Genomic DNA, 57671 nt, shown 5'->3' on the forward strand with positions numbered 1-57671 from the left:
GGCGGAAAGTGCTAGATAGCAACAATGATGCGATTAACCGCCGAGCGATTATTCAAAGTATGGAAATGGCAAGTCAGATGTTGGAAGGACAGCAGGAAAAATAAGTGTAAGTGGTATTTTTCTAGGGTATGTGTAAATGGCGAGCGAAAAACACCGCTCAAATTCCCATTTAAACGGTGTTGGATTTTGCCAATTTAACCCATCAACTCATCAATCAATTCTTTCACGGTTTTAATTCTATCAATTTGTGAAATGCCATTGCCGACCGACACATAACCATTGTCAAAATCGCCTTCCAGCATACCCAAACGCATTCCTGTACCTGCGTTCATCACTTTGGCGATTTCAGAGCGAGTTGCCCCATTTTCGCTCATTTCAAAGCATTTTTTGGCAAGCTGTGTTGGCAAAGAGCGGTAATAATACGGCTCGGTGCGGAACAATAACAAATCATTAGCCGTTGAATTGACAATCCATTCTTTGACTTTTTGATGACTACGGCATTCAGTTGTGGCGATAAATGCCGTGCCAACCCACACGCCTTCCGCCCCAAGTGCCAGACTTGCTTGCACTGCTTTTTTATCGGCAATCCCGCCCGCCAGCATAATCGGTAAATCCACTTTACCGACAAATTCCGCCAAGACATTAAAACTGCCCACTTCTTTCATCGGCAAAGTGCCACCTTCGTCAAAGCCCGTCAGCACCAAAATATCCGCCCCTAATGCTTGGGCTTTTAAAGCGTCCGCCAAATTGGGATTGGGCAAACGGCAGATGATTTTAATGCCCGCGTTTTTGAGTTTGGCGTAAATCTCGGGGTCAAGCCAGCCGTTGTCCAGCACCACAGGTACGCCTTCTTCAATAAACAAATCCACCATTAAGGGAATCAGCGAAAAATCATACGACAACATAAACGGCACGCCAAAAGGCTTATTGGTCAAGGCTTTAACCTTGCGGATTTCGTTACGCATACGCTCCAAAACCCACTTCGTTGGAAGTGGGGTTGGTCGTTTGCCCTGCGTGTGGGGCTAAAAAGCCCAGTCCGCCAGCGTCCGCCACGCTCGCCACCAGATGAGCGTCCGTCAGCCACGACATTGGGGCTTGGACAATGGGGTGTTTGATGTTTAAGATTTGGGTGATGCGGTTCATAAAATTTTCTCTTTAAAATAAATGGAATGGGGGTATTATAAAATTTTATAATTGGCAATTGAATGGCGATTTTTGGAAAGTTGGTTTTTAAAAATGGAAAGATAGGTTTTCAGGCTGCCTGAAATTAATTTTGCAAAATTTCAATAAAAAAACACCGCTTGTCATTAGAGCTCTCTTGTGCAAAAGTGATTGTCGCAGAAGGCTTTGAACGCATTCATCGCACCAACCTTGTGGGAATGGGTGTGTTGCCACTGCAATTTGTGGGCGGTCAAAATCGCCATACGCTAAAATTGGACGGTACGGAAATTTATGCGGTACAAGGGGAAATCTCGGCTCGCTGTGAATTAGAGCTTGTCATTAAACGCAAAAATGGCGAGATTGAAACCGTGCCTGTGTTATGTCGCCTAGACAGTGATAGCGATGTGAGAACTTATAAGGCGGGGGGCGTGTTAAGGGAGTTTGCGAGTAAATTTTTAGATAGCTAAAAATTTATAAATTGTGTAAGACAAGGCAATTTTGTGGTAGATTTATCTTGTTGGCTCAATTAAATCAACCAAATAAGGTGTATGTTAATGAGTAAAGATACAGGTAAAAAAATGAAGTATGCAAAAATTCTTTTTGATGTTTTAGCCAAGACTGGAGTTTTGAAGAAAATCCCCGAACTTCTTGAAAAAAGCCCACAACTGTTTAAACAAGTTAAAAATTGGTGGAATGGTAAGAATATTGCCATTTTGGGGGCGACTGCAAGTGGAAAAAATAGCTTATTCAATCGTTTGTGTGGTGTTGAAGTGAGTACGGATTACAACCAAACTCGTGCAAATGAAAAAGTTAAGAATTTCACTTTTCGCTATAAATTATCCCACGCTGATTATAGTGAAACTATTGAATTTAAATGCAAAAACTCTACAAACACGAGTGGCGAAATTGATGCAAGAGACCGCTATTGGCTTGACATTGCAAGCAAAGCAGATATTATTTTCTATTTAATTGACATTCAAAAGATTGAAAATAATGATGATGTTTATTTGGCTAGATTGAAATCTGATTTTAAATGGTTATCCGAAAATATGTCAAAATTCAAGGAGACATCAACCATTCATATTTTATTAAATAAAATTGATACAATCATTAAAGAAGATGATTTGGAAGAAATTGATAATTTATTTTCGGAAAAAGATTACATTTCAAATATACAGTCTATGTACAAAAAAATACTAGGTCAAAGCAAAGCAAATCGCATAAATAGTGTGCATTATATGAGTATGACCGATACTTATTTATTTGAACATTTTTTTAATAATGTCTTGTGCGATATATATGAGAATGAAGGAAAAAATAAATGAAAAATATATGGATTTTTCCTGATAGAGAACAAAATAGTAATTCTATATCCACAGACGGAGATAGAATTGCTAGTTTAACTGAGTTGATTGATGTAACTGAAATACCCAAAGCAATTATTTTGGGTATACCACAAGAGCTTATTACTAAGCATATTGGTGAGAAATTTATTTTTGCTGAATATGCAAGAATGAATAATGGTCAAAATTTATTATCTCTATCTATTATTGCAGGGACTGATAAAGATAATAGAATTGTCTATTTGACAAATTTACAAATATTTTCTCAAAATGAAAAATATTCCATTCCGCCAATTAAAACAGAAAATTTTCCTGAAATAGAAAATAAATATTTTGATGAATTTTTGGATGAAAATTCATCCATTTATGACCCTGTAAAAATTATGCTAAAAAATATTGATAACAATAAACATTTAACAACATTTTCTAGTGAAAACTTATATCAAATCACAGATAAACACGATTGGATGCCTAAAAAAAAAGACAGAAAGAAAAGATTGATAGTATTCGCAATTTTGTTTCTAAGTTGCTTAATAACAATTCTAATGATTAACCGATAAAAGTAAGGTGCCGTACCACGCACCATTAAAACCCCAATCCCAAAAGGATGCATAATAGGTATCTACACCCAAAGGACAATTTTATGAGCAACAAACTTTCAAAATATGGTATTAGCCAAACTAACCGCCCAAAAATCCCTGCAACCAAAAAGCTGGATTTAACAGGCGAACAAGGGCAACATATTATTAAATCTGAAACCAAATTGGTATTACGAACGCATAAAGAAACCTTTAAACGCTTGGCGGATATGTAATGGAAATTATTTGTTTTCCATTTGAACGAGTTATTGAAATTAACGCCTATATTCTTTCTACTGAAAAGGCATGAAAGGACAAGCGGATATTGGCAAATTACAAGGAGCATTATCTCGGATTAATAATGCGATTTTGTATGAAGGGTTAAATGATGTGTTTGAAATTGCCAGTAAATATGCTAATAGCATTGCAATGGCTCACGCTTTATCTGATGCCAATAAACGCACAGGATTGGTGGTTGCCTTAGAATATTTATCGCTTAATGATTATGAAATTACGATAGACCATATTTTAATGGCGGATGCAATGCGTGATTTGGTCATTGGCGAATTGTCCGAAAGTGAATTTGCGGATATTTTATATCATCAATATGTAAGTAGCACAAACCCACAAAAGGAATAACCAAAATGCAAACCCCAATCCTCGCCACTTATATGCGTGGTGGCACATCAAAAGGCACATTTTTTAATTTGGCTGATTTGCCAAAGCCTTGCCAGGTGGCAGGGCAGGCACGGGACGCATTTTTGCTCCGTGTCGTGGGCAGCCCTGCCTCTTACGGCAAGCAAATTGACGGACTGGGAGCGATTCATTTCTCAAAGTTTGCAGCCAGCCCAAAAACCCATTTTCCAAAATTCCAATAAAAAACACCGCTTGCCTTTCCCCAAGCGGTATTTCCCTTTCCTTTAACCTTTCAACCCATACTGATACGGTACGCCCAAATGCTCCCTTAGCGTATCGCCTTCATAATCCAAATGATAAATCCCCCGCTCCTGCAAAATCGGCACGACTTTTTCCACAAACTCACGCACGCCCATTTGGCTGTCAGGGGTAAGCGAAAAGCCGTCTGTCGTCCCCGCTTTAAACCATTCTTCCATAAAATCCGCCACATCAACAGCCGTCCCCACCACCACAGGGTGATAGTTAATCACGCCATTGGCAAGCACTTCTTTGGGCGACATTCCTTGTTTAATCAGCTCCACCGCACGGGGCGAACGGGGGTCATTGGGGTGCGGTGTCGCCTGATTTTGTAGGGCTATTGGCAAGGGTTCATTCAAATCCAAACCGTGCAAATTCACGCCTATCATCGCCGATAAATAGCGAATTTGCCCATAAAATTCATCATCGCTCATAAAGTCAATGAGTTGCATTCTGCGAGCGAGTGCATCTTCATAAGTGTCGCCAATGGTAAACATAAATCCGCTAAACATATTGATTTCATCAGGGTTACGACCGTGTGCCATTGCACTTTGTTTTAACACATTGCGATAGGCACGGGCTTCTTCAATGCTAAACGGATTGGCATACACGCCACTGGCAAATCGTCCTGCCAGCTCAATGCCTTCTGGGCTTGGGCCTGCCTGAAAAATGGGCGGTTGTCCTTGCGGTGTGGCTGGAATGGGCAACGCCCCTTTGACTTGATAATGTTTGCCTTTGTAACCCGCTGGTTTAATCTGGCTCATATCGGCAAATTGCCCTGTGGCTTTGTCGGTGATGTAGGCATTTTCGCCAAAAGTCCCCCACAAAGTTTGCACCGCTTCCACCATTTCGTGTGCCATTTCGTAGCGTGTGGCGGTGTCGGGCAAGGGCTTGTCGCCAAAATTATAAGCGGTAAAAGGCGTGCCTGTGGTAACGGCATTCCAGCCCACACGCCCTTTAGATAAGGTGTCCAGCGTTTTTAATTGACGGGCAAGGTTATAAGGCAGGTTGTAAGTGGTTGAAAAAGTTGCCACCATTCCGATTTTTTGTGTGGCGTAGGCAACGGCAGAGAGCATTACCATTGGTTCAAGCGGAAAAGCAGGCGAGCGAGTGGCAATGTCCGTGCCACCGCCAGCCCCACCAAAGGACGGCGTGTCAGCGATAAATAGGGTGTGGATTTTGCCTTGTTCAGCCGTTTTTGCCATTTCCACATAAAAATCAATGTCGTTATAGGCTTTTTCGTGGCTCTCGGGCAATCGCCACGATTGAAATTCGGACGCATAGCCCGAAACCAGTTGCAGGGCGAGTTTGATTTTTTTGGTTGAATTGTCAAGATAGTCGGTCATTTTGGGTTCTCCCATTAAAAAATATGGGGATATTATAGAATTTTATTATTGATAATTGAATGGCGAAAAATGGAATTTGGTTTTTAAAAATGGAAAGATGAATGATTTAAGCCGTCTGAAAATATTTTGCAAAATTTCAATAAAAAAAACACCGCTTGCCTTTCAACAAGCGGTCATTTCTCGCTAATTATTTACCACCGTAAACACTTTATTATTCAGCCGATATTCACTCTTTTCATCGTGAGCCAGTTGCACAATGGTTGGCTTGCGTTTACACAGTTCACGCATTTTAGCGGTGCTTGCTTGGTGCAATTTGCCGTCCATACACACGCCGTCAATGTTGCCCGCCAGCATATCTTTTTCACAATAAGACGCATCACCGCCAATCAAAATATAGTACTCGCCCATATCCACAATCACCGCCTGATGTCCAAGCGTATGCCCTGCGGTTGGCACTAGGCGGATTTTGCCGTCTTTGGTGAGTTTGTGGCTTTGCTCAAAACTTTCAAACGCACCGTCATTAAAGGCAATCGTATCAGGGGCGAACCAATTAGGATAATGCTTGGTCAAATAGCCATTAAACACCGCATTTGGGGCTTCAATCGCCTGTTTTTCAATCTCGGTCAAGACAAATCGGCTGTTCGGAAAATTGGGCAATCCACCTGCGTGGTCGCCGTGCATATGGGTCATCACCACCGTGTCTATTTTTAACGGGTCAAAGCCTTTGGCTTTTAGCACTTCGCCCACTTCTTCTCTTGCCTTGACACCACGGCGTTCGCAAAACTGCATAAATGGGTGCCACCACGGCTGATAACCCTTGTCATTGGCACGGCTACTCTCGCCCGTATCCACCAAAATCAACCCTTCTGGGTGTTCAATCAGCCAGCAACCAATCGGCAATTTTGGCGACCATTTGCTGTCGGTTAAAACATCCAACACACGTAAAGGACGAGCCAAAAAACGTGCCAACTGATGATGAATTTTAATTTGCACCCAACCCGTTGTCAGGCAATGAACTTTAATCATATCAATCAATGAGCGTATTTTAGAGATTCGCCCCCAAGCGAACAAACATTAAAATAGCTGAATTTAACCTGATAAGCAGATAAAATATTAAATCTGTATGCACAAAATGAAAAAAGTATGGACTTACGCACTGTTAAAACGCACCTGATGATCCAAAACGCTCTTATCGATCTGCTGGACGGAAAGCCCTTTGAAAAAATCCAAGCCCAAGAAATCATTGAAAAAGCCTTGATTAACCGCACGACTTTTTATCGCTATTATTCGGGCAAAAGCGATTTGGCGGGCAAATTGATTAAACAAATCAAAGCCGAATATCAAACCCTTTTAAAACAACGCTTTGAAAGTGAGGATTTAGTGCGATTTATGCAAATCATTGGCAATCGTTTATTGGAAAAAAGACGGCTGATTTTGGCACTGTGGAAAATCAAAACGCCCCGCCACCATTTGTATGATGATATGCACGCTTTATTAAAAAACGCCTTTATCGCCCACGCCAAACGGATAAAAGCAGACGATAAAAATTGGGATTACCAAGCCCATATTTTTGCCACCATCGCCCTAGAAAGCCACCGATACGCATTTGAACGGAGCGAACTTTGAAAAATCCCGAAAGTGTTTGATGAATGGGGGGAGATGATTGGGATATTAAAAATGAATTGAAAATAAAAATACCGCTTACATTCCTGCAAACGGTGTTGTGTTTATGGATTGCCCCATTTGACTTGTGCTGTACCACGCCCCAAAGCGTTTTTTAAGCCGTCAGTTTGGCGAATTTTGCCGATTTTAGTGTAGCGATAATTACTGTCAAAATTTTCATAAAAAATCACAATCGTATCGCCTTGATAAAGCATCACATCGCCTGCGTGAATTTGCCCTGCGGTTTTGTCGTTGGTAGGCAAAGCGTTTGGCAAAGTGGCGAATTTTTCGTTATTTAGATGGTCGTTCATTGCCAAATCCAGTGGTAACAGATTGGCAAAACTTTGGGCGGTTTGGTTATTTTCTAATTGTAAATCAAATAATTGATTGTTAATACTTAAAGAAATGACGGACGAGTGCATTGCGTGTTCCTGTTTTGGTGCTTGGGTTGGTGTTTGGGCGTGGCAAGCGGTTAAAAACGAAGCAAAAATTGCCAATATCCATAATGGTTTCATCGTGTTTCCTAATAGTAATGCCGTCCAAAAATAAAGTTTTGGACGGCTTGGGCGTTATTTTAAATTCGCTTTAAAAAATTGTTCAAATTTATCAAAGGGAATTTTACCTGCTTGGTTGTCGTACAGATCAACATGGGTAGCGTTTGGCACGATGTACAATTCTTTATTTGATGAACCAATCGCTTTAAACGCATCTTCGCTAAAATAACGGCTGTGGGCTTTTTCGCCGTGTACGATTAAAGTTGGCGTACGCATTTCGTCAGCATATTTTAAAATTGGCATATTGAGCATTCCAATCATCGCTGTGGTCGCCCAAGAGCCGTCAGGACTAGAATTGACCGCACGGGGGTGAAAGCCACGCTTTGTGGTGTAAAAGTCGGAATATTCTTTAACAAACAATAGCGTATCGGCGGTAAAGTCTTTGGCACGCAAATTGTTGGCAGGCTGTAAATCAGCATAGTCGTTTTGTGTGGCACTTGTGCGGACATTGCTCATTTCTTGACGCATTTTGTGGCGTGCGTCCGCTGTTTGTGGTGCGATGCGGTCGTAAGTGCCTTGTGCGTTGGGGTGCATATTGATGGCATAACCTTCGGCAACCACACGGGTCATATCGTACATTGTGGAAGTTGCCACCGCTTTAATGCGTGGGTCGCTACTTGCCACATTTAAGGCAAATCCGCCCCAACCACAAACACCCAAAACGCCAATTCTGTCTTTATCCACAATCTGTAAATTGCTCAAATAATCCACGCTGGCAGAGAAATCTTCGGTATTAATCTCTGGGCTTGGCATATTTCTAGGCAAGCCTGAACTCTCGCCTGTGTACGAACCGTCAAAAGCAAGTGTAACAAAGCCCCGCTCCGCCATTGTTTGTGCATAAAGCCCTGATGTTTGTTCTTTCACCGCCCCAAAAGGTCCTGAAACGGTAATCGCTGGTAATTTGCCTTTGGCGTTTTTGGGAATGTACAAATCGCCCACCAAAGTAATGCCAAAGCGGTTTTTAAAGGTAACTTTGCGATGTTCTACTTTGGTTGATTTTGGGAAAATTTTGTCCCATTCTTGGGTGAGTTGAATATTTTGAGCAGGAACGGTAATTTGTGTTGCCGAAACTGGCAATGTGTTTGCCATAGCATTTGCTCCCAAAAGTGCGGTGCTTAATAAAAGAGCGGAAGTTAAGGTTTGGATTTTCATAAAATCTCTTTGGTTGTTGAAAATATGTGCGTATTATACAAGCCCATTTATCGGATGATAATATGCAAAAAATTTGCTAAACTATCAATTTTAAGTTGATAATACACCTATGCCACATCGCCAAAATTACAATGATTTGTACGCTTTTTTGTTGGTCGCCCAAGAGAAAAACTTTGCCCGAGCATCTGAAAAATTGAACATTTCGCCCCAAGCTTTATCCAAAACCATTAAACTGCTAGAAAATCGCTTGGGCTTACAACTGTTTAACCGTACCACTCGTACTGTGTCGCTTACTCACGCAGGCGAAAAGCTGTTTGCCACCGCTCAAAAAAGTTTTGCTCAACTTGATAGCGAATTGACCCACCTTGCCCATTATCGCAATGCCCCAAGTGGCACGGTAAAAATCAGTGCAGGCTTACAAGTGGTGCAAAATACGCTGATTCCAAAACTTGCTCATTTTCAAACGCAATATCCTGATATTACCGTGCATTTGTCCGCCAACAATCGCTTTGTAGACATTGTCGCCGAAGGGTTTGACGCTGGTGTGCGACTGGGCGATGATGTGGGCGAGACGATGATAGCGGTAAAAATCAGCGAGCCTTTGGCGATGACGATTGTGGCAAGTCCAAGCTACATCAAGCAATTTGGTTTAATCAAAACGCCTGACGAGCTGGCAACTCATCAAGGCATTGGCTATGTGATGAGCAATGGCAAATTATACGAATGGGAGCTGATTTTTAATGGCAAACCGTTTACCCAAACCCCGCCTTGCCGTTGGCTGTTTGATGACGATGAAGCGGTCAAAACGGCTTGTTTGCACGGTTTGGGCTTGGCATATTTACCGCAAGAAATTATTGCCGATGAATTGGCGAGTGGCAAATTGGTTGTTGTGTTGCCTGCCTATTGCCCAAGTTTGCCTGCGTTGTATTTATATTATCCGCACCGCAACATCTCGCCTGCGTTGAAGGTGGTGGTGGAGAGTTTGAGGGTTTAGGCAATCAGCATTTCTCCACAAACTCCCCATTAACCCACCGCCATTCATTCTGTACTTGATTAAGCCAATCCACCACCGTTTGTTTATCTGTCAGATTAAAGGCATAACGGATTTCGGTAAGCGAGATGAGCGGTCGTTTTGCCAAGAAATTTTGCAAAGTGGTTTTGTTGAGCGTGGGCAAATTTGGCTTGATTTTGCCGTCTGAAATTTGGGCAATCATCGCTACAAAATCGGTAAAATCCAGCACGCCTGTGGTTAAAATCTGCCTATCTCCATAGCAAAACAGATAGGCAGGCAAGGCACGCACACCGAGTTTGGCTCGCAGGTTAAAATCGCTTTGCAAGGCGTGTTTGGCTTGTTTGCTGTGATAGGCTTGCAAAAAGGTCGCCTTATCCATACCGATTTCGCTGGCGACTTGGGCAAGTATGCTTTCATCGGTGGTTATCCGCTGTTCGACAATGGTGGCAAATCGCAAACGGTATAAAAACGTTTCGGCTTTTTCTGGGGCAGTCAGCTCCACTGCTTTAAAGGCTAAATTAAGTGGAATGGATGATGTACGATTTTTGGCAAATAAATTAAGCCTGTCCATTTTTATCGGCATTCCACTAATGCTTTGTTCGCTCTCGTAAATCCGTGCAAGGCGAGCATTGTAGCGGACGAACGCATTTTCTTCGCCATCTTTAAAATCATTGGCTATCATAAAATCCGCCACATCTCGCACCAATCCACCCATCACAAATCGCAGGCAAACTTGCTCGCCAAAATGGGTTTCAAGCTGCCTGAAAAATGGCTCGCTTTCATAACTTAGCCCCATCATCGGGTCGGTAAAATTGTAGATTTGCACGGTTTTGTGGTTATTGTTCTGCATAAAAATCCCCCACGCCAAAAGCAGTAATGTTGCAAAATTCCACGAAAACTCGACCGCTTGCAATGCCCAAAGTGCGGTGCAAAATGTGGCTGATTTGGGCGGTTAATTCAGGGTAGCCTGTGTGCGTGGCATTGCCAATGGCTCGAAACTGCACCAATGCCACAGAGCTATCATCTTGATACCACATCGTTTTTTGTTCAAAGCTGATTAAAATGCTCTGTGCTGATTGGGAACGCACGCCACCGCCTTGCCAAAGGCTTGTACAATTTCGGTTTGTTGCTCAGGCGAAATCGGCTGATTGGTGCTGATTGTGATAAACGCCATTATTGCCCCCATTTTTGCACCAAAGCCAACAAACGCTCTGCCACTTGTTGCTCTTTTTGCTGATAAGTATGCCCTGTATTTTCAATAAAAATCAGCTTGTTTTGCTCGGCTGTTGGAAAATAGCGGTTGATGTTTTGCAAAAATCCGCAAGGATCGCCATAAGTAAAGCCGTCCAGCGTGCCAATCAGCAACGCCCCAGAATGCTTAATTGCCTGAACTTGTGAAAAATCGCCGTCCGTTTCTTGATGTACATTGTTCAATATAGGCGAATACAGCCACTGATAAGCGGTGTCGGCAACACAAGGCAACCAGCCAAACAGCTCAAACGGCAACAATGTTTGCCCCTTGCCGTCAGCGACCTGTGCCTTGATAAAGGTGCGTTCAGGCTCGCTGATTTGGTTGGTCAAATGGGTAACATTGGCAGGACTAAGTAGGATAAATTTATCCACCCTTTTATCTTGGGTGCTTGATAGATAATGAATGACCTTGTTCGCCCCCAAAGAATGCCCTGCCAAAATAATCCGCCCATAGCCTTGTTGCTCGGCAAAATCCACATAAGCCGACACATCTTCATTCCACGATCCAATCCGCTCTTTTTCGCCTGTTTTGGCGTTGAGAATTGGAATTTGCCCAAAGGCGTTGCGAGTTTGGGCGTAAATAAAATCAATGCCATTTGTCGAAAGCGTCTCGCCAATGTTGTAATAAAACGGATTGGAATAAAAATTGCCGTGAATGCCCGTAATGGCTATGACCACCGTGTCCGACTTGGCTATACTGGCAAATAACGCACCGTGCAGAATTGTGCCTGTATGGGTGGCGATGTGAAGTTGTTGCATCTTGTTTCCTTATTTCATCTGAATTAAGGCAAATTATAGGCAATGATTTTTGTAGAAAAAGTGGGAAATAAGCAAAGGAATTTTGCGGATTTAGCAATAATTGACTTACAAGTATTTAAAGCGAAAGAGAATGAATCCGTGACAAATTGTCACGGATTCAAAATAAAATTCGTAAAACTACATTGAGTAGCAGGAAGTAAATAAACAAAGCTAATAATAGAAGATACTTTTATTCATTTTTAGAAACAACTGGAGCCAGTTTTAATTTTTAAACTCTAATCTAACAGTTTGTTTAAACTTCAAATTATTGTGGTTTCTCTCTTTATGTATGATCTTATCAACACTGGATAAGAATTCAAAATGAGAGCTTTGAAATTGATTATTACAATTCCACAAATCTTTATTTTTAGTGCTTATATAACTCATAATCATTCTAGGATTAATTTCAAATATAGTATTCTCCATTCTAAAAACAATCTCTTCATCTGATAAATTAGGATAAAGATCGACAAATAAATTCTTATATTTAGAATATAATTCCACATCATTCAATATATCCCTATAAATTAAAGCAAGACAAGATAAAGCTATTAAGTCAGAATGAGTTTTTATTCCATTAGCAATCATCTCTTTATAAATTTCTATTGCTAGATCTAAATTTTCGTCTATACCTTTTCCAATCAGTAAGCTATATGCTAAAAAAAGTGAACAAACTTTATCTCCTTCTTTATATCCTAAGTAAGACATTGCATAGAATGTTTGATCGTCATGTTCATTTTTTAAATATCCTGCATAATAGGCAACTTTACTAAAAACATTAGGGAAATTTGGAAAATCTCTTTTATTTACCATACATTGAGCTAATTTAATAAAATAGAATTGCAATGACAACTCATAGTATTTATATGCAATAGCTATATGATTAAAAAATCCATTCTTATTTTCATACATCTGCCCTAGTTGATAAGCGGAAATATAACAATTATCTTCAATAGCAAAAGTATAATAGTGATGAGCTTCAATAAAATTAGGTATCCCTAAATTGCCACCATATAGGTAATAATCACCAAGTGTTCTTCTTGCAAGAGTATGCCCCATATGAGCATTTTTTATAAGTATATCTAGATCTGGTTTAGGTATCTCAAATTTTCTTTCTAAGAAATTTTTAAGATATTTTTTACATAAATCACTAATTGAATCACCTGATTCAGAAGTGTCAAAATTAGGGATGTCAAGTTTTTTTACTTCTTCTAAATTACAAAGCGATCTATATAATTCTGTTAAGAATTTTGTATTATTTCGTTTTTTATAAGACAAATTTGTTTTTATTCTGTCTGCCAATTTATCTAAACTACGAACATCATTTTTTTTATACTCTCCCTTCTGACAAAAATCATCTAAAAGATCTGAGGCTATCTTCTTCCATTTATTTTCAAGACCTAGATTTTTTAGAATTCTCTCTATATTTTTCTTCAAAATAGTTGCTTCAGCTGTATCTTTAATTTCTTTTCTTCCCATAAATTTACCTATAGTTTCTTAATAGAGAATGTACTACGATCATTATGCCTAATTAGTTCATATCCATTCAATGACTTACAAAAATCGTGGAACTTCTTAAAACCATAATCTTTAACATTAAAATTTTTATCTATTTTAGATAAAGACTCCTTAAATCTAGATTGGAGTATTGTGCCAACATCTAATTTAATTAGATTAAAAGCCTTATTGATTATATCATAATCAATCTTTTTGACTTGTTGAGATGATAACTTGTTACTAGATACTTTTTCACATACTCCATCATCAATATAAATAAAATGATTACATGAAGCAACAAATGCACTAGGGGTATATGATTCTCCTATGCCTATTATGGTTAGATCATCTTCTCTGATTCTATGAGCTAATCCAGTATAATCACTATCGCTAGATACAATACAAAAAATGTCTACTTTATTTCTATGCAATAGATCCATCGCATCAATAATTAGTGCTGTATCGCTACTTCCTTTACCAACTGTGTAAGAGAATTTTTGGATAGTTTTAATTGCATAGCTATTTACATATTCTTTCCATCTATTATTTCTTTGTTGAGTCCAATCAGCATAAATTCTCTTAATAGTAATTTCTCCGTAAGAATCTAGCTTAGTTAATATGTTAGGAATGTACGAGCTTTTAATGTTTTCAGCATCGATAAGAACTGCAATTTTCTTTTTCATAAGAATTGCTCCTAGAAAAGGGGAGAAATACTCCCCTTTGATTATTTATTTTGATTTTGGTGGATTATTACCACGTCCATTACCTGATTTATTTCCTGTTGTACTAGGAAAATTTGGATTTGCATTACCAGTTTTATTGATAGCCATATTACTAGCTCCTATATAATTAAATTAAAGAAATATTCTCATTATGAGAATGCCAGTGTTTTGCAAAACGGGTTGTATTATCTAGAGAGAAAAATTAATAAGCAAGTAGGACATTAGGACAGTGAATGTAGGGACAAAATAGAAAAGAAAGCGGTCTGTTTTGCAAAAAAATTCACAAAACAGACCGCTTGTTTTAATGGCTAAAAATGCTCTGATTTATAACGCACGCCAAGTTGTTTGCTTGGTGGATAAAAATCGTGTCCTGTCTGTGTGCCGTGTAGCATGGCAGGCGTGTAGCGATAAAAGTCGGCTTGTTCCCAGTCAAAGGTAGTTTGGATTTCGTTTTCTCGCCCTGTTTGAAGCAGCTCGACCAAATTAGGGTTGAGCATAATGCTTTTGCCAATCGACACGCTCTCCACCCAGCCTGTTTGATACGCCTGCAACATATCGTCTGCGGTGTAAAGATTGCCCTAACCGAAAAACGGCACTCGCCCTGCGATGCGGTCGTGAACCACTTGCATACGGGTAAGATTGCTATCCGCCCCACGGCGAACTTTTTTATAAAAATCCCACAACGAAATGTGCAAATACTGGATTGGCTGTTCAAGTAAAGCGTCCACCAATGCTAAAGTTTCTTTCATCGTAATGCCTTTTTCGCCCGGCTCTTCTGGCGAAAAACGATAACCGATGATGAAATCAGGGCGATTGTGTTTTTGACGCATTTGGTCAATTGCTTTGACGATTTCAAGGGGGAAATTTAGGCGTTTTTCTAGGCTACCACCCCAAAAGTCGGTGCGGTAATTGGTGCTTGCCGACACAAACTGCTGAATTTGCCAGCCGTTCGCTCCGTGAATTTCCACACCGTCAAACCCTGCCTGCATTACCAATTCAGCCGCTTTGGCATAGCTTTGCACCATTTCCCACACTTCGTTCTTGCTCATCGTGCGAAAACGACCGTACATATCGCCTGTTGGGGCGATGACTTCAAATCCCTGCGTCATTTGTGGGTCGGCACGCAAGCCAGAATGGGCGATTTGCACCACCGCTTTGTCGGCTTGCTGATGAGCAAGCTCGGCATATTCACGCAAAGTCGGCGAATGGCGTTCGTCAAACGCATTCGGACTTTCAAAACCGATACCGCTTGGGTGCACATTGGTAAAAAGCATAATGTACAAGCCAAAGCCATGAAAACGATCTTGCCAAAAATGGCGACCTGCGTCCGTCATCTCGCCGTCCACCCCAGAGTCGTAAATCGTCAAAGGGGCAACGGTTAAACGGTTGGCAATGGTTACGCCATTGTTAAGGGTATAGGGTTCAAAAAGGGGGTGATATTTTGGGTTCATTGGTTGTTCCTTGTATTCAAAAGATAGGGGTATTTTAGATGAATGAATTTATTTAGAAACAACACAGATTTCAAAATAGCTTTGCAAAATAAGCATAAATAATTTTGCAAAATTTAGATAAAAAAACACCGCTTATCATCACGATAAACGGTGTTTTTTTCAAAAATCAAACTTTAACCACAATCTTACCAATCTGCTGATTGCTCGCCATATATTCGTGGGCTTTGACCATTTCATCAAAGGCAAAGATTTTGTCAATTTCTGGGCGTAACTGACCGCTTGCCAAACCGTCATAGACAAATTGTTTGGCTTTGGCGAGTTTTTCAGGCACGGTGGTGATTTCAAAGAGTTCATAACCCCGCACGGTTAAATGTTTGCCCAAAATCGGGAATACAGGCACGGCAATATCATCGTGGCTTAATGCACCGTAAATGATGTAGCGACCATCTTGTGCCATTGCGTTGATGATGGCTGCGGCTTCTTTGCCGCCCACAGGGTCAAACACCATATTCACGCCTTTGCCACCCGTGATCTCAAGCAGTTTGGCGGTTACATCGTCTTCTTTTGTGGCAAGCACAAAATCCGCCCCTTTCTCCAAAAGCACATCGCCTTTGGCGTGGGTGCGAGAAAGTGCGATTACTGTTGCCCCTTGCATTTTGGCGATTTGGATTGCCGCCAAACCGACCGAACTGGTTGCCCCACCCAGCACCACGACATCGCCTGATTTCACCTTACCAAACTCAATCAAACCACCGTAAGCGGTAACAAACTGCATCCAGCTTGCGGCGGCTTGTTCCATCGTTAAATTTTCAGGGTGTTTAACCACAGCGTGTTTTGGCATATTGACGATCTCGCCGTATGTACCGTATTCGGTGAACATAAAAGACGGAATCACACTGACTTGATCGCCAACAGCCAATTCGCTGACATTTTCCCCCACAGCAGTGATGATACCTGCCCCTTCATAACCCATTGTGGCAGGGAATACAGGATCAATCACATACGCCCCTTCACGATACATCATCTCGGCACGGTTTAAGCCAATGGCGTGGATTTGAATTTGCACTTCGTCCGCTTTTGGGGTGGGGATTTCTACATCAACGATTTGTAACACATTAGGCGAACCTGTTTGGGTAAATTGAATTTGTTTGCTCATTTGTTTTTCCTTAATCACAAGATTTTTAAGATGAAATCAGTGTATCCGATTGTTCATTATGGAAAAACCACACAAATCGCAAAACTGCTTTTGCAAAATGAGCAAAAATGTTTTTTGCAAATTGCACAAACAAAAACACCGCTTGCGTTGCCACAAGCGGTGTGTTCAATTATCCCATCATTATTTATCCAACCCGTTCGCTTTCAGCCATCTTGCCATTTCGTCCGCTACTTCGGTGTTATTTAAGTCGATAAACGGAAAATGCGTGTTACCTTTGATACCGATTTTCGGCAGGTGAATCACTTCGGCTTTTCCACCGTGTTTATTCACTACGTCCACCCACTGTTCAGCCAGTTTTTTGCGGATAAACCACTGTTCGCCTCCTTGCGTGCCGTCTAATTCATCGGGGATAAAGTCGCCGAAGTAGATGACGATTGGGATTTGCGTGAGTTTTTAAACTGCTCAAACGACACACTAATTGGGCTAACGTCACCAAATTTGCTGGTTAAGGCTTGGGGAACTTCGCTTTCAGGGAATGGAAAATTCCCAGCTTCTATCGCCACAATGCCTTTGACCTTGTCGCTTGCCATTGCCGTTGTCCAGCCGATTACGCCCCCTGCGGAATGGGTAACGAACACGCCATCACCCGTTTTCTCAAACAATTTCGCCATACTGTCGGTGATTACCCCCACATTAAACGCCCCTGTGGCTGGGGTCATTGAGCGGAAAAACTGCTCATAACTTGCCTTATCTTGGGGGAATTGTACGCCTTGGTTAAAATTCGGATACACACCGATACGGAATTGGGCATACCAAAATTGCTCGTCAGGTGTGGCGGTAATTTCAGCTTTTTCAGTGCTTTTGCCCGCCGATCCACTTCTTGGCTGATCGACCAAATAAATCGGGTAGCCTTTGCGTAAAAAGAGCGTATCAAAGCCTTCACGCCCATCTGGTGTGGTCTGCCAAGTGCGGATTGAACCGCCATAGCCGTGTAAAAAGACCAGTGGGGGTGATTTTGCGTTGGCTGGAACTTGATAAAATACCGAGGCGTGGTCGCCGTGCAAACTCATTCCGCCTGCTTTCACGCTTGCTCCATATGCGTCCCAAAATGATGCACTGGTTTTATCGGAAATTTCCGCTGGTATGGGGGTGTAACTGCCTTCGCTGGTTTTCACTGTGCCGCCGACGGCAAAACTCCCCTGTTTGGCGATCATTAACGGTTCTTGGGCAAAAGAGGTTTGAGTCGCCAAAAGCCCCAAAAACAGTGTCGTTAAAATAGATTTCTTCATTGTTTTATCCTCTAAATTCAGCCAACCATTTGATCATTTTCGGATCTCGGTGATCAAAAATAATCTCGTTGCGATTAAGTGTAGTAATGTCGGCAAGATCTTGACTATCGAGCGTAAAATCTAAAATCGCACGGTTTTCGGCAATACGTTCTGCTTTTACCGATTTTGGAATAATCGCCACGCCTTGTTGATTAAGCCAACGCAACACCACTTGTGCCACCGATTTGCTATGTTTTTCGGCGATTTTGCTTAACACAGGATTGCTGAAAATCTCAAACTTCCCTTCGGCAAGTGGTGCCCAAGCCTGTTGCACAATGCCCAGTTCTTTGTGAAAAGCGATTTCTTCTTCACGCTGATAGAATGGGTGGGTTTCAATTTGATTGACCGCTGGCACAATTTCACGGCAAGTAATCAAATCCATTACTCTGTCCATATGGAAATTACTCACACCAATCGCTCGTGCTTTGCCTGTTTTATAGAGATCTTCCATTGCTCTCCACTGCTCGTGTACTTCGCCGAACGGCTGGTGCATTAAATAGAGATCCACATAATCCAGCCCTAAACGCTCTAACGAAGCCTGCAACGCTTTTTTCGTGCCTTCGTAGCCGTTTTCACGCTGAATCCAAAGTTTGGTGGTCACAAAAATTTCTTCACGAGGAATACCACTGGCTTGAATCGCTCGTCCTACACCTGCTTCATTACCATAAACCGCAGCAGTATCAATCAAACGATAACCTGCCTGTAACGCCTGCAATACAGCTTTTTCCGTTTCATCATCAGAGACTTGGTACACACCAAAACCAATCATCGGCATTTCTATACCATTGTTTAAAATGACTTTTTCCATTGTTTTTCTCCTGTGGGATTGAAAGTGAGAATAGTATAGATTGTTGGGATTATTTTGATTAGATAGGGTAAAATTGATGAAGTTATGAATTAAATTCAACAATCTTTCAGATTCTTATTCCTTAATACGAAAAAACACCGCCCATACACTAATCCGTGTTGCATAAGCCGCTGCAATCAACATTGCAAAAAAATCAAAATAAAAGACCGCTTGCGATTCGCTATAATCAAAATAAGCAAAATCCACCTGCATCAGTAAATAGGGCAAGAGTTCCCGTTCAGTAAACACCCAAAAACCGTAGGCGGCGATAATCGTCCAACAGGTTGGGATTAGATATTTTGCCAACCAGTGTTCCAAATTCAAACGGTAGGCGTTAGCGAATAGATTGGTAATTGCTTTCCAATGCAACCCTAAATGCACGCCTACGGTAATTTGTAGCCAGTGGGTGCTGGTCATATGGATTTTACGGGTGAAATCATTGGTTAAGTGGAACGGCATTTCGGCAAATAGATGCTTAGAGAGCAAAATACCGCTGATACAAGCGGTCAAAAACAGCAAAAAAGTGGCAAAATTCACCGTGGTTTGAAAAGTACGATAGCCACTGTATTCGCCCGTAAACAGCTTTTTCAGCCACCACGTATTGAGCGTTAAATGCGAAATAATCAAGGCGAAAAACGCCAGCCCCAGCCATTCGTGAGTAATTTCTTCATATAAGTGATAACCAAATAACGACAGCAGTACGGCAGCCATTATCAAGTCTTGGGCGAGTTGGAAAAGGTATTTTTTCTTCATAATTTTTCTCCCCTCTTTGAAAAAGAGGGGCTGGGGGAGATTTTAAGGCTCTTCAAAATCGCACAAATCTCCCCTAACTCCTCTTTACTAAAGAGGGGGATCCGTTTATTTAACGTACCCATTCTCTTTCAAAAACGCCGCCAATTCTGCTTCCACTTCGCTGTCAGCTCGGACGGTTTTATGCAAGTAGGCTTCAAAACCGTCTTTGACGACAGCGTTCGGGGCTAATTTTTTCAATTCACGATCCGTACCGCTGAAACGGCTGCCGCCGTGTCCGACAACCGGCACAATGGTTTTGCCGCTGAAATCGGTTTGTTCAAGCAGGCTGTACCACGCCATCGGGGCTTTATACCACCAAATCGGATACACCAAAAATACCGTATCCACACCGTCTAAATTCGGCAGGGCTTTTAATTCGGGTTTGATGTTTTGGCGTTGCTCGTTTTGGGCGTAATCCAATAACGGCTGGTGCGTAGTCGGGTAAGGCTTGACGGTTTCCAAACGGAACAGCTCGCCGCCTGTGGTTTTCTGAATTTCTTTGGCAAGATATTCATTCGCCCCAAGCATTTCGCCGTTTTTAATCAGCTTGCTCGCACCCGACACGCCGTCCACCAGTTGTTCAGCGGTGTAATTTTCGGGCTGCGAAAAGTAGATAATCAGATTTTTCGCCTGTGCCACTTGTGAGGCAAACAGGGCGATAAAAAATGTGGTTAGCGTTTTCATCATTTTATTTCTCGCTTGTTTGAATAATCTATGATTAAAACTTTGCATTCGGTGCAAGCAGTTTTAACAAGGTTTCATCGTGGTGTTGCACTTGTTTGACTTCGTTATCAAAAATCATCGTTGCTCCGTTTTCACGGTTGTAAGCGTCCCATTGTGGTAAGCCGTTGCCGTTTGGGTTGCCGGTTTTGGCGAAGTTTGCCCAAGCGGTACTCATTGTTTGGGCGAGCTTTTTCGCTTGCTCACCGCCGCCTGTGGCAAATTGGGCTTTTTCAATGTTGTTGAACACAAACGGAATTTCTGCGGTGTGATAACTCATTGGAATACCGTCCATTACAGGAGTGTCCCAGCTAAACAGGTAGTGATACACATTTGCCCCTTTTTGATCGGCTTTTAAGCGAGCGGTTTTAATCGCCGGCAAGCGTAAAAAAGTATCCGCATACAACACATCAGCCACATTGCGTGTTGGGTAGGCTTGTTTAAATGCGGTTTGAATGTCAACGGATTTCTCGCCAAAGCGGGCGTTTAATTTCTGCTGGATTTGTTCGTTTGTCCAAGTGTTGCGGTTATCCGCTAGGCTTTTGCCAAAATCCAGTTGCAACGGAAAACTCTCCCACTCGCTGAAATTTGAGCCGATCAACAACGGAATCTCTTTTGCCATCGCAGGATATTGTTCGCCTACGGGTTGTTGTGGAATATAGCCATTATCCAAAATAGGCGACCACGAAAGCGAATAGCCACTACCACGCAAGGCTGGGATTTTTTGCTCTTCGGCAGTCTGTTTCAATGCTTGATTAGATGCTTTTTCTAACTCATCAAAGGGGATATTGTTTAGTTTTTCTAACTCATTGTCAGCAATGCCTAAATTTTGCAAGGTCAGCTCTGCCACACGACGGCTAACTTGTTGATTAGGTAGCGTTGCTCCCATTCCTTCAACCGCACCACTTTGCACAATCGCTTTATGGAATAAGCCCAGTGCTGATGGGGTTGCCATTAGGGTAAGTACTTTTGCACCGCCACCGCTTTCGCCAAAAATGGTGATGTTTTCAGGATCGCCCCCAAATTGAGCGATGTTGGCTTTCACCCATTCCAGTGATGCCACCAGATCTTGCACACCTAAATTTGCCGAATGTTTATACTGTTCGCCATATGCCGACAGATCCAAATGCCCCATCACATTCAGGCGGTGATTAACTGAAACCACAACCACATCTTGACTGCGAGCCAAATTCTCTCCGTGATAAGTATCGCTTTCCACCGCACTACCTGCTTGGAAACCACCACCGTGCAACCACACCATTACAGGACGTTTTTTACCATCGTGAATAGCGGGTGTCCAAACATTCAGATTTTGGCATTCATCGCTCTGAGAAAATTGTCCGCCCGAAAACAGAAAAGTGTTCATCGGGTTCATCGCATTTTGTGGGCAGATATTGCCATAGCGAATGGCTAGGCGTGTGCCGTCCCATTTTTCCACTTTTTGCGGTGGCATAAAACGCTGTGCTGTGGCATAGGGAATGCCTTTGTAAGTCAAAATGCCGTCTTGAATATAGCCTTGTAGCATACCTTGTTCGGTCTGCACCACGGCAATGCCCGAACCTGCCTGAATTTCCGCTTGGGCAAATGAGCTAAAAAGTGAAAGGGTTAAGAATGAAAGTGAAAGTTTTTTTAACATAGTAAACTCCATTGATTAGCGAATGTGTCCATTGTAGCGAAAATAATTGTGCGGATTAACTGGGGTAAATTTGATGATTTTGTGAATTTAATTCACAAATTTGCTATAATGTTAGAAACACTCAACTCAATCATTTTTATGCAAAACTTAAACGATTTACGTACTTTTGTGCTGGTGGTGGAACAGAAAAGTTTTACCAAAGCGGGAGAAAAGCTCGGTATTTCCGCTTCGGCGGTGTCGCACTGTGTCAGCAATTTGGAAGATCGCTTAAATATCCGCTTGCTGAACCGTACAACAAGAAGTGTATCGCCCACCCCCGACGGTTTAACGCTGTTAAACGACATTTCCCCTTATCTACAAGCGATTGATTTATCTGTGCAAAAACTTACCGAAAATCAAGATACGCCCAAAGGTACGGTGCGGATTAATGCCAGCCAAATTGCCATAGAAATGGTCGTTTTGCCGAAAATTGCCCCGATTTTGAGCCAATATCCCCAAATTCAGCTGGAATTACACAGCGAAAATCGTTTTGTGGATATTGTCGGCGAAGGTTTTGATATGGGCGTGCGGTTGGGTGATGATGTGGCAAAAGATATGGTGGCGGTCAAAATTTCACAGCCATTAACTGCAACGCTAGTCGCCACACCGAATTATTTGCAAAATAAGGAAATACCAAAGCAAATTAATGAGTTAGACCATCATCGTCTGATTGGCTTACGCTTGGGGGCGGATCGCAATCCGATTGCGTGGGATTTTTGTGTGCAGGGCAAAACAGTATCCTATCAGCCCGAAGGTCAGCTGATTTTAAACACCGACCCAATGCCTGCGATAAAAAACCATTTGGGTATTGGTTTTATGCCGTATTTTATGGTGGAAAAGGAATTAAAATCGGGCGAACTGATTGAAATTCTAGGTGAATTGAGAATAACTTATGAACCGTTTTATGCCTATTACCCAAGCCGAAAACACCATTCCAAAGCCTTTGAAGTGGTGTTAAATGCGTTAAGGGAATGAAGTTTTTAGGCAGCCTGAAAAATTATTTCCAATAAAAAAACACCGCTTATCATCACGATAAACGGTGTTTTAAAAACCAGTTAGCCCTTAATCCCAATCATCAATTCATCAACAATCTCCGCCACCGAGCGAATTTGTGTAATCGCCCCGATACCACAGCCTAGCGACACATAACCTTCATCGCTGTTGTTTTCTAGCATTCCCAAACGCAAGCCACGCAAACCGCCCATTGTTTTACCCAGCTCTTCGTTACTTGCTCCTGCCTTGTCCATTGCCACAAGTTTTTCAGCCAGCTTGCCTGACAGTGAACGATAATAGGCTGGCATTGTGCGAAACAGCATTAAATCCAAGCCATTAGATTGCACCAGTCGCTCTTTTACCGCTTGGTGCATACGGCTCTCAACGCTTGATAAAAACAGCGAGCCTGCAAACACGCCTTCTGCCCCCAGTGCCAAAACCGCTTTGGCGGTGCGTCTGTCCACAATACCACCTGCTCCCATTACGGGCAAATCGGTGCTATCGGCAATGAGTGGCACAATGGAAAAAGTCCCCAAAGCCACCACAGGCAAAGTGCCACCTTCGTCAAAACCTGTGGCAACAATAATGTCCGCCCCTACCAGCTCCGCCAATTTGGTATTTTGTGGCGTGGGGTTTAAATCACGGTAGATGATTTTCACGCCTGCCTGTTTGAGTTCGGCAAACAGCTCAGGCTTAATCGTGCCTTCGCCATAGCCTGTATAGACCACCGCAGGGACTTTTTCATCTTTGATGACTTCCACCATTGGCGGTGTCCAAATGTCGTTTTCTGCCATTGGGATTAAATTGACACCAAAAGGTTTGTCGCTTAACGCTTTGACTTTTTGGATTTCTTCACGCATTTTTTGGGCGGTTTCTTCGGGGGTAGAAACGGCGGTTTCGGCGGTTAAGCCAGCGTTCGGCCCTAACACGCCCATACCGCCAGCGTTGCCCACCGATGCCACAAGGCGAGCGTCCGTCAGCCACGATAAGGGGGCTTGGATAATGGGTTTTTCAATGTTTAAAATTTGGCAAATGCGGTTGTTCATAAAAAAATACTCTGTGTGATTAAAAAAGTGTGCGTATTCTAATCACATTTAAAACTTGCTAAAATCACACCAATCGCAAAACACTTTTACCAAATTAGCATAAATGAACGCAAAAAACACCAGCATTCACGCCTTTGAAATTTTTCTTGCGGTGGCGCGTGAAAAGAATTTTTCTGAAGTGGCTCGCCAATACGATGTGGCAAGTTCGGTGATTTCTCGCCAAATCAAACAGCTTGAAGACGATTTTGGGCAGACGCTGTTTTACCGAAGTACCCGTGCGATGAGCTTGACACAAGCTGGTGAAACCTTTGCCAGCCACGCCCACGCCATTGTGAGTCAATTTTATGCGTTAAGCGATGAGTTGGATAGTTGTAACCGAGAGCCATCGGGGATTATTCGGATCAACGCCCCTGTTGCATTCGGCAAAAAACACGTTATTCCTTATTTGGCTGAATTTGCCAAACGCTATCCAAAGTTAATCATCAACCTGACCCAAACCGATCAATTTGTTGATCCTTACAGCGAAACAGCGGACATTATTTTCCGTGTGGCGGCGTTGAACGACAGCAATTTAAAGCTCAAAGTGATCACCAAACAGCGTTTTTTACTGCTGGCATCGCCCGACTATTTAGCCGAATTTGGCACACCGCAACACATTGCCGATTTAGCAAACCATCGTGGCTTGATTTATCGTGGGCAGTTGGGGTTATTGCGTTGGCGAGAAAGGGTAAGCCAGCAGGTGATTAAGGTGCAAGAGAGTTTTGTGAGCAACAACGGCAACAGTCTGATTGAAATGGCAGTCGCTGGAAACGGCATTGTGATGATGCCCGACTGGGCGGTGTGTGATGAAATCCGCTCGGGCAAACTCGTGCCGATTTTGCCCGATACGCCGATTGCCAGCGACAACCAAGAGATCTATGTCGCCATTCTCACCCCACCCAGTGCCTACCGCCCGATCAACGTACAAGCCGTAATGGATTTTTTTGTGGAGAAGTGGGAAGAGGGGAAGGCTTGGCAGGTTTAGTTTTCTGACAGGCTGAAAAATTCTTGAAAAACGAAATACAAATTGATTAAATTAAGCCTAATATTATCAAAATTGAAAATCCAAAATGAACCTCAATACGTTTCCTCTATTTACCAGTATTGTCCAAACAGGATCTCTATCCAAAACTTCAGAAAAACTTGGTGTACCAATAGCTACCATTAGCCGTCAAATTGCCGAGCTTGAAAGATCACTAGGCGTACAACTCTTTGACCGTCAAAAAACAGGTGTAAAGCCCACAATGGCAGGGCAACAGCTCTACGAGCAAATTGCCCAAAGCGTAGATAATCTGACCCAAATCACGCAAAACTTTACTACCGATGATAGCCAAATTGGCGGAAAACTTCGTATTTCTACCACTGCAGGAATGGAGGAAATTTGGACGTGGATAGATGAGTTTTGTGAGCTATATCCAAAGGTGAGTGTGCATTTGGAAGTAACCGACCGCATTTTGGATTTGGTAGAAGACGGCATAGATTTTGCTTTTCGGGTAGGGGAGCTTCATATCGACACCGTCATTGCCAAAAAAGTAATGACAAACCGTGTCAAATGGCTGGCTCATCCCGATATTTTGGATAAATTTGGTACACCAAATACGTTTACGGATTTGGCTAATTTCCCACTTGTGGGCTGGGCGAGAGCAGACCAGAAATTTTTACGCATTCCAAACGGTAAAAAATTGCTGGAATTACCTTATACCTTTGCCAGTAATGATGTATGTGCCATTGAAAATGCGATAAAAAATGGGCGTGGCATAGGAATGCTTTCACTCACAACGGCAAATCGCTTGATTGATGAATGTGGCTTAGTAGAGGTCTTCTCTGATTTACCCAAAACGGACTTTACTGTGCATTTACTTTACGTCAAACATCGCCATCAGTCAGCTCTAATGAGGGCATTTTTGGATTTTGTTAATACTAAATTAAGTTAGGAAAAAATAAGGTGGGTAAGCCCACCTTATTTTAATTATTATTTATTGCAAAATAATATAGAAATTTGCTCTATCACGCACAATATTTAGAGCAACCACAGATGGTTTCGCATCTAAAATTTTTCGTAAATCCGCAATATTTTCAACAGAGTGGCGGTTTACACCAATGATGATATCGCCTTTTTTCAAGCTACGCATTTCGGCGATTGAGCCTTTTTCTACGCTTGAAACTTCCACACCTTTAATGCCTTTTGAGCTGTAGTTATTAAACTCCGCTCCTTTTAATGAAGGAATGATATTTTCTGCGGTGGTTTTGGCTTCTGAGTCTGATTGTAGCGTAACTTTTGCTTTTGCTTCTTTGCCATCACGCAAGTAAGTTAATTCAATTTCTTTACCTACACCAGAAGTAGCAACTTTTGCTCTTAATTCACTGAAGCTACGGATTTTTTGACCGTTGATTTCAGTAATCACATCACCTGCTTTAAAGCCTGCTTTAGCTGCGGCTGAATCCGGTAATACTTCGCTTACAAACGCACCTTGTTGGGTAGCGATATTAAATTCTTTTGCAAGATCTGCATTGAGTTCGCCGCCTTTAATACCTAACATTCCACGTTTTACTTCGCCAAATTCAATAATTTGACTTACCAAGCTGTTTGCCATATTACTTGGGATTGCAAAAGCAATACCGGCATTGCCGCCACTAGGAGAGATAATAGCAGTATTGATACCGATTAATTCCCCTTTTAAGTTAATTAATGGACCACCTGAATTACCTTGATTGACTGCGGCATCAGTTTGGATATAGTTTTCATAACCTTCATCTGATTTGCCTGTTGAGCGACCCAGTGCAGAAACAATGCCTGATGTTACCGTTTGCCCTAAGCCAAACGGATTACCGATTGCGACTGTAAAATCGCCCACTTGTAATTTGTCGGAATCAGCAAATTTAATTTCGGTTAAGTTTTTCGGATTTTCAATTTGGATTAATGCTACGTCTGAAAGTGGATCACTTCCGACTAATTTCGCATTAAATTCACGTCCATCTTCCAGTTTTACTGTCATTTTATCTGCATTATCAATAACGTGATTATTTGTGATGATATAGCCTTTTTCTGCATTAATGATAACGCCTGAACCTACACCACGAAAGTTACGAGGTGCTGATTGACGATCACCAAAGAAATCCGCATTCGGACCGAAGAAAAATTCAAATTCGGGTGGGATATCACGAGTACGGCGAGAATCGCCTTTTGTTTTGCCTTCAACTGCAATGCTTACTACCGCAGGGCGAACTTTTTCTAACATCGGTGCTAAGCTAGGTACTGCCTGACCATCCACTTGAGTGGGTAATGTAGCTTGTGCCACCATTGGCGTAGCTGCGATACTTGAGCCTAAAACTAATGCGGTTAAAAATGATTTTTTGAGTGTTTTATTCATATTGTGTATGTTCCTCATATCCTATGTTTTTTATAATTTACGAGTGAAATCGCTCGTGTTTACTAAGACAAGCCCTTTTTTTGTCAGTTCATCAATTTGCAAAATTTTTCTAAAATCAGACCGCTTGCGAACTAAAGTTTTGTCAGATTATTAAAAGTTTTTTGACTTTCTCTCAAATTTAATGGACCATACATCACTTTTATTAATTTGAGTCCTATTTTGATGTCTAAAACGGAAAATTTGGTTGAAGTAAAGAACTTAACCTTCAAAAGAGGGGAGAGGGTGATTTATGACAATCTCAATTTGCAAGTGCAAAAAGGCAAAGTAACTGCCATTATGGGTCCGTCTGGAATAGGTAAAACCACCTTATTACGCTTAATTGGCGGGCAAATTTTACCTGAATCAGGCGAAATATTGTTTGATGGCAGAGATATTTGTAAAGCCAACAACAAAGAACTTTACGAAATTCGTCAGCGGATGGGAATGTTGTTCCAATCTGGTGCTTTATTTACTGATCTTTCTACATTTGACAATGTGGCTTTCCCGATTCGAGAGCATACACGCTTACCTGAAGAGCTCATTAGAAAATTAGTATTGTTGAAACTTGAAGCGGTTGGGCTTCGAGGAGCTGCAAATTTAATGCCTTCTGAATTATCCGGTGGTATGGCACGTCGTGCGGCACTTGCTCGTGCTATTGCACTGGATCCTGATCTGATTATGTATGATGAGCCTTTCACCGGGCAGGATCCGATTAGTATGGGGGTGATTGTGGAATTGATCAAAGAGCTAAATCAAGCATTAAATCTCACCTCTATTGTAGTCTCTCACGATGTGAAAGAAGTGTTAAGTATTGCTGATTATGCCTATATTGTGGCGGATAAACGTATTATCGCAGAAGGTACACCGGAAATGTTGTTAGAAAGTAACGATCCGCAGGTAGTACAATTCTTAGCTGGTAAAGCGGATGGTCCTGTACGTTTCCACTATCCGGCAAAAGAGTATACGGAGGAGCTGTTTAATGGTTAATTTTATTAGCTCTATTGGGGCTTTTGTGATTAATTTTATCCGTACCTTAGGGCGTTCAGCCTTTATGTTATGGGGAGCATTAATTGGTAAGCCTGAATTTAGAAAACATACGCCGTTGCTGATTAAGCAACTTTATGTACTCGGTGTGCAATCTCTCTTAATCATTATGCTTTCGGGCCTATTTATCGGTATGGTATTAGGCTTACAAGGCTATGTGGTGTTAGTGGATTTTGCTGCGGAAAGCAGTCTAGGCACATTGGTTTCTCTCTCATTATTACGAGAACTTGGACCTGTAGTTACCGCATTATTATTCGCAGGGCGTGCCGGTTCGGCACTAACGGCAGAAATTGGTTTAATGAAAGCCACAGAACAACTTTCCAGCCTTGAAATGATGGCGGTTGATCCACTTAGACGCATTATTGCACCTCGCTTTTGGGCTGGAGTGATTTCAATGCCGATTCTGGCAGTGATTTTTACCGCAATCGGCATTTGGGGTGGCTCGCTTGTCGGGGTAGATTGGAAAGGTGTTGATGGCGGCAGTTTCTGGTCAGTAATGCAAAACTCGGTTAATGCCAGCGATTTAATCAATGGCTTTATTAAGAGTGTAATTTTCGCTTTTGCTGTAGTTTGGATTGCATTATTTAATGGCTATGATTGTGTACCAACTTCAGAAGGTATTAGCCAATCGACCACAAAAACAGTGGTAAATGCTTCACTTGTAATTTTGGGATTAGATTTTATTTTAACTGCGATTATGTTCGGCGGTTGATTTTAGGAAAAGGAACAGACAATGCGTCAATCAATTAAATATGAATTCTGGGTAGGATTATTTGTGCTACTTGGCTTAGGGGCTTTAGCCTTTTTAGGATTGAGAGTAGCAAACGTACAAGGCTTCTCTAGTGAGAAAACTTACACTCTTTACGCAACTTTTGACAATATTGGTGGACTAAAGGTTCGTGCACCAATTAAAGTTGGGGGGGTGGTAGTAGGTCGTGTGGCTGATATTTCATTAGATCAAAAAACCTATACTCCGAAAGTAGCTTTAGATGTGAATCAAAATTTTAATCAGATTCCGGATACCAGCTCACTTTCAATTAAAACCTCTGGCTTATTAGGTGAACAATATGTTGCGTTAAATGTCGGCTTTATGATTGAAGGCGAAACTGCAATAATGAAAGAAGGCGATACTTTTGTAGATACTAACTCTGCAATGGTATTAGAAGATTTAATCGGTCAGTTCTTATATGGTGATAAAAAGTCAAATAAAACTGAAGATGAAAAAGCGAATGATTCTGTAGAACCAAAGGCAGAGTAATTCAAATAATAAGAACCTCTAAGTGATTAGAGATTTTGGAGAGTATCAATAATGTTAAAAAACATTAAAAAAATTATAGTAACAGGTTTAGTAGCAGTGTCTGCATTATTTTCAACCACAGCATTTGCAGAAACCAGCCCTTATGTATTAATGCAACAAACAGCAGATAAGTTATTTGGCAATATCAAAGCGAATCAAAGCAAAATAAAAGCAAATCCTGAATATTTACGTACTATCGTGCGTAACGATTTAATGCCGCACGTTCACGTAAAATATGCAGGTCAGTTAGTATTAGGCAAAAATTTAGCCTCTGCAACCGATGCACAAAAAGAAGCTTTCTTTACTGCATTTGGTCAATTTGTTGAGCAATCTTATGCACAAGTTTTAACGCAATATCAAGATCAACAAGTGCAAATTGAAAGTCCGAAATCAGTGGATGGTAAATCAATTGTGAGCATTCGTGTAAATGTATCTGGTAAAGGTGCGGCACAGCCAATTAAATTAGACTTTAAATGGCGTAAAAACAGTAAAAGCGGTGAATGGCAAGCCTACGATATGGCTGCTGAAGGTGTGAGTATGGTTGCAACCAAACAAAATGAATGGGCTGGTGTAATTCGCCAAAAGGGAATTGATGCCTTAACTGCACAAGTAGCTCAATCAGCAAAACAACCAATCACCTTAAAATAAGGTGTTTAGTTATGCCTCAAAAAACATTACAATGGGACATTCAGCAAAACAATGAAAGTCTATTTGTGAAACTATCGGGCGAATTAACTCGTAACACGTTGCTTCCACTATGGAAGCAACGTGCTTCTTTTTTATCCCCAAAAGGCAATCAAAAGTTATATTGGGATTTAAAAGAGATCACTCGTGTGGATTCTGCCGGCTTTACGTTACTTGCTGAATTATTAAATCATTATCATAAAGTAATACCAAATTCTCTGATCAACACGCCAGATTCTGTGAAAACATTAGCAGAACTCTATGATTTAGATGGTTGGTTTGAGCAATTTATTATTTAAAGAATTAGGACTTAGAATGACTCCATCACAAATTGAAGAAATTTTAAAACAAAGCTTAACCGATGTAGCCGAAGTTCACGCACAAGGCGAAAATGCCCACTTTGGTGTAATTGTAGTGAGTGATAGTATTGCCGCACTTTCAAAAGTAAAACAACAACAAGCGGTTTATGCTCCCTTAGCAGATTATTTCACAACAAATGAAATTCACGCATTAACCATTAAAGTATTCAGTACAGAAAAATGGAAAACTGAACGTTTGCTAAATATGGTTGGTTAATAATCATAGGGGCAAATTGCAATTTGCCCCTACAAATTCGAATAAATTGCTATTCTTAATTTTAGGACTAATCCCAAATGGAAAAATTTCGTGTGTACGGTCCATTCTCTTTGAGTGGAACGGTAGATATTTCTGGTGCAAAAAATGCAGCCTTGCCTATTTTGTTTGCCTCTATTTTGGCAGAAAAACCGGTTACATTAAAAAATGTACCTGATTTAAAAGATGTTGATACTACCTTTAAAATTTTACGTCAATTAGGCGTAATTATTGAGAAAGGCACTGAAAAAGGCGTTGTACATATTGATGCAAGCAACGTCAATAATTATGTCGCACCATACGAATTAGTTAAGACAATGAGAGCTTCTATTTGGGCGTTAGCACCTTTAGTTGCACGTTTCCAAATTGGTCAGGTCTCATTACCGGGTGGTTGTACTATTGGTGCTAGACCGGTAGATATGCACATTTCAGGTTTAGAGAAAATGGGTGCACAAATTGAATTAGACGAAGGCTATGTAAAGGCGACCTCACAAGGGCGTTTAAATGGTGCAAGAGTCTATATGGATAAAGTGAGCGTAGGGGCGACTTTATCGGTGATGATGGCAGGAACGCTTGCAAAAGGCACAACTGTGATTGAAAATGCTGCCCGTGAACCTGAAATTGTGGATACTGCTGATTTCTTAAATGCAATGGGTGCGAAAATTTCCGGTGCAGGGACTGATATGATCACTATTGAAGGTGTCGAACATTTAGGTGGTTGTGAACATAGCGTGGTACCGGATCGTATTGAAACGGGTACATTCCTTGTTGCTGCTGCAATTTCAGGTGGCCGCATTACTTGTCGTAATACCAAAGCTGACACGCTTGATGCAGTAATTGAAAAATTGCGTGAAGCAGGAATGCAAGTTGATGTTACAGAAGATACAATTACATTAGATTCGCTTGGTCGTCGCCCGAAAGCGGTAAATATCCGCACAATGCCTCACCCGGGCTTCCCAACGGATATGCAAGCTCAATTTACCTTGCTAAATGCAGTCGCAGATGGCACAAGCCGTATTACTGAAACGATTTTTGAAAACCGCTTTATGCATATTCCGGAATTAATCCGTATGGGGGCTAAAGCAGAAATTGAAGGTAACACTGCTATTTGCTATGGTGTAGATCGTTTAAAATCAGCAGAAGTTATGGCAACTGATCTTCGTGCTTCAATTAGCTTAGTATTAGCCGGCTGTATTGCAACTGGTGAAACCATTGTAGATCGAATTTATCATATCGATCGTGGCTATGAACACATTGAGGAAAAATTACGTGGCATTGGTGCGAGGATCGAACGTTTCTCTGCACCATTTGAAGGCGAGTAATTGCAACATTTTCTACAAAAAGAACCGCTTGTTAGTGAAACTATCAAGCGGTTTTTTGCTATTTATAGTAGTAGGTAACTTTATTTAAAATTATTCTCATTTATATTGAAACTTTTTCAATTTCCTATAATATATGCACAACTAAGCTAAAGCGATTTAGCAATTGTTTCAATATACTACCTATAAAGGAATTTTATGACAATCTTAACATCATTTAAGCTGAACAAAATTGCATTATTTGTAAGTGCATTTTCCATCTCAGCAACCACATTTGCAGAGGTAAGTAATACAGATGATTCAGCTTCAGAAGAAGTTAAATTGGATACTGTTATTGTTTCTGGAGTTCCTTTCAGTCAACAAGTGGGTACGCAAAAATTGACAGAAGAGCAAATCAAACGTCGCCCAACCAAAGATGGAAATATTACGGAACTATTAAGAATTAACCCTAATGTTCAGTTTTCGAATACATCAGATACATCAATTACAGGTGGTGAGATTGCACCAAATGAAGTTTCTATTCACGGTGAGGCTTTCTATAACAATAATTATACAATTGATGGATTGTCTAATAATGATAATTTAAATCCAGCAACTAGCAATGCATTTAAAGAAGCAAAAGATCCTGATGGCTATTCTCCAACAGATCTACCAGGAGGTGGAACGCAATCATTTTGGATTGATAGTAGCTTGCTCAAAAATGTAGAAGCATTTGATAGTAATATATCTGCTAGATACGGTAATTTTACAGGTGGTGTTATTAATGCAGAATTGAAAGATCCTGATTTGTCTGCTCATCACGGCAAAATGTTTTACCGCATTACCCGTGATGATTGGGCTTCATTTAAAGTAGATAACCCTACTTCATTTGAAATAGCAGATAGTTTAAATAAACAACCAATGTTTACTAAACAACAGTATGGTTTAGTGTTAAATCAGCCATTGAGTGAAAAAGCAGGGATTCTTTTTCAATATAGTCGCAGTGAGTCTAAAATCCCTTATCAACATACTGGTTTAGGAATTTGGGAAAATCAACGCAGAACCAATGAAACTTATATTTTACGAGGTGTTTATTTTCCCGATAACGGCGATTTAATTAAAGCGACTGTGATGTACTCACCACATCAATCTCGTTATTATAAAGAGAATATGAAAGACAGTAAATTTACTAACACTGGTGGTGGTGTACAAGCTAATTTACAGTGGGATCATAATTTTAGCTGGGGAAGTATGACTTCTAATTTGGGCTATAAGAAATCGGGCAATAGAATCAACCATACCAGCAATATTTATAACTACTATGTGCCAACTGCAAGTATTAATTGGTGTAGTACCTACAATTCTAAAACAGGGAACTGTATTTCTGCTTTAGAAGGTGGGTACGGCAAATTTAGCACAGAAAAAACCACTTGGACAGCAAAACAAGATTATAAAGTTAATGAGTTTGATACAGGCTCAGTTGCTCATAATTTTTCTTTTGGTTGGCAAATTGATTTGGCCAAAGCAAAATATAAACGTTTTGAAGATGTTTATACGAATGTCTATGCTAAAACAACTGCAACAGCCTGTACTTATTGTATTGCCGGTGAACAATATTTGAGAAGCTATACTGTTTATCCTGCTCGAACGGTAAAAGCAACAGATAATACCTATGCTATTTATGCAGAAGACAGTATGAAATGGAAGAATTTCACCGCAACATTAGGATTGCGTTTTGATTATGACGAATATCTCAATAATCCGAATTTTGCTCCTCGTGTTTCTTTAGGTTATGACGTATTTGGTAATCAAAATACGCAATTGTTTGGGGGCTATAACCGCTATTATGCAGGTACGATGCTGACGTATAAACTTCGCAATAGCTATAATTTAAGAACAGTTTACACTAGAAATTCGGCAACAGCGGCATTTACGGAAAACGTGCAAAATGCAAGCTATGATGTTTCTGATTTAGAAACACCCTATAGCGATGAATACACTTTAGGTGTTGCTCAAAAAGCCTTTAATACGCTTTGGACATTAAAATGGGTAAATCGCCACGGTAAAAATCAATTTACACGTGCTTCGACTACTGTTGATGGTGTGAGAACTTTCTATATGACGAATGACGGTCGTAGTAAAAATGATACCTTTACTTTAACTGCAAAACCATTGACCCCTTGGAAATGGCGTTTTGTTGAGTTGGATACAAACTTTGGTGCTCAAATTAGCGATACTAGAAAAAATTATCAAGATTATGATTCAACTGCGGAAGATGAAGGCATTGATATGATGATTTTAAATGGCAAATTAAAGCCACTCACAGATGGTTTGCCAGCAAAAGATTATAATACCGCTTGGTCAACATTCTTGGAATTAAATACTTATTTTCCGTCTATTCGTTTAGATTGGAGCCAACGCTTTAGTTATAATGCGGGGTATCGTTACTACAAAACGACTTCGGCAACTTGTTCAACATCAATTACAGCTTGTGGTAGCTATGAAGGTAAAGTGAAAATTTATGATGAACAAAAACAAGGTAGTTACTTCAATTTGGATTGGCGTTTTGCTTATAAACAGCCAACGGTTAGAGATCAGTACCTTGAATTAACACTTGATATCAATAATGTGTTAAACCGCAAAATCCTTACCCAAACTTCAGGCTCTACAAATACTTACAAAATGGGTCGCAACTTCTGGTTAGGTGCGAGTTACAACTGGTAATGTTATAGGTACAAGCGGTTAAATTTTTCCGATTTTTTGCAAATTGTTAAATAAAAATGACCGCTTGTTTTATACGATCCTCTCGTTTTTTAACGAGAGGCTTTTCTTTTTTAGGTGAGTAGATGCGTTTTATTTTAACAGCGATTTTATTGATGCTCTCAGCATTTAGCCTTGCAGAAAAATCCAATCCGATTCAAGGGAAACTCGATAACGGATTGCGTTACACTATTTTACCGTTGCATAGCGAAAAAGATCATTTGGAAATTCGAATGAAAGTCTATGCCGGAGCAGTTGATGAAACCGATGAGCAAGCAGGGGTTGCTCATATGGTTGAGCATTTAGTGTTTCGTGCAACCGAAAAATATCCGGACGGTTTGATGCCGTATCTACACGAGCAAAAATGGGTAAGAGGACGTAATTACAATGCGGTAACGACTTATGATAATACCTCCTATATGCTAACGCCACCTAAAACATCAAACTTAGAGAAAAGCCTTGAAGCGTTATCACAAATGCTGTTTCACGCCAAACTCACGCAAGTTGATCTTGATGTTGAAAGGAAAATCATTATGGAAGAGTGGCGGCAAGGGCAGGGAGTTGGAGCAACAATGAACCAACAACGCAGTGCCGCAATTCGTGCGGATTCTCGCTATATTCGCAGCCCGGTTATTGGCACGCCCGAAAGTATTGCCAATATGCCGGCAAGTCAGTTACAGCAATATTATCAAACCTGGTATGTGCCGAACAATATGCAATTATTAATTGTGGGGGATACAAATCAGGAAGAGGCGAAAACGTTGATAAAAAAGTACTTTGGTTCACTAGCTGAGAAACCGGTACCGAAACGAGATTATTTAGACCCAACACTTTCAGATAGAGTACTAATTAATAAAATCCAAGATCCTCGTAGCGGAATAAGCCAAATTTCTTATGTGTTTCGCTTAAATGACAGTCAAACACACAGTCAAGATGATCTTGGACGTTTTGAAAGGCTGGTTGATAAGCTTGCATTAGCTGCCTTACAGCAACGCTTACGTAATCAAAGTGGTTCATTGCCAAAAGGTGTATCAAATATCTTACCTCGTAAATCAGATATTGGCCCAAATACGACTGCAATTGGTCTATTTGCCAGTGTAGAAGAAAAAGGACATCTGAAAGGCTTAAACCAACTTTTAAAAGAAATTGAGCGTATAAAAAAATTCCCTATTACTGCTGAAGAGTTAGAAAAACAAAAACAGCCAATTAAAGCACAGATTGAAAGTGCTAAAAATCATTTAGAAGATAGAGATTTTGCCCAATGGATGCAACGGATGGTAGATACGATTTTAGTTGATAAACCTTATTTGACTCAATTAGAAATAGCGATGATGACTCAACCTTTACTTGAAAAGATAACGGTAGAAGATATTAATAATCGCATTTTGAAATGGTTCTCAGCAAAAGATCGTATTATAAATTACCAACCTCCTCGCTCTACGTCATTAACTCTCACAAAAAATAATGTGGAGAGTGTGGAAGCAGAAGTAAGACAATTAGAAATTATTGCTCCAGAAAAAGAGGCAGAGATTGAGCCAATGTCTCTCAATAGCTTGAGTAGTAAAGGTAAAGTATTAAATGAGCAGATATTTCCTGAACAATCGGTAACTCAATTTATTCTATCAAATGGCGATAAAGTTGTGTGGTTGAAGTCGGCTATTGCGAAAGAAAAAACCTATTTTGAAGCACAAAGTTCAGCTGGTTTTAAAGCAGAAGGATTAGGCGTATGGCAGAGTCAGCTTGCTTCAAAATTAATTGCACAAAATGCACCGCTTGATTGGGAAATTGAGCAACTTAAACGTTGGAAAGAGGTAAATAAAGTGAATTTATCCATCAAGCAAACAGAAACAAAATTAATCTTTAATGCTACGGTAGATAATACTCATTTTAGTGATTTACTCCGTTTGTTCTATGCTTACCAAGTTGAAACTAAAGTGAAAGAGGGGCTAGATGAAACCAAAGAATCTATTTCTCGTACCATTGATTTGCAAAACGAAAAAAATGTGGAAAATGAGCGATTGAGAGAGCTTTCCAAATTACGTTTTGATAACGAAGCAGTGAATGAATATTTGCCTACTAAACTATCACTCGATGCTTTAACCGAGCAGGATTTAAATTCTCACTGGAAAAAGATGATGTCAGCTCCAACAACCTATTTTGTATTAAATGATCTGAAAAAATCAGAAATGGTAGCATTAATTGAGCAATATTTAGCTGATGTACCTCGCAACAAGCGGTTAAATTCGACCAAAATTTTACCAGTTGCAGGGCAAGGCATTGTACGTTTTGCGATGAATCCAGAGCCTAAAGATGATGTGAAAATGTGGAGCTTTACTCCTTACAAATGGCAAGGAAAAGATGCGGTATTGGTATCATTACTCAAACAGATTGCGACTAATAAGCTCAAGTTATCACTCAGAGATCAACATTTAGGTGTTTACAGTTTACGTTTTGAAAGTACACTTAATCCAGACACGCAGCGAGTAGAGTCAGAGTTGAGCTTTACGACAAATCCTGAAAAAACAGATCATCTGATAGCACAAGCTCAGAGGGTACTAGAAGGTTTAGCAAATCAAATTACACTTGATGATATCAAAATAGCGAAGGCTCAATTTTTGAAAGCAGAGCAAGAACGTTTGAAAGAACCTTACACTTGGTTTAGCCGTTTGATGCTGAGCGAAAATCAGTTTGGTACACCACAATATCTCAATGATATGCAGTATTTAGCTGATGGAATCAGTTTAGAAAAAATAAAAGTAATGGCTAAAAATATTTATAATCCAGCAAATAAAAAAGTATTTATTACCACTCCAATAAAATAAAAGGGTATTTCGTGATTAGATTTTTTAAAAATTTAGGGGCTTTATGTAAGCCTTATTGGGTTAATAAGAATCGCTGGTTGTCGTGGCTGATGGCGGCAGTTATTATTGGTATTGGTTCAATTGTTACTTACTTGAATGTAAAAATTACCGATTGGTCTAAAGTATTTTATGATGCGTTGGCTAATTTAGAAATTGAGAAAGCCTACTCACTTTTGAGTGAATATTTAATTTATCTCTCTATTTTTGTGTTAATAAGCGTATATAGGACTTGGTTACGCAAGCTATTGATTATCCATTGGCGTGAATTTATGACCAAGCAATTTTTAGATCAATGGCTTTCTAAGCAGATCTACTATCGCTTAGCACATCGCAAAAAAATGGATAACCCAGACCAGCGAATTGCGGAAGATATTCGCCTTTTTATTGAATATAGCATTGAGTTAACTATTTCATTTATTTTTAATGTAGTACAACTTTGGGCATTTTTTATGGTGCTCTGGAATTTATCGGGCAAACCCGAGTTTGAAATTTTTGGTGAAAAATATATAGTTGAAGGTTATTTAGTTTGGGTTGCACTGATTTATTCGATTTTTGGCACATTAATCACACATTTAATTGGACGGAAATTGCATACGCTCAATTATCAACAACAAGTCTATGAAGCGAATTTCCGTACAAGTCTTATTCGTAAGCAAGATAATTCCGAACAGATTGCTCTCTATAAAGGTGAAAGAGTAGAAAAAACCACTCTAATAGAAGAATTTAAAGCGATTGTAAAAAACTGGCGTTTATTAATGGATAGAGAACGTAATCTCGGCTTTTTTACTGTAGGTTATGATCGTTTTTCTATGCTATTACCCGTGCTGTTTTCCATTCCGTTATTGGCAGCGAAAATCATTACTTTCGGTGGGATTATGCAAATTCGCAACGCATTTAGTGTCGTGATTAATGCCTTCAGCTGGTTTATTTTTGCTTATTCTATTATTCCAAAATGGACATCGGCAATTTCTCGTCTTAGCCAATTAAAGCAAGAAATGGACGAATTGGAAAATGTAGTTAAGTCTGAGGCAGAAGCAACAAATAAAATGCTTGAAACAGATAAGCTTTCCATTTACACCCCCGAAAATCAAGCTTTGTTCAATCAACTTTCTTTAGCCATTGATGCAGGAAAATGGATTCGCTTAAAGGGAAAAAGTGGTTTAGGTAAATCTACACTATTGCGTGTGTTAAGTGGTATTTGGGATTATTATGATGGGCGGTATAAACGCCCAACTAAATCCAGTTTACTTGTACCACAACGCAGCTACTTAAATGAAGGATCACTTGCTGATGTTTTGAGCTACCCAAATCATAATATTTATACTGATGAGAGAATGAATCAAGTACTTGAACAAGTAGGTCTTAGTAAATGGCAAAACCGTTTAAGGGAAAATCACGCTTGGCATAATGTATTTTCTGGAGGAGAGCAACAACGTATCGCCTTTGCCCGTATTTTATTGAATAAACCGGAATTGATTTATTTAGATGAAGCAACTTCAAGCCTAGATGAACAATCTGCTTATTATTTGCTAGGATTATTAAAGCAAGCATTACCAAGCTCTTCAGTTATTTATATTACCCACCAGCAAGCTTTAGCACAGTTTGCTGATCAGGAAATTGATCTAACGGATTATAAGGCGTAAAGAGAAATTCCACAGAATAAAAATATCTGGGATTTTGTAAAAAATAGGGGAAAAATAACCGCTTGTAAAGTAGTTACAAGCAAGTTTTACTATCCTTTCAACCTAAATCTCCCCCTGCTATAACGGGTTTTCATTAAAGCTAAAATCTGCTCTTTCTCATTACTTACGCTTTGTTGGCTCTGTTTTGCTACAACTAAAGAATGTTGAATAGAGTGAGCGTGAGTAATCGCAATAGCTAAAGCATCAGCGGCATCTGCTTGTGGTTTAGCTGAGAGTTGTAGCATTCGGGTTACCATATCTTGTACCTGAATTTTATCCGCAGAACCAATACCAGTAACCGTTTGTTTTACTAATCTCGCAGCATATTCAAATACCGGTAAATCGTGATTGACCGCAGCCACAATTGCTGTACCTCGTGCTTGCCCTAGTTTTAACGCAGAATCCGGGTTTTTTGCCATAAAGACTTGTTCAATAGCAAACATATCGGGCTGGAATTGAGTGATAATTTCGCTCACGCCAGCGTAAATGCGTTTAAGACGAGTTGGTAAATCTTCCACTGTTGTGCGAATTGCACCACTTCCAAGATATTCTAAATGCCGCCCGTTTTGGCGGATGACCCCATAACCAGTTACCCGAGAGCCAGGGTCAATTCCTAAAATAATAGCCATTTCTGTTATAAATAAAATAAGCGAGAAGGTATATCTTCTCGCTTATAGTTTAATTAATCAATGCTTATTTATTTAATTTTTTCGTTAATTTTTTATCTACATCGCAAAGTTTCGCTAAGATATCGTCAGAATCTTTACCTTTTTTCGTCAGCATACCGGTAGTTTCTTTGGTTGCATTGGCAAGAGAGAAGTTGCTATCTACGTTCCAAATGTATTCATCAGAAACGAATGAGGTAAAATCTTTGTTTTCAGCATTACGTGTTAAAGTTGGGATTTTTTGCGATTTTCTGCCGTCTTTTAATACTAAGTTTACCGCTTTTGCTTCATCGCCTTGGAAAGCGTAAGTTGCCGTTACTCTTTTACCGCTTAAACAACGATAAACGATTGATTTTGAGCTGTCAGTCGCTTTTTCCACTTTAACAGCTGCCGCTCCGCGAGCTGCATTGCCTGCAATTTCATTTACTTGTTGAGCTGCTTGGTCAGCTACTTTTGCTACAGGATCTACAGTTGGTTGAGGAGCCGGTTGGTTATTTGCATTAGAACAAGCGGCTAATACTAAAGTTGCGGCTAGAGCGGGAACGAATTTGACTAATTTCATAGTTTTCTCCTTAAGTAATTTTCATAGAATTTAGAAGCAATCGCCTCTATTCATTTAGAGAGGTGCTATGTGAAAAAAGTTCATAAAAAAATGAGGATAACTCAAATTATCCCCATTTTTACGCTTTTTAATAGGCTGTTTAATTAAAGCAACGCCGCTACTTCATCACTGATTTCACCATTGTGATACACGTTTTGTACATCATCACAATCTTCAAGGCGATTAATTAAATCAAGTAATTTTGGTGCAGTTTCTGCATCAAGTTCAACGGTGGTTGATGGAATCATTGTTACTTCTGCACTTTCAATTTTAAAGCCTGCTACTTCAATGCCATCACGTACATCACCTAAATCTTCCCAAGAGGTATAGATTTCAAATGAACCGTCTTCTTGTACTTGGATATCATCTGCACCGGCTTCAATCGCAGCTTCGGTTAAAGCATCTTCATCGCCAGACGCAATTAAAATTAAACCTTTTTTGCTGAATAAATAGCCTACAGAACCTTCTGTACCTAAGTTGCCACCACATTTTGTAAAGCTCGGGCGAACTTGTGAGATGGTGCGGTTTGCATTATCACTTAAACATTCTACCATTACGGCTGTGCCACCCGGACCGTAGCCTTCGTAGATTTTGGTTTCCATATTGGTGTCATCGCCACCACCCACACCACGCTCAATCGCACGGTTGATAGTATCACGGGTCATATTGCTGGATAATGCTTTATCGACTGCTGAACGCAAACGAGGGTTTGCACTTACATCGCCGCCACCTAATTTGGCTGCGGTTACTAACTCACGAATTAATTTGGTGAAAATTTTACCGCGTTGAGCATCTTGAGCTGCCTTGCGGTGTTTAATATTTGCCCACTTACTATGACCTGCCATTTTGTTGTCCTTATTTTAATGTTGTTAAATATTGTTTTATCGCCTGTGCGTTGTTCGGGGATTTTGTCATTTCGACGGCTTCCTCAACCGAAACCCAACGATAGGCTAGATGTTCGCTTAAAATTGGCTCTTGTTCGCTTTCAAGCGGCAATAAAAACCAATGTTCGACACAATGTGTGATATTAGGTGCGTATTTATACCGAAAATGCGGAAAAATTTCAAATTCTATCTGCTTTTTACAATCAACAAGCGGTTGTTTTTCGGCATAAATTTGCAAACCGGTTTCCTCGAATACTTCACGGTATGCCGCCTCAAACGGTTGTTCGCCAACGTTAATCGAGCCTGTTACCGACTGCCAAAAATCAGGATCATCTTTGCGTTGTAGCATTAGTACCCGATTTGTGTTTTTAGCATAAATTATCACGAGAACACTATTAGGGTTTTTGTAGTTCATCAATTTATTACCACCAAAATTGCTGCAATGACCACCAAAATCAGTCCGATAAAGTCTTGAATTTTAAGGCGTTCTTTAAAGACAAAATAGGAAATACCTAAGATAAAGAAGATCTCTACCTGCCCGAGGGTTTTCACAAAGGCAACGTGATTTAAACTCATCGCATTAAACCAACTGAAAGAGCCGAGAAATGAAAACAGGCTGGTGAGAATCCCTAATTTTGGGAAACGGAAAAATTTCCGTAGCGTGTCGGGTTGGAAAATGGCGAGATAAGCGACCAATAACACTGCCTCAAAGCTGATCACCGAAAACAGTACCCAAGCGGCTGAAATCAAAAAATGGCTGTTCAGTTGCAGGCTTGCCTCTCGCACCCAAAGTGATGTGAGGGCAAAGCATAAACCGCTGGCGATGCCGAGGAACAGTGTTTTCCACGAAAGTTGGCGTAAGTTGCCACTGCCGGTCATTAAGAAAATCGCCACGCCCCCTAAAACCACACCCAGCCAGCCAAGTGTGCTGATCGTTACGCCAAAAAATAGTACCCCAAGCAACGCCGCCCATACCGCTTCACTTTTGGCTAAGCCCACCCCAATCGCATAATTTTTGAGATGAAAAAGCTGTACCATTAATGAGGTCGCCCAAATTTGAGCCAAGCCTGCACCCACCACATACACAAAAAAGATCGGTGGAAAATTCGGTAAAGTCAGTGATTCATCGTGCCAATACAAAAACGCCAAATAGCCACTTGCTAATGGCACGGCATAGAAAAAACGGGCAAGCGTTACCCCCAGCACCGGCACATCTCGGCTGAGCTGTTTTTGAAAGGCGTTGCGACCAGCTTGAGCCACCGCGGCAAGTAGAGTAAACCAAATCCACATAGTGATCCCTCACAACAAAAGATAATAAATCTTACTCTTTTATTAACAGTTTGCAAGCGGTCTAAAAATCACTAAAATTTGCAAAAAAAATTAAAATGATAGGAATACAATGTTTCCACAGATTTTCATCGGCACCGGCGGCTATGCCGACACCGACTTAATCGGCACGCTCTACCCTTACGGCACCAAGAAAGAGGATTTTTTAGCGGTATATAGCCAACATTACGACACCCTTGAAATTAACAGCACTTTCCACGCCCCGATTGGCTTAAAAGCCTTTGAAGGAATGGTAGAAAAAGCCGCAGACAGGCTACATTTTTCGGTAAAGCTACATCAAGATTTCAGCCATAACCGCACGGCAACTCAAGGGCAAGCAGAGGCTTTTCTAAATGCTCTCACGCCACTGAGTGAGCAAGGCTTGTTAGCAAATTTATTTGTGCAATTCCCCACTCAATTTGAACGCACACCGCTTAACCGCCGTTACCTTGCCGAATTATGCCAATGGTTTGGCGATTATCCGCTTGCCATTGAGTTCCGCCATCCAAGTTGGCATATTCCTGCGGTGTTTGACACCTTTGCCAAAAGTCCGAATTTGATTTGGTGCAATGTGGATTATCCGCAAAATATCGGTTTGCCGGCATTTCACTTTTTCGCTAATCAACGTACCGCCTATTTGCGATTACACGGCAGAAACCCAAATTGGTGGAAAGGGCAAAGTGCCGCCGAACGCCACGATTACCGCTATTCAGACGAAGAGTTGACAGGCTTGGCAGAGTTGCTTGTGCAAAAGAAAGCAGAATTTGACAAACTCTACCTCTATTTTGAAAACACCACCAAAAGCCACGCCTTTTATAATATCCAAACGCTAAAAGGCTTTTTGTCGGAGAAAGGATTTCAGATAAAGTCTGTACCGGAACATTTATTAGGGCAGCAGAGTTTGTTTTAGGCATAAAAAAGAGCAGCAGAGCTGCTCAATTATGCGTAACCCGGCACACCTTGTGCCGGGAGCTAAAAGCTATTTGCAAATTATTCAGCTTTTTCGACCGCTTTCACCGCAATCGCTAACTCATCCAACGCTTTCGGATTCGCAAAGCTTGGAGCTTCGGTCATCAAACACGCTGCAGCGGTGGTTTTCGGGAAGGCGATAACATCACGGATATTATCGGTGCCGGTAATCAGCATTGTTAAACGGTCTAAACCGAATGCTAAGCCCGCGTGTGGTGGTGTGCCGAATTTTAACGCATCTAATAAGAAACCGAATTTTTCTTGTTGTTCGTCTTCATTAATGCCTAAAATGCTGAACACGGTTTGTTGCATATGTTGGCTGAAAATACGCACCGATCCACCGCCTACTTCGTAGCCGTTGATCACCATATCGTAAGCGTTTGCCACCGCATTTTCCGGATCTTTCACTAACTCTTCAGGTGATAAATCTTTCGGTGAAGTGAATGGGTGGTGCATTGCAGAAAGATTGCCTTCATCATCACGCTCGAACATTGGGAAGTCAACGACCCAAAGCGGTTTCCACGCTGTGGTGTCGGTTAAGCCTAAATCATTACCCACTTTCAAACGTAATGCACCGATAGCGTTGGTTGCCACGTTCCAGTTATCTGCACCAAAGAAAATAATATCTCCATTTTGTACATTTAAACGAACATAGAGTGCTTTTAACACCTCTTCATTTAAGAATTTCGCCACAGGGCTTTGAATACCGTCTAAGCCGGCGTTCACATCATTGATTTTCGCCCACGCTAAGCCTTTTGCACCGTAAATGCCAACGAATTGAGTGTATTCGTCAATGTTTTTGCGGGTTAAGGCTGCACCGTTTGGCACACGCAATGCGACCACTCGCCCTTTCGGATCGTTTGCCGGACCGCTGAAAACTTTGAAATCCACCTCTTTTAGAATATCGGCAACATCGACCATTTCAAGCGGGTTACGTAAATCTGGCTTGTCTGAGCCGAAACGTTGCATCGCTTCCTGCCATGTCATCATTGGGAATTTGCCTAAATCCACACCTAAGGTCGCTTTCCATAAGCCGTGAATCATCTCTTCCATTAATGCACGTACTTCTTCCGCTGTCAGGAATGAGGTTTCCACATCGATTTGGGTAAATTCAGGCTGGCGGTCTGCACGCAAATCTTCGTCACGGAAACATTTTACGATTTGATAATAACGGTCAAAGCCCGACATCATTAAAAGCTGTTTGAAAAGCTGTGGCGATTGCGGCAGAGCATAGAATTTGCCTTTATGCACACGGCTTGGTACTAAGTAATCTCTCGCACCTTCAGGGGTAGCTTTGGTTAGCATTGGAGTTTCGATATCTAAGAAACCATGTTCATCCATAAAGCGGCGAACAAAGCTAGTGATTTTGGCACGGGTTTTCAGTTTTTCTGCCATTTCCGGACGGCGTAAATCTAAGTAGCGATATTTTAAACGCTGTTCTTCCGAGTTATTTTGGTTGAAGTCGAGCGGCATAACTTCAGCGTTGTTATACACCACTAAGTTTTTCACTAACACTTCAATTTCGCCGGTTGCCATCTCTTTATTGATTTGCGATTCATCACGCGCAATCACTTCACCTTGAATCTGTACGCAGGCTTCTGAACGCAGGGCAGAGGCTTGTTTGAAAATTGCTTCGTCTTTTTCATCAAAAAACACTTGCACAATACCTTCGCGATCACGAATTTGCATAAAAATAAAACGACCAAGATTACGAACACGATGAACCCAGCCGCTTAAGGTAACAACTTGTCCAACGTGCGAGCGGTTTAGTTGACCGCAGTAGTGAGAACGCATCATATAAATTATCCTTTTGAATTTTGAAAATGATTGCCCGAATATCGGGGAAAGCTTGAAGATTATAGCGGAAATTGGCTTGAAAGGGAGAAATAAAAGCAAACAAGCGGTGATTTTTACTCAATTTTTTGCAAAATGTTAGTTAAAAACGACCGCTTGTTATGGTTAGATGTGATATTAGTATTTTAATACTTCGCTTTCATTTGGTACATAAACGCGTTTTTCAAAATCCGCCCCTTTGATGAATGCTTTCATATCTGATTTACTCGTTGTTGCGTGATTAACGCTATCCATATGTACTGTAATAATTGATGAGTTTGGCATTATTTTTGCCATTTTTGCTACGTCAGCCGTTCCCATAATGATACTATCAGAAGAATTACCTAATTCTGCGTGCCCGGTATTCATCACAATAACCTCAGGTTTATATTGATTTAATGCCATTTCTACCTGCTCATTCCAAATAGTATCGCCCACAATATAAAGGGTTTTCTCATTTTCAGATTTGAATACTACGCCCATTGCATTACCTAATAATTCAGCTAAAGCCGGGTTGGAATACATAGCATCTGTGCCGTGCTGACCCCCTGTTTTAGATAATTTTACTTGTTTAAATTCCGTATTTTTACCGACTACTCGCACATCTTTAAATCCTTGAGCACGAATAATCTTAGCATCATTTGCATCCTGTACAAAAATCGGTAAATTTTTATCAATTAATTTTTGTGCAACTTCGTCCCAGTGATCATCGTGAGTATGCGTTACAATAACCGCATCTATACCTTTTAGAATATTTTCTACAGGTTCAGCCAGATCAATCATAGGATTACGTTGTTCACTATTTTTAGTGCCGGCAAAACCGGCATATTTACCTTTTTCAGCTAAGTAAGGATCAACTAAAAAAGTTGCATTGCCATAAGTTATTTTTGCCGTAGCATTACGAATATGTTGATAACTGATTTCAGCATTTGCTGTACTGATAAGCATTGAGCTTAATGTGAGAGAAGCAAGAGTAGCTTTTAATTTCATAATATTTCCTTTACGTGAGATTTCATTAAAAATGACTGCTTGTTGATGAGGGTTATTATCGGCAAAAATAGCAGTAAGAAATATTGACTTTTAGAGCAGTAATCGAAAGAATTGGGTCAATTTTATTTGTTAGGAAAAAATAATGAATTTGCCTAAAGTTGCTTTTGTACTTTACCCAAATTTCAATCCTATCGTTCTCGTACCTCCGCAAATGATTTTTATGGCGGAGATAGATGGATTGCCACTTTTTGAATGCAAAACGGTTTCAGAAGAACAACTGCAAGCGGTCGGAAATGGTGGGAAAATTACGATTTCTGCCGATGAGGATTTAAATTACTTAGATGAAGCAGATCTCATTGTTATTGCAGGGTGGGCAGATCTTAATACGCCACCTAGTTCACTATTTAGTGAGGCTTTACAACGAAACTATCAGCGTGGTGCAACAATTATAGGTCTATGTTATGGTACTTATGCGTTAGCTTATAGTGGTTTATTAAACGGCAGAACGGCTGCAACACATTGGTTTGCTGAAGCTGATTTCAGTCAGCGTTTTCCACAGATAAAACTAGATTTAAATGCTCTTTATGTTGAACAAGATAGGTTAATTACTTCTGCTGGAGCAATGGCTGGTTTAGATTGTTGCTTAGCTATTGTACGAAAATTTCACGGTGTGAAAGTTAGTAATCGTTTAGCAAGAATGTTGGTTTCTGCTCCTCATAGAGATGGGGGACAGGCACAGTTTATTGAACAGCCGATTGCAACACGAACCAATAACCAAACTATCAATCAATTATTGGATTTTCTAAGAGAAAATTTAAATAATGCACATACTATTGATGAACTTGCTGAACGCTTAGCAATGAGTCGTAGTACCTTTACTCGCCATTTTCGTAAAGCGACAGGTATGGCAGTAGGCGAATGGTTAATAGAAACTCGTTTGCAACGGGGAAGAGAATTATTGGAGAGCAGTGATTTGAGTATAGAGCAAATTGCAGCAGAAATAGGCTTTCAAACGGCTACTTCTTTCCGCCAACATTTTAAAACTAAACATTTTGTTAGCCCAAGTCAATGGAGGCGGAATTTCGGTAGTTTAACCCTCTAACCCAATAAAAATCGCCAATAATAGCGGGGCGGCTAAATTGACGATAAAGCCGAAACTAATGGCAAGTGGCACAATTTGAATACCGCCCGATTTTTGAATGATTGGGAGCATACAGTCAAGAGAGGTTGCTCCACCAATGCCGATTGCGGTTGAGGGGAATTGTCGCATAAAGAGCGGTATTAAAAACAGACATAAAATTTCACGAGAAATATCATTAAAAAAAGCAATACTGCCGTAAATAGGACCCCAAGCATCGTTCACCAGCACACTTGAAAGGGAATACCAACCGAAAGCAGACGCAAAGGTTAAGCCTTTAGCAAGTGAAATATTGAGTAAAAATGAGGCAATTATGCCACCAATTAGCGAGCTTGCAATCATCACTATTGAAGTGTAAATGCCCCGTTTGTTAAAGAATACTTCTCGCAATGGAATACCGCTATTGCGAAGCTGAATACCCACCCCGAAAATCATCACTTCTAAAACATAAGTGCTGGCGTGCAGAGGGAAATTCACAGAGCCTTTAGTGTAATAGCCAATAATGCCGCCTAATAAGGTTACGCCGATTAATTTAAAGGAATCAATGAGTAAATGCAGACGAGAAGGGAGTTCGTCTTGGCTGATTTGCTCTCTTTTCATTGGTTGTAATCTGTCGTAAATCACTAAACCTGCAATGTTTGAGAGAAGCAAAATAGCAACTAAACTAAACGCCATTCCGCCGATTTGTGGCAACTCGGTTAAGATGTTGTCAATTTGCCCGAGCGAAATCCCCATCACCAACAAAATCAGGTAAAGGCAGATGTTCACGACTTTATTGACAATCGCCATATAGTGCTGGTTTTTAACGGTGATTAGATAACCAAGAAAAAGGGGAATTAGCACAATGGCTAAACCGTAGAGCATTTTTTTATCCTTTTTTAATATTGATTTAATCTTGAAATTTTAACAACAAGGGCATAAAATGAAACTGTTTTTATATACAGTTATTTTGTTGCAAGCGGTGTGATTGTTGGGGAATTTTGCAAATGTCGAATCAAAGCAAAAGTCAGCGGAAAATTATCCATATTGATATGGATTGCTTTTATGCTGCGGTGGAAATGCGAGAAGATCCGTCTTTGGTCGACAAGCCGGTGGCGGTAGGTGGCAGTGCAAATCAACGTGGTGTGCTGACAACTTGCAATTACGAAGCCCGAAAATTTGGCTTGCACAGTGCGATGGCAACGGCAACCGCTTTGAAAAAATGCCCAAATTTGATTTTATTGCCGGTGAATATGCCGTTGTATAAAGCGGTTTCCGCCCAAATTCATGAAATATTTCATTGTTATACCGATATTATAGAGGCTCTTTCTCTTGATGAGGCCTATTTAGATGTGAGTGATTGCGAGCTTTATTCAGGTTCTGCCACTTGGATTGCAGAGGCTATCCGTAATGATATTTTCAATGAACTGAAATTAACCGCCTCTGCCGGTGTTGCTCCGCTGAAATTTTTAGCCAAAATTGCCTCCGATCAAAACAAACCGAACGGGCAGTTTGTGATTACTCCTGATGAAGTGCAAAATTTTGTGAAAAATCTACCGCTTGCAAAAATCCCCGGCGTAGGCAAAGTAACTAATGAAAAATTAAATCAGCTTGGTTTTGAAACCTGTGGCGATATTCAGCAAGCAGAAAAAGCGATGATTTATCGTGAATTTGGTAAATTTGGACAAAGATTGTGGGATTTTAGCCACGGCATAGACGAAAGAATAGTAGAGCCTTATCGCCTAAGAAAGTCATTAGCGGTAGAAAATACGTTACTTGATGATATTTGGACGTTTGAGCAAGCCAAATCAGTGATTGCGGAGCTATTTGATAAATTAGCATTTAGGATTCAGCGGAACTGGTCAGATGTGCCGTTAGCTGAATTTAAAAAATTAGGCATAAAATTGAAGTTTGATGACTTTACCCAAACCACGCTTGAGCGAACTACCGAAGGCTTTGCCTACCAGCGATTTGAGGAATTATTAGAGCAAATTTTTGTACGTAGAAATAAGCGAAAAATCCGCTTAATCGGCTTAAATGTGCATTTTCCCGAGAAAAAAGTAAATAAGCAGTTAAATTTATGGGAATAATTGTGAACAAACTCTTGAATTTGCTGACAAAAGCATTATCTTAATTAGGCAACATTGCATCTATTATTTTTGGAGATTTACAACATTATGGCAAAACGTGTCATTTTATTCTTATTAACCAACTTAGCGATTACCTTTGTTTTAGGGATTGTTTTAAATATTATTTTTAATGTAACCGGTATTCAAGGGCAAAGCGTTGGTGGGATTTTAATTCTTTCTTTAGTATTTGGTTTCAGTGGTTCTTTAATTTCTCTGTTTTTATCTAAATCAATGGCGTTACGCTCAGTTGGGGCAGAAGTAATTAAACAACCTCGTAATGAAGCGGAACAATGGTTATTCAACACTGTTCAACGCCAAGCACAGCAAGCAAATATCCCGATGCCGGATATTGCCATTTACCACTCAGCAGATGTAAACGCATTTGCAACAGGGGCAACAAAGAGTAATTCGTTAGTTGCGGTAAGTACAGGTTTACTTAACTCAATGACCCAAGATGAAGCGGAAGCGGTAGTCGCACACGAAGTGGCACACATTGCTAACGGCGATATGGTAACAATGACGCTTTTACAAGGTGTATTAAATACCTTCGTGATTTTCTTAGCTCGTATTATTTCAACTGCTGCGGCAAGTTCTCGTGATGAAAACGGTAACTCAAGCACTAACACGTTAGTGTTTTGGGTGGTAGATATTGTGTTGCAGATGGTATTTGGTGTATTAGCAACAATGATTGCAATGTGGTTCTCCCGTCATCGTGAATTCCGTGCAGATGCAGGTTCGGCACAATTAGTCGGCAAAGAGAAAATGATTGCGGCTTTACAACGTTTACAGCGTATTCACGAGCCACAAGAGTTGCACGGTTCTCTTGCTGCGTTTATGATTAATGGTGCACGTGGTAAAGAATTATTTATGAGCCACCCACCGTTAGAAAAACGTATCGAAGCGTTAAGAGGCTTATAATTAAATACAAGCGGTTGTTTTTTGTAAAAAATTTACTAAAAACAACCGCTTTGTTCTTTATAAAACATACTTCAAAACAGGGTAGAGTGTTGCCAGTAGAAAGAGGTATCGCAATAGCTTGCCAATTACAATAAGTATAATGCTTTGCCAAAGATTGAATCTGAGCCAGCCTGCGATGCCGCAGAAAATATCGCCAACAATGGGTAGCCAACTAAAAAGTAAGACTAAAATGCCATATTTTTTACTTTTTTCTAATGCCCATTGTGTATAGCGACGATCCGTTTTTTTCGAGTGAGGTACTAACAAGCCCATAGCATAAGTAATTAAGCTACCCAAGCTGTTTCCTAAGGTCGCAACAATTATTAAAACAAATAATGATGGGTAAGGTGTTTCATTTGACACAATATGCTGGCTTGCAAGTGTGGTAAAAATGATCTCAGAATTTCCCGGCAATAGGGTCGAGCTGAGTAGTCCGCTAAAAAACATTGTAATGAGTTGGTTTTGTTCAGAGAAGAATAAGCTGAAAAATGAAGTGATATATTCTGTCATAAATTCATTGTTAATTTGTTAATATTTTGTTTGTTCGAATTTGATTAAATGTTGTGCTTTTAAGGGATTTTGTTCTACATCAAAAAAAAGAGTAGAAATACCTCTGATTATGTAAGATTTTATTTAAAGATGAAACGAAGAGGTCTATAATTCCTTCAAAATATATCGGTTTTTCAATTCTCATAATTAAGGTTATCTGATGTTTTCTCCTGCTGAAATGGCAAAAATCGCAGAAGATGGTGCGGTTTATAAAGCAACAAAAAATCAATTTTATTCCTTTCTTTCTGCCATTACTGCAGGCGGTTTTATTGCAATAGCTTTTGTATTTTATACTACAACCCAAGTAGGTGCGAGTGGAATGCCTTGGGGTGTTGCTAAGCTGATTGGCGGTTTGGTTTTCTCGCTTGGCGTTATTATGTGTGTGGTATTTGGAGCAGAATTGTTTACCTCTTCAACCCTTACGATTGTGGCGAGAGCAAGTAAAAGAATTAACTGGCTACAAATGTTTAAAAACTGGGTAGTGGTTTATTTTGGTAACTTTGTTGGTGCAATTTCAATTGTATTGCTTGTGTGGTTTAGCGGTCAGATTATGGCGGCTAAAGGGCAATGGGGCTTGGTTATTTTAAATACGGCACAGCATAAAATTCATCACGCTTGGTTTGAAGCATTCTGTTTAGGTATTTTCTGTAACATTATGGTATGTATCGCAGTATGGATGTCTTATGCAGGTAAAAGCCTAACCGATAAAGCCTTTATTATGATGTTGCCAATTGCAATGTTCGTTGCCTCCGGTTTTGAACACTGTGTGGCAAATATGTTTATGATTCCAATGGGAATTGCAATTTCTCATTTTGCCGCTCCGGAGTTTTGGACGGCAATTAATGTTGATCCTGCACAATTTGCGGATTTAGATTTATCTCATTTTGTATTTAAGAACCTTATTCCTGCTACATTAGGCAATATTGTGGGTGGCGTTTTCTTCATTGGCTTAATGCAGTGGTTCTTATACATTAGAAAGCACTAAGATTTTAGATTCAAGCGGTCAAATTTTTGCAAAATTTTACCAAAAATTAACCGCTTCCCGTTTTAACTTACTAACATAGAGGACTTAAAATGACTCAATTAACAGACGCTCAACAAAAAGCGTGGGAAGGTTTTGCCGCCGGCGATTGGCAAACTGAAGTAAATGTGCGTGATTTTATCCAAAAAAACTACACACCGTATGAAGGCGATGAATCTTTCCTAGCTGAAGTAACACCTGCAACAAGTAAATTGTGGGCAGATGTAATGGAAATGATTAAAGTCGAAAACAAAACGCACGAACCGTACGATATTGATTGCGATACTCCATCAACCATTACTTCACACGCACCGGGTTATATTGATAAATCATTAGAAAAAATCGTGGGTCTTCAAACTGATGCTCCGTTAAAACGTGCGATTATGCCGTTTGGTGGAATCAATATGGTAAAAGGTTCTTGTCAGGTATATCGTCGTGAACTTAAACCTGAAGTTGAAAAAATCTTTACTGAATACCGTAAAACCCACAACCAAGGCGTATTTGATGTTTATACACCGGATATTTTACGTTGCCGTAAATCAGGCGTAATTACCGGCTTACCGGATGCTTATGGTCGTGGTCGTATCATTGGGGACTACCGCCGTATGGCACTTTACGGTGCAGATTTCTTAATGAAAGATAAACAACGTCAGTTTGCTTCATTACAAGCTCGTTTGGAATCTGGTGAAGATATTCAAGCAACTATTCAATTGCGTGAAGAAATTGCTGAGCAACACCGTGCATTAGGCAAAATGAAAGAGATGGCGGCAAGCTATGGTTACGATATTTCTAAACCGGCAACCAATGCACAAGAAGCGGTACAATGGACTTATTTTGCTTACCTTGCAGCGGTTAAATCGCAAAACGGTGCGGCAATGTCGTTCGGTCGTGTATCTTCATTCTTAGATATTTATATTGAGCGTGATTTAAAAGCAGGCAAAATCACCGAACAAGAAGCTCAAGAGTTAATTGACCACTTAGTAATGAAATTGCGTATGGTGCGTTTCTTGCGTACACCTGAATACGATCAATTATTCTCAGGCGACCCAATGTGGGCAACTGAGACCTTAGCAGGTATGGGGTTAGATGGTCGTACTTTAGTAACGAAAAACAGCTTCCGTATTTTACACACTCTTTACACAATGGGTCCTTCTCCGGAGCCAAACTTAACCATTCTTTGGTCTGAACAGTTACCGGAAGCGTTTAAACGTTACTGTGCAAAAGTATCTATTGATACCTCATCAGTACAATATGAAAACGATGACTTAATGCGTCCGGATTTCCAAAATGATGACTATGCGATTGCGTGCTGTGTAAGCCCAATGATTGTAGGTAAAATGATGCAATTCTTCGGTGCTCGTGCAAACTTAGCGAAAACCTTATTATACGCAATCAATGGTGGTATTGATGAGAAATCAGGCGACCAAGTTGGTCCAAAATCTGAAGCAATCACAAGCGAATACTTAGATTACGATGACGTAATGGCTCGTTTAGACAGCTTTATGGACTGGTTAGCAACACAATACGTTACTGCCTTAAACATCATTCACTTTATGCACGATAAATATGCATACGAAGCGGCATTAATGGCACTTCACGATCGTGATGTATTCCGTACAATGGCGTGTGGTATCGCAGGTTTATCTGTGGCGGCTGACTCACTTTCAGCGATTAAATATGCGAAAGTAAAACCAATCCGTACAGATATTGAAATCAAAAATAAAGCAGGCGAAGTAGTTGGTGTAGCGAAAAATGTAGCAACTGACTTTGAGATTGAAGGCGAATATCCACAATTTGGTAACAATGACAACCGTGTAGATGACATTGCTGTTGATTTAGTTGAACGTTTTATGAAGAAAATTCAAAAACTTAAAACATACCGCAACGCAACCCCAACTCAGTCTGTTCTTACTATCACATCTAATGTGGTTTACGGTAAGAAAACAGGTAATACGCCAGATGGTCGCCGTTCAGGTGCTCCATTCGGACCGGGTGCAAACCCAATGCACGGACGTGACCAAAAAGGTGCGGTTGCTTCATTAACTTCTGTGGCTAAATTACCATTTGCTTATGCGAAAGACGGTATCTCTTATACCTTCTCAATCGTACCAAATGCGTTAGGTAAAGATTACGAAGCACAAAAACGTAACCTTGCGGGCTTAATGGACGGCTACTTCCACCACGAAGCAACGGTAGAAGGTGGTCAGCACTTAAATGTGAACGTATTAAATCGCGATACGTTATTGGATGCGGTAGAACACCCAGAGAAATACCCACAATTAACCATTCGTGTATCAGGTTACGCGGTACGTTTCAACTCTTTAACCAAAGAGCAACAAATGGACGTAATTACTCGTACCTTTACTGAAAGTATGTAATAGCAATTTGCAAAACTTTTAGAAAAATCAACCGCTTGTGGCATTTATGCCACAAGCGGTTTTTTTGTGAGCTCGCTCGAAAAAAATAGTTATTCATTTACACAGCTTTAGAAATATTGTTTATAATTACAGTATTTTTATATGGGAGAAAGAGATGTCTAAGCAAGATTTAATTCGTTCCTCTGTAGCGGAATATCTCACTTTTATTACTGCTACTGGCGAAAGCCAAGTTGAAGCGATTTATGCGGATGAAAATGTTTGGCTAAGCCAAAAAATGATGGCAGTGTTGTATGATGTTGATGTACGAACAATCAGCTATCATCTTAAAAAAATCTTTAATGACAATGAGTTAGCTGAAAATTCAGTTATCCAATTTTTTTGGATAACTGCCCAAGACGGCAAAAGTTACCAGACGAAGCACTATAATTTATCTGCCATTATCGCAGTAGGTTATAAAGTTAATTCCGAGCGAGCAGTACAGTTTCGCAAATGGGCGACTGAAATTGTACAGAGCTTTGCGATTAAAGGCTTTGCGATGGACGATGAACGGCTAAAAAATGACGGCACGATTTTAGGCAAAAAATACTTTGAAGAACAGCTCGCCCGCATTCGGGAAATTCGATTATCCGAACGCAAGTTCTACCAAAAAATCACCGACATTTATGCAACCGCAGTGGATTACGACCGCACCGCCACTGCCACAAAACGCTTTTTTGCTACAGTACAAAATAAATTGCACTGGGCAATTCACGGACATACTGCTGCTGAACTGATTATGGCAAGAGCCAATGCCGAAAAACCGAATATGGGGCTAACGAATTGGAAAGACGCTCCGCAGGGTAAAATTTATCCCTTTGATGTAGTCGTTGCCAAAAATTACCTGTCTGACAATGAGCTTGCACAATTACAACGGCTGGTATCGGCTTATTTAGATATGGCAGAAGATATGGCAGAACGCCAAATTCCTATGACAATGGCAGATTGGGAAACCCGCCTCAATCGCTTTCTTGCCGCCACAGACCGAGAAATTTTACAAGATGCCGGCAAAGTTACTGCTGAAATCGCTAAATCATTTGCCTTAAGTGAATTTGAAAAATACCGAGTGAAACAAGATTTGAGTTATGAAAGTGATTTTGACTTACTGGTAAAAGAGATAGCAGCCAAATACCACGCAGGTTAGGTTTGCAAATTTTTACGGAAAACTGACCGCTTGTAATTGGTTGGAATATACTTAAAATAATCAACTTTAAAGTAAAACAGCCCTGAATTGGGCTGTTTGTCGATAAATTGAGTACGCTAAATACAATAAATTTGTTTTGAACCTTTCGATTTAGGTTGGTAGCACTGACCTCTAAAGTGAGCGGGAATACCTTTTAATCGTTTCACTTCTTTCGCCTCTTTCCCATTGATATAAGCATCGGTTTTATAGCCGTTACCACCTGTTGTCATTGCTAAATTGATGTTGATAAAACTCACTATAACACCATTATCAAGTATGGCTCTGTTCTTGCATTCCATTTGAGCAGTTTCTGACTTTGCTTTTTGTGAGCTTTCCGTTCTTAAGATAGTAACCTGTAGAATAGCGTTGTCCTTGACCGTAGTCTTCATCGCAGGCGAGGGTTGGTAAGGAAATGGCAAGTACGAATAAAGTAAGTAGAAATTTCTTCATTTTTACTCCCTATGTATGGTAAACAGCAAATTCTCGGTAACTAAAGACTGTATAGAGAAATACCGCCTGTAACAAGCGGTATAAAACTTACTTAGGTTTCCTCAAAATAAATAGCTTTCCGTTTGATTTATCTTCATCTGAATAGATATCGTGATGATATACATAACTAACATCTTCGCTATGTACAATTTCATAACCTGCATTAAAACACTCTAACAGTTCATTATGAAAATTTTCATACTCATTGATATTTTTATATGGTAAATGAATAAATGGTTGTTTTATTTTAAGTATTTTATAATCATACATATCATTTCCTCCATTTTCCTAATTCTACATTTACCTCTAAACTTAAAAGACAACTCAATTCAGTAGTATTAATAGTAAATCTAAATCCAGATAATGTTTCGTAATGACATTTCTTCCAGCTCCCATTCATATGTTCTTCACTTTTAAGGGATGCATGTTCCCACCCGTTTGCAAAAGAACTCAAGGAAAAAGCTAGTCCAACAACTAATACAGTCAATTTTCTTAAACTACACATAATTTTCTCCTATTAAGATTAATTAAGAATTCGTTTTATTCCAAAACAGAATTTGTGGTTTGCCAAAATTATTTTCTCCAATACTACCTTTAGTGAATAACATATAACTTAAACATACTAACTGGCTTATATTAATGGTTAAGCTGAAAAGTTCTTTTGTAAACCAATTTTGGATAAAGAGGAAGTAAAATGAAGCAAGATCCAGAATAAAGATAGCTATGACTAACCCACTTTTAAAACCTGATACATCATAATCATTAGCTCTACGTACTAAATGAGAATATTTTAATCCAATCCATAACGTAACTAATCCAACACCAAACAAAATACTTAAT

General features: G+C 40.2%; 60 protein-coding genes and 2 pseudogenes (2 of these 62 running past the window's edge). 29 read left to right on the forward strand and 33 right to left on the reverse strand.

All coding sequences use genetic code 11. From position 1 onward, the window contains the following. A protein-coding gene (locus X781_RS02575) for a TPR domain-containing protein (protein WP_025235418.1) crosses the window boundary here: on the forward strand, nt 1-104 show its 3' end. The gene continues 664 nt to the left of window position 1, outside the view; 104 of the gene's 768 nt are visible here — the last part of the coding sequence; its start codon lies off the left edge, out of view; it ends in the stop codon at nt 102-104. Between the two features lie 90 nt (nt 105-194). Here X781_RS02575 and X781_RS02580 read toward each other — a convergent pair. After that, nucleotides 195-1143, reverse strand: a pseudogene (locus tag X781_RS02580) (NAD(P)H-dependent flavin oxidoreductase). Nucleotides 1144-1301: 158 nt separating this feature from the next. On the opposite strand from X781_RS02580, the gene X781_RS02585 reads away from it, so the two are divergent. The 6 genes from X781_RS02585 (at nt 1302) to X781_RS02610 (ending at nt 3960) form a co-directional block, all read left to right on the forward strand. Continuing rightward, the gene (locus X781_RS02585) at nt 1302-1628 is read left to right on the forward strand and encodes a hypothetical protein (RefSeq protein WP_025235419.1); all 327 of its coding nucleotides are present in this window, start codon (nt 1302-1304) and stop codon (nt 1626-1628) included. An 87-nt stretch (nt 1629-1715) separates the two neighbouring features. Then, entirely contained in the window at nt 1716-2486 is a 771-nt protein-coding gene (locus X781_RS02590) for a GTPase domain-containing protein (RefSeq protein WP_025235420.1), read from the forward strand. Continuing rightward, nucleotides 2483-3064, forward strand: a complete 582-nt coding sequence (locus tag X781_RS02595) for a hypothetical protein (RefSeq protein WP_025235421.1) — start codon at nt 2483-2485, stop codon at nt 3062-3064. The genes X781_RS02590 and X781_RS02595 overlap by 4 nt, the downstream gene beginning before the upstream one ends. Before the next feature lie 83 nt (nt 3065-3147). Continuing rightward, nucleotides 3148-3318, forward strand: a complete 171-nt coding sequence (locus tag X781_RS02600; RefSeq protein ID WP_025235422.1) for a hypothetical protein — start codon at nt 3148-3150, stop codon at nt 3316-3318. Between the two features lie 70 nt (nt 3319-3388). After that, nucleotides 3389-3721 carry a type II toxin-antitoxin system death-on-curing family toxin gene (locus X781_RS02605; protein ID WP_038643871.1) on the forward strand — a complete coding sequence of 111 codons (333 nt, stop codon included), beginning with the start codon at nt 3389-3391 and terminating at the stop codon, nt 3719-3721. Nucleotides 3722-3726: 5 nt separating this feature from the next. Further along, nucleotides 3727-3960, forward strand: coding sequence for a PrpF domain-containing protein (locus tag X781_RS02610; protein ID WP_025235423.1), 234 nt, complete (start codon nt 3727-3729; stop codon nt 3958-3960). Nucleotides 3961-4002: 42 nt separating this feature from the next. Here the strand turns inward: X781_RS02610 and X781_RS02615 are convergent, their stop codons facing one another. Together X781_RS02615 and X781_RS02620 are read right to left on the reverse strand one after the other, a co-directional pair. Beyond that, nucleotides 4003-5361: an NtaA/DmoA family FMN-dependent monooxygenase gene (locus X781_RS02615; RefSeq protein WP_025235424.1), complete on the reverse strand. Its 1359-nt coding sequence runs from the start codon at nt 5359-5361 to the stop codon at nt 4003-4005. Between the two features lie 183 nt (nt 5362-5544). After that, nucleotides 5545-6387 carry an N-acyl homoserine lactonase family protein gene (locus X781_RS02620; protein WP_025235425.1) on the reverse strand — a complete coding sequence of 281 codons (843 nt, stop codon included), beginning with the start codon at nt 6385-6387 and terminating at the stop codon, nt 5545-5547. A gap of 117 nt (nt 6388-6504) precedes the next feature. On the opposite strand from X781_RS02620, the gene X781_RS02625 reads away from it, so the two are divergent. Beyond that, entirely contained in the window at nt 6505-6987 is a 483-nt protein-coding gene (locus X781_RS02625; RefSeq protein ID WP_051411623.1) for a TetR/AcrR family transcriptional regulator, read from the forward strand. A gap of 101 nt (nt 6988-7088) precedes the next feature. Here X781_RS02625 and X781_RS02630 read toward each other — a convergent pair whose 3' ends face one another. Then, nucleotides 7089-7538, reverse strand: coding sequence for a cyclophilin-like fold protein (locus X781_RS02630; protein WP_235068771.1), 450 nt, complete (start codon nt 7536-7538; stop codon nt 7089-7091). 54 nt (nt 7539-7592) lie between these two features. Continuing rightward, nucleotides 7593-8729, reverse strand: a complete 1137-nt coding sequence (locus X781_RS02635) for an alpha/beta hydrolase (protein WP_025235427.1) — start codon at nt 8727-8729, stop codon at nt 7593-7595. Nucleotides 8730-8838: 109 nt separating this feature from the next. Between X781_RS02635 and X781_RS02640 the strand changes: the two genes are divergently transcribed. Continuing rightward, the gene (locus tag X781_RS02640; protein WP_025235428.1) at nt 8839-9723 is read left to right on the forward strand and encodes a LysR substrate-binding domain-containing protein; all 885 of its coding nucleotides are present in this window, start codon (nt 8839-8841) and stop codon (nt 9721-9723) included. A gap of 4 nt (nt 9724-9727) precedes the next feature. On the opposite strand, the gene X781_RS02645 is transcribed toward X781_RS02640, so the two are convergent. The 13 genes and pseudogenes from X781_RS02645 to X781_RS02700 all read right to left on the reverse strand — a co-directional run bounded on the left by X781_RS02645 (nt 9728) and on the right by X781_RS02700 (nt 21939). Next, nucleotides 9728-10591 (reverse strand): DsbA family protein, encoded by an 864-nt coding sequence (locus X781_RS02645; RefSeq protein WP_038643873.1) that lies wholly within the window; start codon nt 10589-10591, stop codon nt 9728-9730. Then, complete coding sequence (locus tag X781_RS02650) at nt 10578-10829, reverse strand: hypothetical protein (protein ID WP_158497205.1); 252 nt, start codon at nt 10827-10829, stop codon at nt 10578-10580. The genes X781_RS02645 and X781_RS02650 overlap by 14 nt, the downstream gene beginning before the upstream one ends. A gap of 85 nt (nt 10830-10914) precedes the next feature. Further along, nucleotides 10915-11751, reverse strand: coding sequence for an alpha/beta fold hydrolase (locus X781_RS02655; RefSeq protein ID WP_025235431.1), 837 nt, complete (start codon nt 11749-11751; stop codon nt 10915-10917). Nucleotides 11752-12012: 261 nt separating this feature from the next. Continuing rightward, a complete protein-coding gene (locus X781_RS02660; protein WP_025235432.1) occupies nt 12013-13269 on the reverse strand; it encodes a sel1 repeat family protein in 1257 nt (418 codons plus the stop codon). An 8-nt stretch (nt 13270-13277) separates the two neighbouring features. Further along, the gene (locus X781_RS02665; RefSeq protein ID WP_025235433.1) at nt 13278-13970 is read right to left on the reverse strand and encodes an NYN domain-containing protein; all 693 of its coding nucleotides are present in this window, start codon (nt 13968-13970) and stop codon (nt 13278-13280) included. A gap of 347 nt (nt 13971-14317) precedes the next feature. After that, nucleotides 14318-14563, reverse strand: a complete 246-nt coding sequence (locus tag X781_RS12475) for a hypothetical protein (RefSeq protein WP_235068773.1) — start codon at nt 14561-14563, stop codon at nt 14318-14320. A gap of 24 nt (nt 14564-14587) precedes the next feature. Then, on the reverse strand, nt 14588-15460 hold the full coding sequence (locus X781_RS02670; protein WP_235068780.1) for an oxidoreductase: 873 nt from the start codon (nt 15458-15460) through the stop codon (nt 14588-14590). A gap of 166 nt (nt 15461-15626) precedes the next feature. After that, nucleotides 15627-16616: a zinc-dependent alcohol dehydrogenase family protein gene (locus X781_RS02675; RefSeq protein WP_025235434.1), complete on the reverse strand. Its 990-nt coding sequence runs from the start codon at nt 16614-16616 to the stop codon at nt 15627-15629. A gap of 180 nt (nt 16617-16796) precedes the next feature. Then, nucleotides 16797-17905, reverse strand: a pseudogene (locus X781_RS02680) (alpha/beta hydrolase). Between the two features lie 4 nt (nt 17906-17909). Next, nucleotides 17910-18752: an aldo/keto reductase gene (locus X781_RS02685; protein ID WP_025235435.1), complete on the reverse strand. Its 843-nt coding sequence runs from the start codon at nt 18750-18752 to the stop codon at nt 17910-17912. 114 nt (nt 18753-18866) lie between these two features. Then, the gene (locus tag X781_RS02690; protein ID WP_025235436.1) at nt 18867-19544 is read right to left on the reverse strand and encodes a DUF4405 domain-containing protein; all 678 of its coding nucleotides are present in this window, start codon (nt 19542-19544) and stop codon (nt 18867-18869) included. A 105-nt stretch (nt 19545-19649) separates the two neighbouring features. Next, a complete protein-coding gene (locus X781_RS02695) occupies nt 19650-20270 on the reverse strand; it encodes a flavodoxin (RefSeq protein WP_025235437.1) in 621 nt (206 codons plus the stop codon). A gap of 31 nt (nt 20271-20301) precedes the next feature. Further along, the gene (locus X781_RS02700; RefSeq protein ID WP_025235438.1) at nt 20302-21939 is read right to left on the reverse strand and encodes a carboxylesterase/lipase family protein; all 1638 of its coding nucleotides are present in this window, start codon (nt 21937-21939) and stop codon (nt 20302-20304) included. Between the two features lie 108 nt (nt 21940-22047). Between X781_RS02700 and X781_RS02705 the strand changes: the two genes are divergently transcribed. After that, on the forward strand, nt 22048-22953 hold the full coding sequence (locus tag X781_RS02705) for a LysR family transcriptional regulator (protein WP_235068783.1): 906 nt from the start codon (nt 22048-22050) through the stop codon (nt 22951-22953). A gap of 80 nt (nt 22954-23033) precedes the next feature. Here the strand turns inward: X781_RS02705 and X781_RS02710 are convergent, their stop codons facing one another. Next, nucleotides 23034-24017, reverse strand: a complete 984-nt coding sequence (locus X781_RS02710) for an NAD(P)H-dependent flavin oxidoreductase (RefSeq protein ID WP_025235440.1) — start codon at nt 24015-24017, stop codon at nt 23034-23036. 103 nt (nt 24018-24120) lie between these two features. Here X781_RS02710 and X781_RS02715 point away from each other — a divergent pair, with 103 nt between their 5' ends. Together X781_RS02715 and X781_RS02720 are read left to right on the forward strand one after the other, a co-directional pair. Then, entirely contained in the window at nt 24121-25041 is a 921-nt protein-coding gene (locus X781_RS02715; RefSeq protein WP_025235441.1) for a LysR family transcriptional regulator, read from the forward strand. 85 nt (nt 25042-25126) lie between these two features. Next, the gene (locus tag X781_RS02720) at nt 25127-25990 is read left to right on the forward strand and encodes a LysR family transcriptional regulator (RefSeq protein ID WP_025235442.1); all 864 of its coding nucleotides are present in this window, start codon (nt 25127-25129) and stop codon (nt 25988-25990) included. A 42-nt stretch (nt 25991-26032) separates the two neighbouring features. Here the strand turns inward: X781_RS02720 and X781_RS02725 are convergent, their stop codons facing one another. Continuing rightward, on the reverse strand, nt 26033-27427 hold the full coding sequence (locus X781_RS02725) for a Do family serine endopeptidase (protein WP_025235443.1): 1395 nt from the start codon (nt 27425-27427) through the stop codon (nt 26033-26035). 222 nt (nt 27428-27649) lie between these two features. On the opposite strand from X781_RS02725, the gene mlaF reads away from it, so the two are divergent. The 10 genes from mlaF to X781_RS02775 all read left to right on the forward strand — a co-directional run bounded on the left by mlaF (nt 27650) and on the right by X781_RS02775 (nt 39665). Beyond that, a complete protein-coding gene (gene mlaF / locus X781_RS02730) occupies nt 27650-28453 on the forward strand; it encodes a phospholipid ABC transporter ATP-binding protein MlaF (RefSeq protein ID WP_025235444.1) in 804 nt (267 codons plus the stop codon). Continuing rightward, complete coding sequence (gene mlaE / locus X781_RS02735; RefSeq protein WP_025235445.1) at nt 28446-29222, forward strand: lipid asymmetry maintenance ABC transporter permease subunit MlaE; 777 nt, start codon at nt 28446-28448, stop codon at nt 29220-29222. Before mlaF ends, mlaE begins: the two co-directional genes overlap by 8 nt. A gap of 21 nt (nt 29223-29243) precedes the next feature. Further along, on the forward strand, nt 29244-29768 hold the full coding sequence (mlaD, locus tag X781_RS02740; protein WP_025235446.1) for an outer membrane lipid asymmetry maintenance protein MlaD: 525 nt from the start codon (nt 29244-29246) through the stop codon (nt 29766-29768). A 51-nt stretch (nt 29769-29819) separates the two neighbouring features. Further along, nucleotides 29820-30455, forward strand: a complete 636-nt coding sequence (gene mlaC, locus X781_RS02745) for a phospholipid-binding protein MlaC (protein ID WP_025235447.1) — start codon at nt 29820-29822, stop codon at nt 30453-30455. A gap of 11 nt (nt 30456-30466) precedes the next feature. Continuing rightward, entirely contained in the window at nt 30467-30790 is a 324-nt protein-coding gene (locus X781_RS02750) for an STAS domain-containing protein (protein ID WP_025235448.1), read from the forward strand. A gap of 16 nt (nt 30791-30806) precedes the next feature. Beyond that, nucleotides 30807-31067 (forward strand): BolA family protein, encoded by a 261-nt coding sequence (locus X781_RS02755; RefSeq protein WP_025235449.1) that lies wholly within the window; start codon nt 30807-30809, stop codon nt 31065-31067. A 77-nt stretch (nt 31068-31144) separates the two neighbouring features. Continuing rightward, nucleotides 31145-32425, forward strand: coding sequence for a UDP-N-acetylglucosamine 1-carboxyvinyltransferase (murA, locus tag X781_RS02760; RefSeq protein ID WP_025235450.1), 1281 nt, complete (start codon nt 31145-31147; stop codon nt 32423-32425). A gap of 195 nt (nt 32426-32620) precedes the next feature. Next, on the forward strand, nt 32621-35125 hold the full coding sequence (locus X781_RS02765) for a TonB-dependent receptor plug domain-containing protein (protein WP_025235451.1): 2505 nt from the start codon (nt 32621-32623) through the stop codon (nt 35123-35125). A gap of 122 nt (nt 35126-35247) precedes the next feature. Next, the gene (locus X781_RS02770; protein WP_025235452.1) at nt 35248-37983 is read left to right on the forward strand and encodes a M16 family metallopeptidase; all 2736 of its coding nucleotides are present in this window, start codon (nt 35248-35250) and stop codon (nt 37981-37983) included. Between the two features lie 11 nt (nt 37984-37994). After that, the gene (locus X781_RS02775) at nt 37995-39665 is read left to right on the forward strand and encodes an ABC transporter ATP-binding protein/permease (protein ID WP_025235453.1); all 1671 of its coding nucleotides are present in this window, start codon (nt 37995-37997) and stop codon (nt 39663-39665) included. A gap of 89 nt (nt 39666-39754) precedes the next feature. Here X781_RS02775 and ruvC read toward each other — a convergent pair whose 3' ends face one another. The 5 genes from ruvC to X781_RS02800 all read right to left on the reverse strand — a co-directional run bounded on the left by ruvC (nt 39755) and on the right by X781_RS02800 (nt 43144). Next, nucleotides 39755-40333: a crossover junction endodeoxyribonuclease RuvC gene (gene ruvC, locus X781_RS02780; protein ID WP_025235454.1), complete on the reverse strand. Its 579-nt coding sequence runs from the start codon at nt 40331-40333 to the stop codon at nt 39755-39757. Between the two features lie 64 nt (nt 40334-40397). Further along, nucleotides 40398-40931 carry a hypothetical protein gene (locus X781_RS02785; protein WP_025235455.1) on the reverse strand — a complete coding sequence of 178 codons (534 nt, stop codon included), beginning with the start codon at nt 40929-40931 and terminating at the stop codon, nt 40398-40400. A 143-nt stretch (nt 40932-41074) separates the two neighbouring features. Continuing rightward, a complete protein-coding gene (locus X781_RS02790) occupies nt 41075-41815 on the reverse strand; it encodes a YebC/PmpR family DNA-binding transcriptional regulator (protein ID WP_025235456.1) in 741 nt (246 codons plus the stop codon). Between the two features lie 10 nt (nt 41816-41825). Next, nucleotides 41826-42269, reverse strand: a complete 444-nt coding sequence (gene nudB, locus X781_RS02795; protein WP_025235457.1) for a dihydroneopterin triphosphate diphosphatase — start codon at nt 42267-42269, stop codon at nt 41826-41828. Then, entirely contained in the window at nt 42269-43144 is an 876-nt protein-coding gene (locus X781_RS02800) for a DMT family transporter (RefSeq protein ID WP_025235458.1), read from the reverse strand. The genes nudB and X781_RS02800 overlap by 1 nt, the downstream gene beginning before the upstream one ends. A 109-nt stretch (nt 43145-43253) precedes the next feature. Between X781_RS02800 and X781_RS02805 the strand changes: the two genes are divergently transcribed. Continuing rightward, nucleotides 43254-44090, forward strand: coding sequence for a DUF72 domain-containing protein (locus X781_RS02805; RefSeq protein WP_025235459.1), 837 nt, complete (start codon nt 43254-43256; stop codon nt 44088-44090). 80 nt (nt 44091-44170) lie between these two features. Here the strand turns inward: X781_RS02805 and aspS are convergent, their stop codons facing one another. Both aspS and X781_RS02815 read right to left on the reverse strand, forming a co-directional pair. After that, on the reverse strand, nt 44171-45946 hold the full coding sequence (gene aspS, locus X781_RS02810; RefSeq protein ID WP_025235460.1) for an aspartate--tRNA ligase: 1776 nt from the start codon (nt 45944-45946) through the stop codon (nt 44171-44173). A 174-nt stretch (nt 45947-46120) separates the two neighbouring features. After that, the gene (locus X781_RS02815) at nt 46121-46972 is read right to left on the reverse strand and encodes an MBL fold metallo-hydrolase (protein ID WP_025235461.1); all 852 of its coding nucleotides are present in this window, start codon (nt 46970-46972) and stop codon (nt 46121-46123) included. A 142-nt stretch (nt 46973-47114) separates the two neighbouring features. On the opposite strand from X781_RS02815, the gene X781_RS02820 reads away from it, so the two are divergent. Continuing rightward, entirely contained in the window at nt 47115-48074 is a 960-nt protein-coding gene (locus tag X781_RS02820; protein ID WP_025235462.1) for a GlxA family transcriptional regulator, read from the forward strand. Here the strand turns inward: X781_RS02820 and X781_RS02825 are convergent. Continuing rightward, nucleotides 48063-48974 carry a lysine exporter LysO family protein gene (locus X781_RS02825; protein ID WP_025235463.1) on the reverse strand — a complete coding sequence of 304 codons (912 nt, stop codon included), beginning with the start codon at nt 48972-48974 and terminating at the stop codon, nt 48063-48065. The two genes, X781_RS02820 and X781_RS02825, sit on opposite strands and share 12 nt — an antisense overlap. A 122-nt stretch (nt 48975-49096) precedes the next feature. On the opposite strand from X781_RS02825, the gene dinB reads away from it, so the two are divergent. Together dinB and htpX are read left to right on the forward strand one after the other, a co-directional pair. Continuing rightward, nucleotides 49097-50179: a DNA polymerase IV gene (dinB, locus tag X781_RS02830; RefSeq protein WP_025235464.1), complete on the forward strand. Its 1083-nt coding sequence runs from the start codon at nt 49097-49099 to the stop codon at nt 50177-50179. Nucleotides 50180-50266: 87 nt separating this feature from the next. Then, nucleotides 50267-51136: a protease HtpX gene (gene htpX, locus X781_RS02835; protein WP_025235465.1), complete on the forward strand. Its 870-nt coding sequence runs from the start codon at nt 50267-50269 to the stop codon at nt 51134-51136. A 57-nt stretch (nt 51137-51193) separates the two neighbouring features. Here the strand turns inward: htpX and X781_RS02840 are convergent, their stop codons facing one another. After that, nucleotides 51194-51685, reverse strand: coding sequence for a YqaA family protein (locus tag X781_RS02840; protein ID WP_025235466.1), 492 nt, complete (start codon nt 51683-51685; stop codon nt 51194-51196). Nucleotides 51686-51884: 199 nt separating this feature from the next. Here X781_RS02840 and focA point away from each other — a divergent pair, with 199 nt between their 5' ends. From focA to X781_RS02855, 3 genes are all read left to right on the forward strand, one after another. Further along, complete coding sequence (gene focA / locus X781_RS02845; RefSeq protein ID WP_025235467.1) at nt 51885-52709, forward strand: formate transporter FocA; 825 nt, start codon at nt 51885-51887, stop codon at nt 52707-52709. An 89-nt stretch (nt 52710-52798) separates the two neighbouring features. Beyond that, the gene (gene pflB, locus X781_RS02850) at nt 52799-55123 is read left to right on the forward strand and encodes a formate C-acetyltransferase (protein ID WP_025235468.1); all 2325 of its coding nucleotides are present in this window, start codon (nt 52799-52801) and stop codon (nt 55121-55123) included. 154 nt (nt 55124-55277) lie between these two features. Further along, nucleotides 55278-56303: a virulence RhuM family protein gene (locus tag X781_RS02855; protein WP_025235469.1), complete on the forward strand. Its 1026-nt coding sequence runs from the start codon at nt 55278-55280 to the stop codon at nt 56301-56303. Between the two features lie 116 nt (nt 56304-56419). Here X781_RS02855 and X781_RS02860 read toward each other — a convergent pair whose 3' ends face one another. The 4 genes from X781_RS02860 to X781_RS02880 form a co-directional block, all read right to left on the reverse strand. After that, nucleotides 56420-56599, reverse strand: a complete 180-nt coding sequence (locus X781_RS02860; RefSeq protein WP_025235470.1) for a hypothetical protein — start codon at nt 56597-56599, stop codon at nt 56420-56422. A gap of 13 nt (nt 56600-56612) precedes the next feature. After that, nucleotides 56613-56792 (reverse strand): hypothetical protein, encoded by a 180-nt coding sequence (locus tag X781_RS02865; protein WP_025235471.1) that lies wholly within the window; start codon nt 56790-56792, stop codon nt 56613-56615. An 87-nt stretch (nt 56793-56879) separates the two neighbouring features. Next, nucleotides 56880-57101 (reverse strand): hypothetical protein, encoded by a 222-nt coding sequence (locus X781_RS02870; RefSeq protein WP_025235472.1) that lies wholly within the window; start codon nt 57099-57101, stop codon nt 56880-56882. 257 nt (nt 57102-57358) lie between these two features. Continuing rightward, nucleotides 57359-57671 carry the 3' portion of a DUF805 domain-containing protein gene (locus tag X781_RS02880; RefSeq protein WP_025235474.1) on the reverse strand. Its footprint extends 182 nt past the window's final position, so 313 of the gene's 495 nt are visible here — the last part of the coding sequence; its start codon lies off the right edge, out of view; its stop codon occupies nt 57359-57361.

Origin of the sequence: Mannheimia sp. USDA-ARS-USMARC-1261 (assembly GCF_000521605.1) — a bacterium.
In the GTDB taxonomy this organism is placed as follows: domain Bacteria; phylum Pseudomonadota; class Gammaproteobacteria; order Enterobacterales; family Pasteurellaceae; genus Mannheimia; species Mannheimia indoligenes.

Excerpts from the sequence above, each read along its gene's own strand:
- X781_RS02590 (WP_025235420.1), top strand. The coding sequence starts at position 1,716 with ATGAGTAAAGATACAGGTAAAAAAATGAAGTATGCAAAAATTCTTTTT.
- X781_RS02595 (WP_025235421.1), top strand. The coding sequence starts at position 2,483 with ATGAAAAATATATGGATTTTTCCTGATAGAGAACAAAATAGTAATTCT.
- X781_RS02600 (WP_025235422.1), top strand. The coding sequence starts at position 3,148 with ATGAGCAACAAACTTTCAAAATATGGTATTAGCCAAACTAACCGCCCA.
- X781_RS02605 (WP_038643871.1), top strand. The coding sequence starts at position 3,389 with ATGAAAGGACAAGCGGATATTGGCAAATTACAAGGAGCATTATCTCGG.
- X781_RS02610 (WP_025235423.1), top strand. The coding sequence starts at position 3,727 with ATGCAAACCCCAATCCTCGCCACTTATATGCGTGGTGGCACATCAAAA.
- X781_RS02615 (WP_025235424.1), bottom strand. The coding sequence starts at position 5,361 with ATGACCGACTATCTTGACAATTCAACCAAAAAAATCAAACTCGCCCTG.
- X781_RS02620 (WP_025235425.1), bottom strand. The coding sequence starts at position 6,387 with ATGATTAAAGTTCATTGCCTGACAACGGGTTGGGTGCAAATTAAAATT.
- X781_RS02625 (WP_051411623.1), top strand. The coding sequence starts at position 6,505 with ATGGACTTACGCACTGTTAAAACGCACCTGATGATCCAAAACGCTCTT.
- X781_RS02630 (WP_235068771.1), bottom strand. The coding sequence starts at position 7,538 with ATGAAACCATTATGGATATTGGCAATTTTTGCTTCGTTTTTAACCGCT.
- X781_RS02635 (WP_025235427.1), bottom strand. The coding sequence starts at position 8,729 with ATGAAAATCCAAACCTTAACTTCCGCTCTTTTATTAAGCACCGCACTT.
- X781_RS02640 (WP_025235428.1), top strand. The coding sequence starts at position 8,839 with ATGCCACATCGCCAAAATTACAATGATTTGTACGCTTTTTTGTTGGTC.
- X781_RS02645 (WP_038643873.1), bottom strand. The coding sequence starts at position 10,591 with ATGCAGAACAATAACCACAAAACCGTGCAAATCTACAATTTTACCGAC.
- X781_RS02655 (WP_025235431.1), bottom strand. The coding sequence starts at position 11,751 with ATGCAACAACTTCACATCGCCACCCATACAGGCACAATTCTGCACGGT.
- X781_RS02660 (WP_025235432.1), bottom strand. The coding sequence starts at position 13,269 with ATGGGAAGAAAAGAAATTAAAGATACAGCTGAAGCAACTATTTTGAAG.
- X781_RS02665 (WP_025235433.1), bottom strand. The coding sequence starts at position 13,970 with ATGAAAAAGAAAATTGCAGTTCTTATCGATGCTGAAAACATTAAAAGC.
- X781_RS12475 (WP_235068773.1), bottom strand. The coding sequence starts at position 14,563 with ATGTTGCAGGCGTATCAAACAGGCTGGGTGGAGAGCGTGTCGATTGGC.
- X781_RS02670 (WP_235068780.1), bottom strand. The coding sequence starts at position 15,460 with ATGAACCCAAAATATCACCCCCTTTTTGAACCCTATACCCTTAACAAT.
- X781_RS02675 (WP_025235434.1), bottom strand. The coding sequence starts at position 16,616 with ATGAGCAAACAAATTCAATTTACCCAAACAGGTTCGCCTAATGTGTTA.
- X781_RS02685 (WP_025235435.1), bottom strand. The coding sequence starts at position 18,752 with ATGGAAAAAGTCATTTTAAACAATGGTATAGAAATGCCGATGATTGGT.
- X781_RS02690 (WP_025235436.1), bottom strand. The coding sequence starts at position 19,544 with ATGAAGAAAAAATACCTTTTCCAACTCGCCCAAGACTTGATAATGGCT.
- X781_RS02695 (WP_025235437.1), bottom strand. The coding sequence starts at position 20,270 with ATGATGAAAACGCTAACCACATTTTTTATCGCCCTGTTTGCCTCACAA.
- X781_RS02700 (WP_025235438.1), bottom strand. The coding sequence starts at position 21,939 with ATGTTAAAAAAACTTTCACTTTCATTCTTAACCCTTTCACTTTTTAGC.
- X781_RS02705 (WP_235068783.1), top strand. The coding sequence starts at position 22,048 with ATGTTAGAAACACTCAACTCAATCATTTTTATGCAAAACTTAAACGAT.
- X781_RS02710 (WP_025235440.1), bottom strand. The coding sequence starts at position 24,017 with ATGAACAACCGCATTTGCCAAATTTTAAACATTGAAAAACCCATTATC.
- X781_RS02715 (WP_025235441.1), top strand. The coding sequence starts at position 24,121 with ATGAACGCAAAAAACACCAGCATTCACGCCTTTGAAATTTTTCTTGCG.
- X781_RS02720 (WP_025235442.1), top strand. The coding sequence starts at position 25,127 with ATGAACCTCAATACGTTTCCTCTATTTACCAGTATTGTCCAAACAGGA.
- X781_RS02725 (WP_025235443.1), bottom strand. The coding sequence starts at position 27,427 with ATGAATAAAACACTCAAAAAATCATTTTTAACCGCATTAGTTTTAGGC.
- mlaF (WP_025235444.1), top strand. The coding sequence starts at position 27,650 with ATGTCTAAAACGGAAAATTTGGTTGAAGTAAAGAACTTAACCTTCAAA.
- mlaE (WP_025235445.1), top strand. The coding sequence starts at position 28,446 with ATGGTTAATTTTATTAGCTCTATTGGGGCTTTTGTGATTAATTTTATC.
- mlaD (WP_025235446.1), top strand. The coding sequence starts at position 29,244 with ATGCGTCAATCAATTAAATATGAATTCTGGGTAGGATTATTTGTGCTA.
- mlaC (WP_025235447.1), top strand. The coding sequence starts at position 29,820 with ATGTTAAAAAACATTAAAAAAATTATAGTAACAGGTTTAGTAGCAGTG.
- X781_RS02750 (WP_025235448.1), top strand. The coding sequence starts at position 30,467 with ATGCCTCAAAAAACATTACAATGGGACATTCAGCAAAACAATGAAAGT.
- X781_RS02755 (WP_025235449.1), top strand. The coding sequence starts at position 30,807 with ATGACTCCATCACAAATTGAAGAAATTTTAAAACAAAGCTTAACCGAT.
- murA (WP_025235450.1), top strand. The coding sequence starts at position 31,145 with ATGGAAAAATTTCGTGTGTACGGTCCATTCTCTTTGAGTGGAACGGTA.
- X781_RS02765 (WP_025235451.1), top strand. The coding sequence starts at position 32,621 with ATGACAATCTTAACATCATTTAAGCTGAACAAAATTGCATTATTTGTA.
- X781_RS02770 (WP_025235452.1), top strand. The coding sequence starts at position 35,248 with ATGCGTTTTATTTTAACAGCGATTTTATTGATGCTCTCAGCATTTAGC.
- ruvC (WP_025235454.1), bottom strand. The coding sequence starts at position 40,333 with ATGGCTATTATTTTAGGAATTGACCCTGGCTCTCGGGTAACTGGTTAT.
- X781_RS02785 (WP_025235455.1), bottom strand. The coding sequence starts at position 40,931 with ATGAAATTAGTCAAATTCGTTCCCGCTCTAGCCGCAACTTTAGTATTA.
- X781_RS02790 (WP_025235456.1), bottom strand. The coding sequence starts at position 41,815 with ATGGCAGGTCATAGTAAGTGGGCAAATATTAAACACCGCAAGGCAGCT.
- nudB (WP_025235457.1), bottom strand. The coding sequence starts at position 42,269 with ATGAACTACAAAAACCCTAATAGTGTTCTCGTGATAATTTATGCTAAA.
- X781_RS02800 (WP_025235458.1), bottom strand. The coding sequence starts at position 43,144 with ATGTGGATTTGGTTTACTCTACTTGCCGCGGTGGCTCAAGCTGGTCGC.
- X781_RS02805 (WP_025235459.1), top strand. The coding sequence starts at position 43,254 with ATGTTTCCACAGATTTTCATCGGCACCGGCGGCTATGCCGACACCGAC.
- aspS (WP_025235460.1), bottom strand. The coding sequence starts at position 45,946 with ATGATGCGTTCTCACTACTGCGGTCAACTAAACCGCTCGCACGTTGGA.
- X781_RS02815 (WP_025235461.1), bottom strand. The coding sequence starts at position 46,972 with ATGAAATTAAAAGCTACTCTTGCTTCTCTCACATTAAGCTCAATGCTT.
- X781_RS02820 (WP_025235462.1), top strand. The coding sequence starts at position 47,115 with ATGAATTTGCCTAAAGTTGCTTTTGTACTTTACCCAAATTTCAATCCT.
- X781_RS02825 (WP_025235463.1), bottom strand. The coding sequence starts at position 48,974 with ATGCTCTACGGTTTAGCCATTGTGCTAATTCCCCTTTTTCTTGGTTAT.
- dinB (WP_025235464.1), top strand. The coding sequence starts at position 49,097 with ATGTCGAATCAAAGCAAAAGTCAGCGGAAAATTATCCATATTGATATG.
- htpX (WP_025235465.1), top strand. The coding sequence starts at position 50,267 with ATGGCAAAACGTGTCATTTTATTCTTATTAACCAACTTAGCGATTACC.
- X781_RS02840 (WP_025235466.1), bottom strand. The coding sequence starts at position 51,685 with ATGACAGAATATATCACTTCATTTTTCAGCTTATTCTTCTCTGAACAA.
- focA (WP_025235467.1), top strand. The coding sequence starts at position 51,885 with ATGTTTTCTCCTGCTGAAATGGCAAAAATCGCAGAAGATGGTGCGGTT.
- pflB (WP_025235468.1), top strand. The coding sequence starts at position 52,799 with ATGACTCAATTAACAGACGCTCAACAAAAAGCGTGGGAAGGTTTTGCC.
- X781_RS02855 (WP_025235469.1), top strand. The coding sequence starts at position 55,278 with ATGTCTAAGCAAGATTTAATTCGTTCCTCTGTAGCGGAATATCTCACT.
- X781_RS02865 (WP_025235471.1), bottom strand. The coding sequence starts at position 56,792 with ATGAAGAAATTTCTACTTACTTTATTCGTACTTGCCATTTCCTTACCA.
- X781_RS02870 (WP_025235472.1), bottom strand. The coding sequence starts at position 57,101 with ATGTATGATTATAAAATACTTAAAATAAAACAACCATTTATTCATTTA.